We start from the raw sequence: 56,785 nt of genomic DNA on the forward strand, positions 1-56,785 counted from the left end.
CTATACGCTGTCCGGCAAGGCGAATGGCGCGCAGGGGTGGGGGCGGGAAGGCGAAAGCTGGAGCTTCATGGCGGCCCTTCGCGAATTGGGCGGGGAGGACTGGTTTCAACTCGGCGACGGCGACCTGGCGCTTCATGTGGCGCGGACCCATGCGCTGGCGCAGGGGCGAAGTCTGTCGCAGATCACGGCGCGTTTTGCCGACCAGTGGGGCATCGCCACCCGGATACTGCCCATGAGCGACCAGACGGTAGCCACGATATTGGATACGGATCAGGGCCGGCTGGAATTTCAACGCTATTTCGTCGAACAGCGTTGCGCGCCGGCCGTGCGACACATCATGTTCGAAGGCGCGACGCATGCCGTCCCGGCCCCCGGCGTCATCGAGGCGATCCAGTCGGCCGACGCGGTGTTGATCGCCCCATCCAATCCATTTCTCAGTGTCGATCCGTTGCTGGCCGTGCCCGGCATAGGCTCGGCGATCGAACGGACCAAGGCGCCCGTCATCGCCGTGTCTCCGCTCGTCGGCGGCACGGCGGTCAAGGGCCCGACCGCCAAGCTGATGCAGGAATTGCGCATGGCGGTCGATAATGACAGCATCGTCCGGCATTATGCCGGGCTAATCGACGGCATCCTGATCGATAGCGGAGACCGTTGCGAGGCGCCGGACATCGTCGTTGGGCGTTGCGCGACCCTGATGACGACCCTGGATGACAAGATACGCGTGGCGCAGGCGGCGCTCGATCTCGCGATCGCCCTTCGTCCGTGACGGACTGGGTTGCTCTCGTCCCTTTGAAACAGGGAGTGGAAAGTAAATCGCGGCTTCGGGACGCGCTGGAACCAGCCGAGCGCATGGCGCTGGCGTCGGCGATGGCCGCACGGGTCATGACCTGTCTGTCCAAAGTGGATGCGATCAATTCCCTATATTGTCTTGCGCCGACGGTCGTGCCTGAATGGCCGTCGCATTGGTTGCCCGACAGCGGTGGGGGCCTCAATCCAGAGTTGGAGGGCGCGCGCGCACAATTGGGCAACCGCCCCTTGCTCGTGATCCATGCCGATTTGCCGCATCTCACGGTGGAAGATGTCCAGGTCTTGCTGGCGGCCGCAAACGACTGCGGCTGTGCCTTCGCGCCGGATCGGCACGGACGCGGTACAAATGCGGTGGCAATCCGGGATGCCGACCCCTTCCGCTTCGCTTTCGGGCAGGATAGTCTGATGTCCCACAGGCAGCAGCGTCCGGCAGCCGCGATCGTGGAACGGGCCAGCCTTGGCTTCGATGTCGATACGCCCGCCGATTTGGCTGAACTTCAGGATATATTCTCGGCAAGGCAAGACTGAAATCTTGACCTGCGCTTTCCTTCCCAAGGAAAGGTGTGGTCGAAACGATCCCGGCCATTCTGCCCGCCAATCTGAAAATCAGGGAGGATCGGTCGATGAAACTGAACGTGGGCGTGCCCAACAGCATGCATGTTGCGGCGATGACGCAAGCCTGGGAATATAGCCTGACCGGGGACGACATCGGACAGGCGATGGCGACGGCCGATCAGCTTGGCTTCAACAAGTGCATGTTGGGCGAACATTTCATCATTCCGCAGGAGCATATTGGCCTGTCGGGCGACCATTATGTCCATGGCACGGTTGCCCTCTCCTTCCTGGCCGGCCGCACCAAGACGATGAAATTAAGCTCCTCGGTGTCGATCCTGCCGCTACAGAGCCCGATCGTCCAGGCCAAGGCCTGGTCGACGCTCGACTGGCTGAGCGGGGGGCGGGCCACGGCCCTGTTCGGCGTCGGCTGGCTGAAGGAAGAGTTCGACATGCTGAATGTCGACTTTCACCAGCGCGGACGCATGGCCGACGAATATATCGCTGCGATCATCGAATTATGGACGTCGGAAAAGCCTGAATTCGAGGGTGAATTCGTTCAGTTCAGGAATGTCGGTTTCGCGCCCAAGCCTGTGCAGCAACCGCGCTTGCCGATCTGGCTCGGGGGAGACGCCGAACCGGTGCTCAGGCGCGTGGCGAAATTTGGCGACGGCTGGTCGCCCTTCCGCACGCCGCCGGAGAAATTTCCCGAATGCCTCGACTTCATCCGTTCGCAACCGGAATATGACGGACGGCCGATCGACCTGTTCTTTGCGCTGGAAATGCTCAATGTCGGCGCGCATCATGAGATCATGGACGACCCGCGCGCGCCTGGAACGCGGGACGCGCAAAAGGTCATTGATCAGGTGGGTTGGCTGAAGGAACTGGGGGTCAATGAAACCATCGTTCCGCTGCCGCCGGGCATATCCGGGCTGACCGAATATCTCGATCGGCTCCAGTGGGTGGCCGAGGAAATCATGCCCAAAATCTGAAACCTGCCGGGGGAAAGGCGCGGGCGGCTGCGATTTTCCCCCATGGATATCGAAAGAAGGATCGGGAGGACGTGATGGCCCAATATGATGTTGTGGTGGTAGGATCGGGTGCTGCGGGCATGACGGCGGCGATCAGGGCCGCGTCTGCCGGGCTGTCGGTCCTGGTGCTGGAAAAGGCCGAACATTTCGGCGGCACGACATCGGTTTCGGGCGGCGGCATCTGGATCCCCGGCAGCCCGCAGGCCATAGCCGCCGGTGTTGAGGACAGCCGCGCCGTGGCGCGGCAATATGTGCTGGACGTGATCGGACCGACGGCCGACCCCGCGCTGATCGATGCCTATCTCGACGCCGGTCCGGAAATGGTGGAATGGCTGGACCAGAACAGCCAGGTGCATTTCCTGCTCTCGCCGCCCAGCAGCGACTGGTATCCGGAAATCGTTGGCGCAGCCGATCATGGCCGATTGCTGTCGCCGCAGGAATATGATGGCAAGAAGCTGGGCGATCATTTCGCCGAGCTCCGTCCCGCGCGCGAGGAGTTCAACGCGCCCGGCGGCTTCATGATCGATCTGTTCGATCTCCCCTATCTGGCCGACATGCCCTCGCCAAAGTCGCTGTTCCATTTCGGAAAGCTGGCCGCGAAGTTCGGCCTGGACAAGGTTCGTCGCTATCCGCGCGGCACACGGCTGACCATGGGCAATGCGCTCGCGGCGCGGCTGATCCGCTCGGCGATCGATGCCGGCGTCACGCTGCGCAAGGACGCCGCCGTCGATCGGCTGCTGGTGAAGGCCGGCCGCGTGACCGGCGTGCGCGTCAATGGTGAGGATATTCCGGCCAAGCTGGGCGTCCTGTTGGCGTCGGGCGGCTTTTCCGCCAGCGAGCAACTGCGCAAGGCCTATATCCCTTATGCCGAGGAGCATGTCTCGATCCTGCCCTATGAAAATACCGGCGACGGGATGAATATGGGGCTGGAGGCTGGCGCGTCGTTGGACGGCGAAAACCTGGTCAACGCCGTGTGGGCCGTGGTGTCGAAGATGACGCGGCCGGACGGCTATGTCGCGCGCTATGCCCATCTGATCGACATGTCGAAGCCCGGCTGCATCGCGGTCGATGCCAGGGGCGAGCGGTTCGGAAACGAGGCGTCCGTCCATTTCGTCGAGGCCATGCACAAGAGCGGCACCGTGCCCGCCCACATCATCGGCGACGCCGCCTTCATCAAGAAATATGGCATGGGCATGGTCTATCCCGGCGGTGGCGGCCTCAAGAAACTGATCGCGGCGGGCTATGTCACGGAAGCGCCCAGCCTGCGCGAACTGGCCGGCAAGATCGGGGTGGACGCCGATGGCCTGATGGCGACGGTCGCGAAGATGAACCGCTATGCCGAGACCGGCAAGGATCCCGATTTCGGCAAGGGCGACACGCAGATCGACATCGAGATCGGCGATCCCAAGCATAAGCCCAATCCATGTTTGGGCCGGGTGGAGACGGCGCCCTTCTACGCCATCAAAATCTATCCGGGCGACGGGTCGACGACGGTCGGCCTCAAGATCGACGCGCAGTGCCGCGTGATCGGCGCCGACGGCGCGCCTGTGGAGGGACTGTTTGCAGCAGGGCTCGACGCCAATTCCATCTGGCGCGGCAAATCGCCGGCCCATGGCTGCAATGTCGGCCCGGCCATGGTGACCGGCTTCATCGCGGGCAAAGCCATGGCCGAGGCACTGGTGCCGGCCTGATCCCTTTTGGGTGGGGCGAAACGGCGAAACGGCGGAAGCCGGGATCAGGGATAATCCCGATCCCGGCTTCCGCCGTTTCAACGCTTGAGAGGACCGTGGCTGCTATGCCGGTTCGGCAACCATCCCCGCGCGCGCCCGGGCGGTCGCCACCAGTTTGAACAGGCCCGCATTATAGTCGGTCAGTTGCTCCATGGTCAGGTCCCGATAGGGCGTCATCGGACAGAGCGAGTCCACCACGTCCCAGAAGGGTTCGATCTTTTCGAGCACTTCGTCCACTGGCCCGCAGGTCACGAAGGCTTCGACCATCTCGTCGGAGACATTACCGATGACCTTGCCGATGTCGCCATGTTCGCCCAGGCTGAGCTGGCAGGCGCGCGCCTGATCGCCAAAGCCGATCGCCTCGAAGAAGGGCTCATATTCCTTGTAGCCGGAATAGGCCGCGACGGTGGCGCGGCTGTCGTCGATCGCCTTCTGCTTGTCGTCATTGACCGCGATCCACGGCCAGGCGTTGATTTCGATATCCTCGCGCTTGCGGCCATATTTGGCCAGCGTGTCGGAGATGAAGGGCAGGCGGCTCCTGGTATAGGCGGCCGACCAGAGGGCGTGGACCATCAGGCCGTCGCCGACCTCCAGCGCCAGCGCGGTCATCTTGTCCTGCAGCGCGGCGATCCAGATCGGAATCTCCTCCCGCACCGGCGGCGCGGTCAGCATCATCTCCTCGAAATCGGCAAAGAAATATTCCCCCTTGATCGGATCGAGCCCCTTATGGGCGTTGGCGATGACATAGCGGATCACCTTGACGCTTTCGCGCAGGTGAGACAGCAGCTTGCGTTCCGGCTCGCCATACATGCCCGTGACGCAGCTCTTGATGCTGGATCCCAGCCCCAGCACGAAGCGGCCATTGGAAATGCGATCGACGTCCATCGCCGCATAGGCGGTTTCGACCGGACTGCGCGTTCCGGCGATGGCGACGCCCGTGCCCACTTTCAGGCTGCTGGTCAGCGCGGCCGTGGCGGCCATCGGTACGAAGGGCGGGCCGTAGATTTGCAGGGAAAAGCAGCCTTCGAAACCCGCCTGCTCCATTTGCTGGCCAATACCTCCCATGGCGGGGGCGGGCAGGGTAGGCATCACGGCCCACCAGCGGCGTTCGCCGCCGACGGCATTGACGAGCTTGGGCATGGCGTCTCCGGAAAAGAAAAAGAGCGGACGCTGCCGTCCGCTCATGGGGAAGATCAGATCAGAATTGGAACAGTTCCTTGCGCAGGCCAATGATGTCGCTGCAATCGGCGCTGACATTGTCGCGATAGGCGAAATCGCCCTTCGCCTGCCGGTCGGCGATGTCCATCATCGCCATGCGATAGCGCTGCCCGGCCTGGTCGAACTTGCTGTGCAGGTCCTTGCGGTCGGTATGGCGCATATAGCGCGGGCTTTGCGGGGACGTCATATAGCTGTCCTGCCGCGACACCTTGTAGCCCGCCTTGGGCATGACATGGCGGAACATCAGGCCCGCATTGGACGTGTTCATGACCATTTCCATCCGCGTGCGGTCCCGCGTTTCGGGCGTGCAGGGGTGGAACAGCGGCACGTCGTCGCCGGGGCTGAAACGGCCATAGGCGATCGCGCAGTGCGAGCGCAGATAGATGCGGATCACCTGCCGCACATTCTGGGTCGGCTGCTTGATGCCGCTGAAGAATTTCATCACCGGCGCGACCGACTTGTTGACGCAGGTGCGGACCATGGTGACGGTCTCGCTATCGTAGAAGGTTTCCACCGTCTCGCTGTCCGACCGTTCGTCGCCGACGACGTCGGCGTGCAGGAAGTCGGCATGGGTGAGGTCGATCAGATTTTCCAGGCTGATCGGCGCTGCGCTCTCGAACCGGACGGTCGCGGTCATGTGGCGGGGCAGGCCGCCCTTGGGCGGGAGGAAGGGCAGGCTGGGCAAGTGGCGGGGATCGGCGGCCAGCGGATTGCCGAACCACACCCAGACCACGCCATAATGTTCCATGACCGGATAGCGGCCCTGGGCGTTGGTGAACTCGCTCTTATCGCGGGCGATCCGTTCATTGGGATGAAATTCGCTGGCGACGGCGACGCCATTGTCGCGCCACAGGAAGATGGGGTGCGAATAGATGGCGCGACGAACAGGCTTGCCGGTCACGGAATAATTGTGCGCCACCGGGAACCAGCTATCGCGCATCACCAGATTATGCGGCACCCAGCGATTGATCGCGTTCAGCGCGATCGGGCTGCCACCCGATGGCGCGGCGGAATTATCGTCGTGCGAGACGGGACGATCGGCGGTTTCGAGCATCTTCAAATCCTCCTTCAGGCCGCTACGGTCTGATCATGGGTCGCGGGCGTGGTTTCGAGCATCACCTTGCGCAAATCCTCGCCATGCAGCGAGACGGTGGGCTTGGTGGCGCGCAATTTCGATCCGTCGACCGACGCGAGCACCGACAGCGGATTGATCCCGCGCAGCACGGCGCCGCGCACGCCGGGATGGCGCACGCCCATCTCGGCGCGCCAGCGCACCGCTGTCACGCCCCGCGCCGAGGGCACGGGTGAAAGAACGGCATGGAGCAGGTCGTTGAACTGGTCGTCGCGCAGCGTCAGTTGCGTCTCGCCGGTCAGCGGATGGGTGCGCGTCAGCAGGGTGAGCGGAAATTCGGCCACGAAATGCGACGGCCAGTGCAGCGGATGCCACTGGCAGTTGCGCTCCATCACCAGCAGGCCGTCTTCCTCGTGCAGTTCCGACATCAGATAGGGGCTGAAGCGGACGCCGCGGATCGACAGGATCAGGCCGGGATCGTCATAGAGCGCGTTCAGATATTCCTGATGGCTGCAACTGACGTTGACGGTGCCGACATAGGTATATTTGGGGTCCGCGCTGAGCGGTGCCTGCGCCTTGGGATTGAGGCAGACCCGCACGAAACCGGCCTGTTCGGTCACCGCGAAGGCATTGGCCTTGTAGATCGGCGGGAATTTCTGCTGATCCTTCATGTTCGGGATTTCTTTGAGGCGTCCCGTCTCGCCGTCATAGCTCCAGCCATGATAGCCGCACTGGATCAGGCCATTGTCCCGGATGCAGCCGAGCGACAGCGGCGCGCGACGATGCGGGCAACGATCCTCCAGCGCGCGGGCGATGCCCTGATTATCGCGCCACAGCACGACCGGCTGATCGCCGATATCGACGGACAGGGGCTTTTGAGAGGTCACTTCCTCGGACCGTGCGACAGCCCACCAAAGATCAGAATCGAGACTCATAGCGCTATCCACTCTCCTTTCCATTAAATTGACGGATGACAATTTATATGTCAACGTCTTTTCACTATGGATATGCTGATGCTCGATCGTCCCCAGCGCACCCGTGGCCGTCCCGCCCTGAATGCCGCCCATGCCGTGGACGAGGGCAAGCTGCTGGCGCTCGCGTTCGCGACCTTCGCGGCGCGCGGCTACGAGGCTACGACATTGCGGGACCTGTCTAAACGCCTGGGGGTCAGCCACAATTTGCTGAATGTCCGGTTCGGCCGGAAAGAGGATTTGTGGATACGCGCGGTCGACTGGCGCATGGCGCAGGCCTCGCCCTTCGTCGAAGCCGCCTTTGACGAGGCCGCCGATCCGGAAGTGCGGCTGCGTCATCTGATCCAGCGCTTCTGCCTGTGGGCGACCAGCAATGGCGACATCGTGTCGCTGACCAATGTGGAAGGATGCCGTTCGACCTGGCGCCTTGACCATATCGTCGAGCATTTCGTGTTGCCGTTCCAGCGGCGGCTCGACGGCCTGCTCGACGCGGTGCGGCTCCAGCGGCCGGTTCATGGCCTGTCGACGGCGGCGCTGATGGCGCTGCTGGTGCAGGGGGTCGGTTATTATTTCTGCGCCGTTCCGATGCAGGAACGGCTGGGGGCCGGGCGGGAAGTGGATGATGTCCATGCCGCCGAACATGCGGACAGGCTGGCCGCCTTCCTGCTCGCTGCCCTCCTTCCGCCGGTCGCTTGACCAGAGCGGAAGAAGGGCAATGGCGCTTCCGTTTACTTGTAGGGATCAACCGGCTGCGGGACTTCCACCACGCCGATATCCTTCAGCATGGTCAGCACGTCGGAAATGCTGAAGATGCTGATGATCTTGTCGTCCTTGAACTTGACGATGGAGAACCAGTTGACCTGAAACTCGTTGCCGGTCGGCTGCACGCCCATATAGGGTCCGCCGACATGCTTGCAGTAGTGGGTGGCGTAGATCCAGATCTCGTCCTCGCCCTTGCCGACCGCGTCGATGGTCTTGTAGGCGGCGGGGAAGAAGGTCTTGTAGAGGGCGACCGGCGACGTCTTCCACTGTTCATAGGTGCCCAGATCCGGCCGGTTGGGATTGCCGTATCGGAAATCGGGATGGAAAAACCGATCCATGCCGTCAAAGTCGCCGGCATTCAGGGTTTCCTGCAGGTCGGTCCAATGTTTGACCATCTGCTTCTGCTTGTCGGTCAGAACGGTCGAATCCGACACATCGAGCTGTTCACGAATATCTTCTTTCCAGGCCACGATAATCCTCTCTCATGCATTCAGGGGGTGGTGCGTTGGGCTCAGTCTTCAGGGGCGATGGTGATCGTGAGGCCTGACAGGGCATCCGTCATCATGACCTGACAGGACAGGCGCGAATGGTCGTTGCGGTGCGGTGATCCATCCAGCAGATCGCTTTCATCGTCCGATACCGGGGGCAGGGATCCAGCGAAAGCCGGGTCGACATAGACATGGCATGTCGCGCAGGAACAGCAACCGCCACACAGCGCCAGCAATTCATCGAAACCGGAATCACGGATGGCTTCCATCACGGACGTATCGGCGGATGCGTTGATCGTCTGCTGTGCGCCGTCACGGGTAATGACATTTAATTCGGGCATGGCATTCCTCTGCTGGGATCGGAATCGATGTCCCCTCCTAATCAGGGTGCGCTGATTTCCCACCTGTCGAAAGGCAGGTCGTGAACGCTGCTATTTCACCTCGACCTGCACCGGGAAGCGATCGAAATAGAAAGCGAAGGGGCGGCGCAACGCCTCGCCGGTCACATGAAAATCGCGTTCCAGATCATAGACGATCTTGCCCTTGGCCTGCTCGCCATGCTCGGCCAGATAGTTGTGCAGATGGGCCAGGGCCTCATCGGTCAGCGGGATGTCGGCGATGCGGTAAATCTCTTTCAGGATCGGATCGGGATTTCTGATCCAGTCATGGAAATAGACGTCGATCGTCTGGTCGGGGGGCAGAATGTCGCGATCCCGCACGCAGGCGCGGAGCAGCTTTTCATAGCGGTCGGGCCAGTAGCCGAGCGGCTCCTGGATATCGACCGTCTTGCGCAACATCCGCGCGGCATAGCTGTACATGGTGAGCTGCGACCGGATCGACCCGACCGGATCGCGATGGGTCAGGACGAAGGTGGCGTCGGGAAAGGTCTTATAGAGGGCGGGCAACTGTTCCATATGCTGCGGGCATTTGATGACCCAGCGATTTGGCCCGTTCAGGAAGGTCAGGACCTGGAGGCCCTTCTTCAGATAGGCATAGGTGCCCGACTGGTCGTGGCTCAGATAATAGTCGCGCCAGCGCGGTACATGCGCCAGCCACTCGATCAGATAGGAGGAGAAGTCGACCGCCTGAAGCTCGATATCCTCGCTGATATGATCGGGCGAAAATTCGTGCATGATCGCCATATAGGGCAGGATGGATTCCATCATGCGCCAGCCCTGTTCCGCCTTGGTCCAGCGTGGATTGCTATCCTCGCCCGTCGGGATTTCGTCCGGGGCGGGAACCGGTGCGATCGCTTCCCACCAGGGCAGCGAGCGGAACCGGCGGTCGGCCGACAGCAGGCCGAGCAGATGCGTCGTGCCCGATCGGGGAAGGCCCGCGACGATGATCGGCCGATCGATTTGGATGTCCAATATCTCCGGGTGCCGCTTCACCATGTCCTCGATCCGCAGGCGGGTCGCGGCAAATCGGATCATCATCTGGAACAGATTGGCGCGCGTGACCGCAGAGGCGTTGGCATCCTCGTCCACCGCCTGGCACCAGACGGCCAGCCGCTCGCGAAAATCCTCCGCGCCGAAATCCGACAGCCCGGTCTGAGCCTGCGCGGCGGCCAGGATGACCTCCGGCTTCAGGACGATCTGATCGGCCGCCGCTTCGGCCCCGGCCATCACCTGCTTCTGGACATCTGTCAGCACGGGGTGATGCAGGTCGGTAATGTCGATGATGTTACGGCGCGCGGCCTCTTCCTGCACGGCACTGCCCATGTCGCTCTCCTCTTTTCGATCCGCCCAACTAAAAGCGCGGACCCTTTCTTCCGCAAGGTGCGCAGCCATCGCCGCCGCGCCAAATGCTCCGCAAAAGCGCCATGCCATGCAGCGATGGCGTCGCGGCAGGCGAAACTGTCCGGAGAGGTTGGATGAACGCTGTTTCCCAGGTCTATGATCTGCCCGTCACACCAGCCATGGAATGCACGGTCCGGGGCCGGATCGCGCTGCCCGGCGTGGTGATGGAATTGCATCATTACCGCTTCCGCGGCCAGCAGGGCGGGGTCTTTTCTTCGCCGCGCAGCTTTCTCGATCTTGCGCTGTCCCCTCGCCCCGGTCGTCCCTGCGGCGGCTATGGCGGGATGAAAGAGGGCAGGGCCAGCGCCCTGGGCGACGTGCTGTTCGTTCCGGCGCGAAGCGAACTGCATACCGAGTGGGGCGAGGGCGAGCAGACATCCATATGCTGCGGCTTCGACGGGATGGGGTTCGATCATGACGAGCCGCACCTGTCGAACGACGCCTTGCTGGCCTCGCTCGACGTGCGCAGCCTCGCCGTGCGCGAGGCGCTGCGGCGCATTGCTGGCGAGATTGCGCAACCCGGCTTTTGCAGCGAGATGCTGACACAAGCGATATGGCTCCAGGCCGCGATCGAATTGCAGCGCTATCTGCGCGGTTCGGCGCGCGATGGCGGAACGGGAGGAGGCGGGATGTCGCGAACCCAGCTTCAACGGATCGGCGATCGCGTCGAGCAGCCGGGGAAACCTCCGTCCGTCGCCGAGCTGGCGGCCGAATGCGGCCTGTCCACCCGCCATTTCTTCCGACAGTTCAAGATCGCCACGGGCCAGACGCTCACCCGCTATGTCGCCGATCGCAAGATCGACCGGGCGAAGCAGTTGCTGTGCCAGGCCAGTCCCGCGATCAAGGTCATCGCCTGGGATTGCGGCTTCGACAGCGCGGCGGCCTTTTCTGCCGCCTTCCGCAAGGCCACCGGACTGACGCCCCGGCAATTCCGCGAGGGCATGATGCATTGAAGGCAGGGCCGTTTCGCGATGGCATTGGCACGATCGCGAAACTGGGGCCGCTTGTTCATCGGCCCGGTCGCCAGCAATGTTGCGCCAAAGCGCTGCCGTCGTTCGAGCGGCCATCGGGAGAATGGACGTGCCGGAAAATCTGTTCGATCTGAGCGGCAAGGTGGCGCTGGTCACGGGCGCCAATTCGGGTCTCGGCTTTGGCTTTGCCCGCGGCCTTGCCCGTGCTGGCAGCGACGTCATCCTCTGGGGGCGGCGCGCCGACAAGAATGAAGAGGCGGCCGCCGCGTTGCGCGCGCATGGGGTGCGGGTCTTCGCCGATGTCGTCGACGTATCCAGCGAGCCCGCGATCGTCGCTGGCTTCGCCCGCGCGCTCGATGCCATGGGCCGGGTCGACACGGTCGTCGCCAATGCCGGCATCGCCAGCCGGGTGCCGTTCACGGACATGGACGTCGCCACCTACCGCAAGCTGATCGACGTCAATCTCGACGGCGCCGTCTTCACCCTGCGGGAGGGTGCGCGGCATATGAAGGCCCGCGCCGAGGCGGGCGACTCGGGCGGTTCGCTGATCATCTGCGGCAGCGGTTCGATCTTCCAGGGCGTGCCCACCATGGCGCATTACGGCATTGCCAAGGGCGCGCTCAACGCCCTTGCCAAGGCGCTGGCGGCCGAACTCGGTCCGATCGGCGTGCGCTGCAACGTCATCGCGCCGGGGTTCATCGAAACCGAAATGACATTTGCCGATCCGGAAGTGGGGAAGGCGATCGCGGACATCGTCGCCACGAAGGCGCCGCTCGGGCGGGCCGGCAAGCCGGCCGACCTGGAGGGCGCGGTCGTCTATCTCGCAAGCGACATGGCGGCCTACCACACTGGCGACACGCTCGTCGTGGACGGCGGCAAGATGTCTGCCAACTGACCGAGCGGCAGGTGCAACGCCGGGTTTTACGACCTGACTGTCGATAATAGCAGGAGATATGCATGTTCGCCCGGCCCAACAGCCAGCATTGTCAGGTCGCTTATGTCACCAACGATCTCGACGCGGCGATGGCCGCGCTCAAGGACGCTTATGGCACGCCCGGCTTTTTCGAATTGTCGAACATCCAGCCCGGCGAAGACCCGAACGGCAAGCCCGTGCTGAAGATCGCGCTTGCGGTGGTCGGCGGCGTCGAGGTCGAACTGATTGAACCGGTGGGCGACACGGCCCCCTTGTTCAGCGATTTTCTGCCCGATGGCGACGCCCTGGCCATTCGCTTTCATCATGTCGCGACCCGGATCGACGGACCGCTTGGCCATTGGGAGGCCCATGTCGCCTCGCTCGACCTGACCCGGCATCCGGTCGTGTTCGAAGGCGCGCTGGGCGACATGCTGCGCTATATCTACACCGACGAGCGCGCGACGCTGGGTCATTATGTCGAGCATGTCTGGATGGCGCCTGACCTTCTGGCGCAGATGCGTGCCGTCGTCCCCACCTATCCGCCCGTGAAGGACTGACTGCATGACCATCGCCCTGTCCCGCCTCAATTTCCGCGATATTGGCGGCCTGCCGACCGCTGACGGAGGGCGGGTCCGGTCCGGCATCCTGTTCCGGTCCGAAGGTCCGGCCAGTTTCTTCGAGGATCATCATGCGGAATTGTCGGACTTGGGCTTTCGCTCGGTGGCGGACCTCCGATCGACGATCGAAAGGGACGCCGCGCCGCATGGCTGGTGCGGTCCGGATTGCCGGATGCTCGACCTCGACATGAACACCGACCTGCGCGCGCAGGGGGAGGAGATGTGGATGTCGCTCGGCCGCGAGCCGACCGCCGCGCGCGCGATCGAGGTGATGACACATAATTATGGGCTCATGCCGCAGGCCTTTCTCCCACATCTGTCGCGGATGGTCGATGCGCTGCTGGCGCAGGACACGCCGATGCTGGTCCATTGCACCGCCGGCAAGGATCGAACCGGCGTCGTCGTCGCCCTGTTCCTGGAGCTGCTCGCCGTGCCGCGTCCCGTGATCATCGAGGATTATCGCAAATCCGACATATTCGGTCAGAATCTGCGCGTGTCGGGGCATCTCAAGCGCGATCTGCAAAAGACCTTCGGCTTCGTGCCGCCCGACGACATGGTGGCGATCCTGATCGGCGTGCAGGATGATTTCCTCCTGAGCGCGCTTGATATGGTCGCGACTCGCTGGGGCGGCATCGAGGGCTATTTCGAGGCGGGAGGGGTCGACGCCGAGCGGCGCGCGGCGCTGAAGCAATTGCTTGCCACAGACTAGGCGGGAAATCTGCGCGGGCCTCTCCGCCACCGTGGCCGGGCTTCTGCTTCCGGGCGTGGTGGCCAGGGCGTCCGCCGCCAACCGGAAGCACATGATGGAGAATGAGATGAGCGACAACGGCATTTTCGAATGGGAAGATTTGCTCGACCAGCTTCGTCCGCTGGGCCAGTTGATGCGCGATCGTATCCCGGAAAGGCTGCGCAGCGATCCGCGCGTCATGCAGGAATCGATGCGGCTGCTGCTGTCGGGCGTGCTGCGGACGACCAACGACGCGATCATGCATGATCGCAGTCACCCGATCTTCGTCCCCGAACTCAATATCTGCCAGAATATCTTTCAGCCCAATGCCGACACCATCTACAAGGCGGCGCTGATCGAAAAGGGCGGGACCTATCGCATCCGGGGCGATCGCGGCACGACGCGGATGATGATCCTGGCCCAGCTCGGCCCGGACACGCTGCGCACCGGCCAGCATCATCCCGCGCAGGACGCGAATGATTTCAACGATCTTCATATCGGTGCCGACGGGGCCTTCGATGTCATCCTCTCGCCGACCCGGCCCGCCGGCCATGAGGGCGACTGGTGGGAACTGAAACCCGCGACCGAGAAGCTGATGATCCGCATCGTCGCCTGCGACTGGGGCGTCGAGCGCGAACCGCGCTTCGGCATCGTGCGCCTGGACGCCGATCACGCCGCCAAGGGGCGCCCTACGCTGGCGCAACTGGCGCATCGTTTCGCCGAAATTCCCGCCACGGCGACCGTCTGCGCGCTGGCCTTCCCTGACAAGGTGCAGAAGCTGCGCGACGAAGGGCTGATCAATACGCTCAAGGTCGTCGACTTCTCGCAGATGACCGGCCTTGCCCGGCAGTCCTATTATGAAGGCGCCTATGATCTGGCCGATGACGAGGCGCTGATCACCGAGGTGCAGATCCCTAAGGAGGTCGACTATTGGTCGCTGATCCTGACCAACGAGCTTTATGAAACGATCGACTGGTATCACAACCAGTCCAGCCTCAATGCGGCGCAAGCCGTGGTCGACGGCGACGGCTATTTCCGCGCCGTCATTTCCGCGCGCGATCCGGGCGTCCACAACTGGCTCGACACATCGGGCTATGCCAGCGGCGCGGTGCAGGGGCGCTGGTTCAACACCGACGAGCGGCCCACGCCGACGATGAAGAAGGTCAAGCTGGCCGACGTGCGCAGCCATCTGCCCGCCGACACCGTGCTGGTGACTCCGGACGCGCGCGCACAAGCGATCCGCGAACGCACGCTTCGCGCGCATACGCGCATCATCTGGTAACGGAGGGGGCGATGAGCGACGAACTGGCCAGGCTGCTCGACTATGAGGCGATCCGCAACGTGAAGGCGCGCTATTGCCGCTTTCTCGACACCAAGGACTGGGACGGCTTCCTCTCTCTGTTCACACCCGATGCGGTGCTGGACGTCCAGGAGGATACCGGCAATCCTCCGATGAGCGGGCACGCCGCCATATTGGAGCAGGTGCGCTCCGCGGTCATCGATGCGCGCTCGGCGCATCAGATCCACTCGTCGGAGATCGACCTGCGCGGCGACGAGGCGGAGATGATCACGGCGATGCAGGACCGGGTCGTCTGGGCGCCGGGCAAATGCCCTATCCCCGGCGGCCAGTCGATCACCGGTTTCGGCCACTATACCGAACGCTATGTGCGCCGGGACGGGCAGTGGAAAATCGCCGCGCTCAAGCTCACGCGCCTCTATGTCGAGGTGCATCCCGAACCTGCCGTTTGACAGGTTGCCAATGCTCCTCCCAACGGCAATGCAGTGGCATATATTTGAGAGGACTTGAGGAATGACGGAAGCGGTGGAACCGGGCGCACAGGCACTTTTCGACAAGTTCGGCACCTATATCCTGCCCGGTCGCGTCAACGATCCGCGACGCGGCATCGACGAAGCGAAGGAAGCGGAACGGATCGGCCTTGGCTGCGTGTGGATTTCCGAACGCTATGCGCTGAAGGAACCGGCGGTGCTGGCGGGCGCGGTGGCCGAGGCGACGTCGAAGATTCGCATCACCGGCACCATGTACGCGACGATGCGCCATCCGCTCGTCACCGCCAGCGTCGCCGACATGATGCAGGCGATGAGCGGAGAACGGTTTCGCCTGATGTTCGCGCGGGCGGTTCCGGCCTATATGAAGATGCTGGGGTCGCCGCCGATCACGATGGAGCGGCTGGCCGATCTGATCTCTATCTGCCGACGCCTCTGGGCGGGCGAGAAGATCGACTATGAGGGCGTGTTGGGCAAATTCCCCGCCATCAACCTGACCGATCGTCATGGCGGCACGCCCCCGCCGATCATCTTCACCGCGATCGGGCCCAAGAGCCTGGAATTTGCCGGCGAACATTGCGACGGCGTGCTGCTGCATCCCTTCGTGTCAGCACAGGGGGTGAAGAACAGCGCGAAGATCGTCCGCGACGCGGCGGAAAAGGCCGGGCGCGATCCCATGTCCGTGCGCATCTATCACAATATCATCGTCGCTCCGGACCTGCCTAAGGACGAGGAAGAGGCCGTCGTCGGCGGCCGCGCCATCACCTATTTCGAACTGCCCGGCTTTGGCGACCTGATCGTCGACATCAACGGCTGGGACAAGAAGGTGCTGGAGGATATCCGCGCTCATCCCAAGATTGCCGGCCTCAACGGCAAGCCGGCGGATCAGGCCTATACGCGGCAGGAACTGGTCGATGTCAGCCGCCTCATTCCGCAGCAATGGCTGGATGAGGGTGCGGCGGTGGGAACCGCGGCCCAGTGCGCCGACCAGTTGATGGCCTTCCTGGACGCCGGCGCCGATGAAATCCTGCTGCACGGCTCGTCGCCCAAGGATATGGGGCCGCTCACCACCGAACTGAAGCGCGCGCTGGCGGCGAAGGGGCTGTAATCATGGAATTGCTGACCCCCGATCATATCACCGTCCAGTTGCAGGACTGGCTGGCGAGCGAAAAGCCCGAATGGCGCGACATCCGCGTTCGTCCGCTCGATGTCACGCTGGGCGCGGGTTTTTCCGCCGACATCTTCTTCGTCGACGTCGATTATGCCGATCCGGACGGTCCGCAGAGCCAGACGCTCGTGGTCCGCCGTCAGCCGATGGATCTGGAAGTAGTGTTCGGGAGCAGCCTGGCGCTGCAGGGCAAGATGATGGCGGCGCTCGACGCGCGCGGCGACCTGCCCGTGCCGCCCTGGATCGGCATGCATCTCGACCCCGACATTCTCGGCCTGCCCTTCCTGGTGATGGGCAAGGTGGAAGGGGAATGCGCCAAGCAGAAGCCCAACTATAATCTGGAGGGCTGGCTGGTCGAGATGACCCCAGCGCAGCGGCGGCAAAGCTTCACGAACGCCATCAACGCATTCGCCAGCCTGGCGACGATTGACTGGCGCGACGGCTTCGAATTTCTCGCCCAGCCGGAGAACGGGCAACCGGGTCTCGATCAATATGTCGGCGCGCTCGAAGCGTGGCACAAGGCGGCCGGCCGGGGTCGCACCATGCCCATCGTCGACGCCGCCATGGCCTATGTGCGCGCCAACATGCCGACCGATGCGGGCGTGAATGTGTTGTGGGGCGATCCCACGCCGTCGAACGTCATGTTTTCCGCCGATGGCGAGGTCAACGCGCTGATCGACTGGGAACTCGCGGCCTTGGGACCGGCGGAGCTTGACCTCGCCTGGTGGCTCTATTTCGACGATCTGTTCGGCCGCCGCTTCGGCATCACCCGGCTGGAAGGCCTGCCGAGCAAGGACGAGACGATCGCCATCTGGGAAGCGGCCAGCGGCCAGAAGGCCGGGCATCTCGACTATTATGATATCGTCGCGGCGTTGCGGATGGCGCTGGTCGCGGTGGGCGCCTTCGACCGGCAGGTCGGCATCGGCAATATCCCCGCCACCAACAAGTCGCTCAACGATAATTTCATGACCCTGTATCTGGCGGAAAAACTGGGGTTGCCTATCCCCGAATTCGGACCCGATTTCGTGGCCTTCATGAAGAATCTGACGCCGGTGGAAGACAAGGCGGCCTGAAGCGGCGCGCACCGTGCAAAAGTGCATTGCGCGCTTGACCAACGCCTCATCCAATAAATATACAGTGTGGAATAATAAAATGGAGAGGTGAGTCATGCGACAGCGGACGGTCGAGGGGAATCGATGAACGGCGCTGTCGCAGAGCGCGCGCCGCTCGCCGCCGATGCGCTGATCGCGGAGGCGCGCGCCGCGACCGGACTGTCGGATTTCGGACCGGACCTGTCCTTCATGAGCGGTTTTTGCCGCCTAGTTGACGCGGTCGAGGCGATGGATCCGCCCGCCCAGTTGCGCGAGACCGCGCATCACAAGATCGTCGGCCTGCTCGCCACCCGGCTGCGTTTCGCCGAAGACGAACGGCTGCATCCGGACATCGTCGCGCAGGATGTGGGCGACCCGCTGATCGTCTGCGGCCTGCCGCGCACCGGGACGACGATCACCTACGACCTACTCTGCCTCGATCCGGCAGCCCGCGCGCCGCGCGAATGGGAATGGTATATCCCCTGGCCGGCCCCGGAAGAGGCGCGTTTCGACAGCGATCCGCGCATCGCGCAGGTGCAGGCCATCTATGAAAACTGGCTGAAGCACGCGCCGCAACTGGCCGATATCCAGCGGATGGACTGCACCCAGCCGGGCGAGTGCAACCATGGCATGATGCTGCATTTCGCCAGCACCAATTTCCCGGCGGAACTGGGCGTCCCTGCCTTCGCCCGCTGGCTGCAGGACGTCGTGCCGGACGGGCAATATCGCACCCATAAGCGGATGCTCCAGCATTTCCAGTGGAAAGGGCCCAGGGGCCGCTGGACATTGAAATCGCCGCAGCACCTCATGGACCTGCCGGGTCTGGTGGAGGCCTATCCGGGCGCGATGCTGGTGTGGACGCATCGCGATCCAGTGCTGACCCTGTCTTCGCTGTCCAGCATGATCGCCGGCTTCCTGGCGGCGGTGGGCGGCGCCAATGATCTGAAGGCGATCGGCCGGTCGGTGGTCGATACCTGGTGCGCGGCGATGGCGCGGGCGACGCAGGCGCGCGTGAGCGATCCGGCGATCGAGGGGCGCATCATCGACCTCGCCCATCGCGATATCGTCGCCGATCCGATGGCGACGATCGGCCGCATCTACGACCGCTTCGACTTACCCTTCACCGACAGGCATCGCGCCCGCATCGCCGCCTTCCTGACGGACAATCCCGCCGCCAGCCGCCTCGGTAAGCACAGGCACAGCCCCGACCAGTTCGGCATCGATCCGGGCGAGGTGCATGAGCGGCTCGCCGGCTATTATGCGCGCTACGGCCATCTGTTCGACCGCGCCTGACCCCGATCTTCCGGAGTATCCAGCATGAGTGTTCTCGATCGTTTCCGCCTCGACGGGCGCACCGCCATCCTGACCGGGGTAGGGCCGGGCGTGGGCGAACATGTCGCCAGGGCCTATGCCGAACTGGGGGCCAATGTCGTCCTCTCCGCCCGTTCGCAGGACCGGCTCGACCGGATCGCGGCGGACATCAACGCGGCCGATGGCGGCCGGGCGATCGCCATCGCCGCCGACGCGGGCGAGAAGGCCGATCTGGAACGGCTGGTGGCGGGCGCGCGCGCCGCATTCGGTCCGATCCATATCGTCTTCAACAATGCGGCGGCCGGCGTGGTCTATGCCGCCGACGGCGGGCTCTGGGCGAACACGGACGAGGTCTGGAAGACGGCGATGGACGTCAACGTCATGGCGACCTGGCGTCTGACCGAACTGACCGAGGCGGATATGAAGGCGCATGGCAAGGGCAGCATCATATCGGTTCAGAGCTGCGGCGGCTTCACGCCGATCCCGCCCGCCGTCGCCTATGGCGTGTCGAAGGCGGCGCTGCTCTTCCTGGTGCGCGAGCTGGCCAAGACGCAGGCGCCGCACACAAGGATCAATTGCCTGTGTGTCGGATCGATGAGCCCGGACGGGCAGGAGGCCGCGATCCACAAGGGGCTGGGCCTTGCCGAGCGCAACGCGATCAAGCGCTTTGGCGCGGCGGATGAGGCGGTCGGCGCGGCGATCTTGCTGGCGGGGGATGGCTCCAGCTACACGACCGGCAGCACCATCTTTGCCGAAGGCGGCCGGGTGGGGACGATTTCATGATCGCCAACCCCCTCTGGACCGACGATCAGGCCGCGGCGGAAAAGCTGGCGCTGCGCCTGATCGAACGCGCCGACATCCGCGCCGCGCGCGAGCAGGCGCGCCGCCTGCTGCTCGCCGACCCGCTCGCGGCGACGCTCGATGGACGGCTGGGGCTGGACCGGGCGCTCGACCAGTGGGTGCTGGGCCTCGCCATGCGCGAAGCCAATGGCGATCCGGCCGACCCCAGGGTCGTCTGGAATATCAGCAATGCCCCGCGGCGCTGGTTCGGCCACATCTATGCGGGTGCGGCGGTGGCGATCGACAATCCCGACAATTTCAACCGCGAAATTCCGGTCGATGGCGACGGACATTATGCCGTCGACATCCGTTTTTCCGCCGATCCGCCGCAGTTCAGCATCGTCGCCGAGGTCGAGCCGCCGCATCATGCGGGACTGGGCCGCAATCTGGGCGCGCTGACGCTCCAGCAACTTTTGCCCTTCTGCGACGCCGAGGGGCGGGTGACGGTGACGGTCGGCCCGCAGGAAGGCGGCACGACCCATTTGCGAACCGAACCGGGTGCACGGATTCAGGTCTATACCCGCGACAGCCAGCGCGACTGGCGGCAGGTGCCGGCGCAGGTCAGCGTCCGTCGCCTCGATCCGCCACCCAGCCCCCGCCCGCGCGACGAGGAGGATATCGCCCGCTCCGTCATCGCCGATCTGCCGGCCTGGGTGGCCTTCTGGTCGGGGTTCAAGAATGATTTTCTCGGCCATCCCGAGCCCAACCGGCTGATCGGGCCCAATGGCCGCGACGGCGACTGGGGCTATCTGGCCGGCGGGCGCTTTGCCTTGGGGGAAGGGCAGGGGCTGCTGCTGACGATCGATCCGGCGGGCAGCTATTATACCGGCATCCAGATCGCCGATCCGTGGACCATCTCGCCCGATCCGATGCTGCGCCTGGTCAGCCTCAACAGCGCCCAGGTCACGCCAGCGGCCGACGGTACGATCAGCTATGTGGTGGCGGGCGTCGGTCCGGACATCGCCAACTGGATCGACACGGCGGGCCTTGAGGAAGGCTGGGTGCTGCTGCGCTGGCAGGGCGTGCCCGACGGCGCCGACCCCGCCCGCTTCATCCGTGACGTGCGCGTCGTCGATCTGGCCGCCATCGAACGCGAGGTGGACGCTGGGGTGCCCCGGATCGATCGCGCCGCGCGGGGACAGCAGTTGCGCGACCGCGCGCGCCAGCATGGCCTGCGGACCCGTGCAGCGATTTGGGGAGACGCCTGATGCAGCCCAAGGGCTCGATACTGGAATTGTGCCAGGTGGTGCGCGACATGGACCGCGCCCTGGATCACTGGACGCGGATCATGGGCGCGGGGCCGTTCTTCGTCTTCGACGTGCCCGTGCTGCCGGGCCAGATCTATCGCGGCGAACCGACGCAGGTGGCAATGAAGGTCGCGTTCGGCTTTTCCGGCGGCCTGCTGATCGAACTGCTCCAGCAGACCAATGACGGGCCTTCGGCCTTCACCGAAATGCTCGACCGGCATGGCGAGGGCTATCATCATGTCATGCTGCGCATTCCCTATGATGAGGGTGTGGCGCGGCTGTCGGGCGAAGGCTATGCCATGGCCTTCAGCGGCCGGATGCCGTCTGGCGAACGCTTCGCGCTGTTCGATTCCCGTGCGGGCAATGGCGGCTATGTCGAACTGATGGAGATTTCGCCCGCGATGGAGGCCTCGCTCGACCGGATGCACGCCGCCCATCGCGCTTGGGACGGGATCGACCGCCCCGTCCGATCCATCGCCGACCTCGGCTGAGACTGAGGGTTAGACCGCGCCCGCGATGGCGCGGACAGCGGTCAGCAGCATGTCGGTCGCCCGGGTGAGGGCGGCTTCCACGACGTTGCGCTGCATCGCCAGCCGGTCGTCATTGTCGTCCAGGCTTTCCGCCACGACGATATTGCCCAGCACGATGACGGAGAAGATCACCAGCATCTCTTCGCTTTGCTCTTGCGTCAGCCCGGCCTCGGCCAGCGCCGCGAAGATGGCGCGCCGGATCGCCAGCGCGTTGGGCAAATCCAGCCGGTTGGCGCTGCGCGACAGGATGAAGGCGGCGGAGCCCGGGAAATCCCGATAGGCCATGTGCACCGCGCGGGCGATGCTGCGCAGGCGGCTTTCCCAGTCGGGCGCCGACAGGTCGGGCATCCGGCCGCGCAATATCTCGTCGGTCAGCAGGGCGAGCATCGCCTCCTTGTCGCGGACATGATGGTAGAGCAGTCGCGGCGACACGCCCAGCCGCTGTGCGACCGGGCGGATATTGAGCGCCTCGATCCCGCCGGACCGGGCCATGTGGAGCAGCGTCGCGACCAGCCGCGCGCGGTCGAGCGCGGGCCCGTCGGATTGCGGTGGTCTGCCGCGTCGCGAAATCCGTGCGCGCTGCTGCTGGTCTGCCCTCATGCCCCCGCTTTAGGCGCAGGCGCGACTCGGGTCCATGCCCCACGGTTCTGCAAGACCGTGGGGCATGGAATTACAGCTTCTTCAGCTCGGCATTCGACAGGCTGGTCGTCACGCCCTTCTCGCCCGCGCTCAGCGTGGCGGCGGGGATGGCGATGAACTTGCCACGATAGATGATGCGAACGGCGGATACGGCGCCGTCGGCAGCCGTCAGCACGCGATCAACCTTGCCGATCTTGGTGCCGTCGGCCGAGTAGATCGTCTCGTTGCGATCCAACGCAAGCGGCTGGGCAAAGGCAGGGGCGGTCAGGCCCAGAGCCGCAAGCGCGATGATGATCGTCTTCATATCCTGAAATTCCTTTGTCGAAGATGGCGATCTGTTGGCGCAGTCCCAGGATGGTTTCAAGAGAAAACCGATACACATCGAAAAGAATCTGTTCTATCTGTCCCACATGCAGAATGAAAACAGCCGGATGGCGGTGGGAGGGGCAATGAAGGGCGGAGACGGGTTTCGGCCGCGAGACAGATGGTTCCTGCTGCTGCTGGGCGCGATCTACATGTTCAATTTCATCGATCGCACGATCATCGCCGTGGTTGGCGAGGCGATTCGCCACGACCTTCGCCTGAGCGATCTCCAGCTCGGCATGTTGGGTGGCCTCGCCTTCTCGATCTTCTATGCCGTGCTGGGCATCCCGCTGGCGCGACTCGCCGAACGCTACAGCCGGGTGCGAATCATCGCCGTGGTGACCATGCTCTGGTCGCTGATGACGGCGCTGTCCGGCGCGGCGGGGAGCTATGTTCAGCTCCTGCTATGCCGCATGGGCGTCGGCGTCGGCGAAGCGGGCTTCACCCCCGCGCTCGTCTCGATGATTTCCGACCGGTTCGATGCCGGGCGCCGTGCCGTCGTCTTCTCGCTGATCGCGATGGGGGTGCCCCTAGGCGGCGCCATCGCCGCGATCGCGGGCGGCGCGGTGGCGCAGGCCTTTGGCTGGCGGCTTGCGCTCGTGGCGGTTGGCGCGCCGGGCCTGTTGCTGGCGCTGCTGCTGGTCGCCACGATTCCCGAACCCGAACGGAAGGATGCGGGGCAAAGTGCGGATACGCCCCCCTTCGCCATAGTGCTGCGGCGGCTCGCCCGTTCGCCTTCCTTCCTGCACCTGACCTTCGGCAGCGGCTTCGTCGGACTGGTGGGATTTGGCACCAACCTGTTCCTGATTCCCTTGCTGGTTCGCCGCTTCGATTTGCCGCTCGCGCAGGCGGGCCTTGTGTTCGCGCTGTCGTTCAGTCTGGCGACGATGGTCGGGCAGGTCAGCGGCGGCTATCTGATCGGGCGGCTGATCCGGCGCGATATCCGCTGGGGCGGCTGGGCGCCCGCTATCGCGGTGGGCGTGGCGCTACCCTTCTATCTGCTGGCCATCCATCAGTCGGACTGGCGATGGCTGGTCGCCTTTCTCTCCGTCGCCACGACCCTGCTCTACGCCTTCACGCCCGCGATCATGACCATCACCCAGTCACTGGTCGAACCGCGCATGCGGGCGTCGGCCGCGGCGCTTCATTCCTTCGGCCAGACCGTCGCCGGGCTGGGACTGGGATCGGTAGTACTGGGCTATCTCAGCGATCGACTCGCTGTCTTTCTCTACAAGGGCAATTATGCCGCCGACTGCCTCGTTTCGGGTCAGGCATCGCCGCCAGCCGCCTGTCTCTCGGCAGCGGCCAGCGGTCTGCAACTGAGCATGCAGCTTTCGGCATCCGTGCTCCTGCTCGCACTTCTCCATTATGGCCTGGCCGCGAAAAATCTGCCGCTGGAGGCAAATGCGTCGTGAAGGACGGTAAAGCTGTCGAGGTTCGGCCACGCGGCGCCAGACGGGATGACGGCGCAGGCCCGGCTATGCCACCCTTGCGGCCTGGCCATGACAGGACCGCGAGCAAGCGGCGGAAAGGATGATGAGGATGGGAAGAGCAGGGGTTATCGGCTTGGGGCAAATCGGCGCGGGTGTCGCCATATGTCTTGCGCGGACACAGCAATTGGCCGCAGTCTACGACATTCGTGCGGATGCTGCCGACACGCTGGAGGGCGTGCCGCCCGTCGTCGCCAGCCCGGCTGAACTGGCCGCACAGTCCGATGTCGTCATCATCGCCGTCGTCAACGCAAAGCAGACGATCGACGTGCTGTCGGGGCCCGACGGCGTGCTGGCGCGCGCACGGCCGGGCATGATCGTGGTGCTGGTCGCGACCGTCTCGATCGAGGATCTGGACGCCATTCGCGCCCTGACCGATGCGGCGGGCGTGGAACTGGTCGATTGCGGCGTGACGGGCGGCCCCAAATCCCGCGAACATGGCCTCGTCTGCCTGGTCGGCGGTACGGATGAAACCGTTGCGAATGTGCGCCCGGTGCTGGACGGCTTTGCCAGGCTGGTGGCGCATATGGGTGGTCCCGGCGCGGGCATGGCGGCGAAGATCGCCCGCAACGTCATCGTTTTCGGCTGCTTGCGCGCGGGCTATGAAGCGTCCGTATTGTGCCGCAATGCCGGGGTGGATGTCCGCCAGCTTGCGCACGCGATCGACGCCACTTCGGACAGCGTGGGTGGCCCATTGATGCTGGCGGTGCGCGACGATCCGTCGTCCAGCGCGCAGGAAGCGGCGGTGCGCGAATATACGCGCGGCCTGATGGTCAAGGATCTGGACGCCGCCATCGATCTGGCGCGCAGCTACGGCATTGCGCTGCCCTTGGTCGAATTGACGCGGCGGACCGATCAGACGGTCGTGGGTCTGGAAAATGTAATGGGAGAAAAGGCATGAGCATCGACGAAGCACAGTGGCAGAAGGGACTGGAAGTCTTCGACAAGGTCTACGGTCCTGGGTCGTCGGAAATGACGCGGCCCTATCGCGAATCGTCCTTCAACCAGGAAATCGTGGGCAACCAGTTCGCCAATCTATGGGCGAGCGACATCTTCTCGATGCGGGAAAAGCGGCTGCTCGTTCTGGGCGCCACGGCCATGCTGGGCCGCGCCGACCTGGTCGAAATCCAGATGAACGGCGCCCTCATCAACGAGGAATTCACCGACGAGGAACTGGATTTCCTGCCGCTCTTCGTGCTCTTCTATGCCGGGGCGGGCAATACGACCACCGTATTCCGGGGGATCGAAGCGGCCAAGGCACGGCGCAAGGAACGCAACGCCGCGAAGTGATGGGGCGTGTGGGATGAAGGGCGGCCTGGTCGAAGGACCGGGCCGCCCTTTTCTTATGCTTCGCCGCTGGCCTTGGCGCGACGGATCGCGCGGGACGCCAGCAGCAGCAATATGCCCCCGGCGAATGTGAACAGCATGGCAGTGCCGATTCCCCAGGCGACACCGGCCGTTCCCCCGACAAAGTCGCTGACCGCGCCGATCAGATAGGTGCCCGCGCCCACGCCGATCAGGTTCGCGCCCAACTGCACCAGCGATACCGCAAGGCCCCGCAGGCGCGGCCCGGCGATCGTCACGATGACGGCGTAGATCGGGCCGTTATAGGACGCGCTGAGGAAGCCGCAGGCCATGAGCAGCGCCAGCATCAGGTCGACGTCGTGGAACAGGACCGTGCCCACACCGGTCACTGCCGTCAGCAAGGGGATCACCGCGCCGAACAGGGATGTCCTTGCCGGATCGAAGCCGCCCCGCCGCCGGTTGACGAGGTCGATCACCCAGCCCGCGAGGAAGCCGCCCAGCGAACCGAGACCGCCATAGGCGATGGCGATGAGGATGCCCGCCTTCGCAATGGGCATGCCATGGACCCGGATCAGGAAAGTGGTGAGCCAAGTGCTCATGCCATAGATGCCCGCCGCGATCAGGACGATGGCGAAGATGCAGTACAACAGTCCCGGCCGCGCCGCGAGCAGGCAGATGCGTTGCACCAGCCTCAGCGTTTCCTCCTGCTGCGGGGCCGGGCCGTCATGGGCCCCGCGCACGGGTTCCCTGACCGTGAGCAGCAGCAGCGGCGCCAGCACCAGTCCCGGCACGCCGGCGGCCACGAACGCCCAGCGCCATCCGGCGCTCTGCACGATCGCGCCGCCCACGATGAAGGCGATGGCGAGCCCGATCCCCGAACTCAGATACCAGATGCCGATCGCGGTGGCGCGCCGGTCTTCGCCGAAATAATCGCTCAGCAGCGACATGCCGGTCGGCGATCCCCCCGCTTCGGCTGTCCCTACCGCGGCCCGGCCGATGAGCAACGTCCAGAATCCTGTCGCGAGGCTGCACAAGGCGGTCGCGCCGCTCCACAGCGTCAACGCGGCCGCCATCAGGTTGCGTCGGTTCCAGCTATCCACGGCCACGCCAAAGGGCAGGGCGGCGAGCGCGAAGAATATGCCATAGGCGAAGCCCGCCAATATCCCCAACTGTCCGTCGGAGAGCGCAAATTCATGTCCGACCGGCGCCAGCACCAGTCCGATGATGGCGCGGTCGATGCCATGGCAGGTCTGCGCCAGCGTCAATATGCCCAGAACATACCAGGGATAATGGCTGGCGGCGGCAGGTTTGTCCGATGGCGCTCTCATGGCGTCCACTGCTGCAAGAGCGGTGCGATGGACATTGAGCGCCTCCTGTTTGAACATAAAAACGGGGGCACGACAAATATATCGCTCATGCTCCCATGCCGCGCCTCGATCGGGCACGCGCCATGGACGTGCCTGCAGGCGGGGTCTTGACCACCTATCCGAAGATAGAGGTAAAAGCGGGTGGTGCGCCTATCTGGCTCACAGACAAAATATAAAATGACAGAGGTAGAGATGTTTCGTCCGGAGAGCGATTGGACCGGCCAGGGAAGATTCGGCGTCCAGAATTTCTACATCGAAGCGGCGGCGACCGTTCGCGACGCCCATGTGGATGTGCGGCATTTCGACTGGGTTCAGCCCAGCAGCGGTGTCTTCAGTCCCGAAAAACATTATCTGGACTATTCGCTCGACGGCCAGCCGCGCCGCAGCATGGTCAGCATGGGGCGTCCGGACCGGCGCGCCGCGTCGGGCGACATTCTCTACATGCCCCCGCACCGCCAATATTTCGGCGAGCCTGCGCTTCAGGAGCGCCATCTCGTCTGTGTGGCGCTCGGGGACGGATTTCTGGAGGAGCTGTTCGACGGAGAGCAGCCGCTGAACAAGATGGAGCCTTGCGCCGACGTCCAGAATATTTCCATGCGTCGGCTCTTTGCGGGACTGGCTGCGGAACTGCGGACGCCCGGCTTCGCCAGCCAGACGCTCGTCGAATCGATGCTGATGGGTCTTGCGGTCGAGCTGGCCCGGCATATGGGTCCGCGCGAAAGGGGCGGCCTGCAATCGCGCAGCACGCGACAGGTCCAGAACATCATCGATTATGTGATGGAGAATCTCTCCGCGCCGCTCGGCGTTGCCGATATCGCGCGCGACTGCAACATGAGCGTGCGGCATGTCGCGCGCGTCTTCAAGGAGGGAACGGGCGTCAGCCTGGGTGAATTCGTCGCGCGCAGCCGGATCGCGCTGGCAAAGGAACTGCTGCGCAACGACGGCTCCCGCATCAAGGAAATCAGTTGGCGATGCGGCTTCAACAGCACGTCGGCCTTCTCGGCCGCCTTCCGGTCCGCAACTGGCCAGACGCCGAAGGATTTCCGGTGCCAGCCGCCGCAGGTCCATTGAGTGGGACGGCGGAAACTATCGATGAGCGGCCAAATTCTATCGCCGCACAGTCAATCTGGAGCTGGCCACTATGGAGCAAATCGGCTCCGGGCTAGACGGGCTTCATACGTACAAATCGAAACAAGATAAAATGAAGGGGAGGAAGACATGAACAAGGCCGTCACCCTGGGCGCGATCGGCATGAGCGCGTTCGTCGTTGCCATGGCGCAGCCCGTCTATGCGCAGCAGGCGCAGTCGGGTGCTAGCGAAGGCATCCAGGATATCGTCGTCACCGCGCGTCGTACCGAGGAAAGTCTTCAGACGACGCCGATCGCGGTTACGGCGCTGACCCCCGAAGCGCTGGCGACGGCCAAGGTGGAAAATGTCGTCGATCTTCAGCGCACCGCGCCGGGCCTTGTCATCGGCCGTGGTTCCGCGGGTGGCGACGGCATCGTCTTCGTGGCCATCCGTGGCCAGGGCAATCTCCAGCCCATCCTTGCCAACGATCCGGCCGTGGCCACCTATATTGACGGCATCTATATCCCTCGGCCCTCGACGGGCATGACCGATATTCAGGACGTGCAGCGGCTGGAGGTGCTGCGCGGGCCGCAGGGTACGCTCTTCGGCCGCAACACGACCGGCGGCGCGATCAACATCGTCACCAATGATCCCAATGACCAGCTCAGCGGCGCGTTCAAGGCGGAATTGGGCAATTACAGCACGCTGGGCGCGCAGGCCAATATCAATGTGCCGCTCGCGGAGGGCTTGGCCATCCGTCTGAGCGGCGCGGTCAATGAGCGGGATGGCTATGGCGACAATCTTGTCACCAACCGCGACTTTTCCGACAACAGCAGCAAGTTTGTGCGCGGCAAGCTCAAATATGAGGGCAATGGCTGGGATCTGACCCTTTCGGGCGACTGGAACCGCCAGTCCAACCATGGTCAGCAGATCGCGCTCTGGGCCTTCAATCCGGCGATCATCCCCGCCGCCTTCCAGCCGGGCCTCACGGCGGGCCTGCTGACCAAGGATAATTGGTGGGGCAATACGGCGGCCGGAACATCGACCCCGGCCACGATCGGTACACTGACGCCCGAAGCGCAGGCCCTCTACGGCGTGAAGCCGTTCAATACGCTGGAAGTATATGGGTTTTCCGGTACGCTCAACGTCGAGCTGGGCGGTCTGAACTTCAAGTCGATCACCGGCTATCGCCACTCGATGAACTATGGCCAGAATGACACGGATGGCACCGCCGTTCCGTTGCTGGCGACCTTTGCGGGGTCCGGATCCTATTATATTTCGCAGGAATTCCAGCTTTCCGGGAATATTACCGAAAGCCTCAGCTTCATCACGGGCGCCTATGCCGGCAAGGAAAGCGGCTATGAATTCAGCCGGTCGCAGATTTTCGGCGGTCTCATCCGCGATTCCAATGCCGACGTCACCAACAAGACCTTCGGCCTGTTCGCGCAGGCCTATTATGAACTGACTCCGGCCCTGCGTGCGGTGGGTGGCTTCCGCTATACCTGGGACACCCGCGACAGCGTGCTGCATAATGCGCAGGTATATGGCCTGCCCTATGACGTCGCCGTGGCGGGCACGCCGACCGGCATCAACTGCACCGTGACGCCAACGAGCCCCGTGACGGCCACCACCTGCAACCAGGAACAGAATGCCAAGTTCAACTATCCGGCCTGGAACCTGGGTCTCGACTGGCAGGCGAGCGACAATCTCTTCCTCTATGTCGCGACCCGCGGCGCGGCCAAGGCTGGGGGCTGGAACCTGCGCGCCGGCGGTCTGCCTGCCTTCTCTCCCGAAAAGGTGAAGGACGTCGAGGCAGGTTTGAAGGTTGATCTGTTCGATCGCCGCCTGCGTTTCAACACGGCGGTCTTCCATACCTGGAAGGATGACAATCAGGCGATCGTCAACAGTTTCGTGACCGGCATCGGCGTCACCCAATATATCCAGAACAACGGCAAGGTCCGCATCTGGGGCATGGAAAATGAAATCACGGCCGTGCCATGGGAAGGCATGACCCTCAGCGTCAATGGCTCGCTGCAAGACGGCAAATATGTGAAGGGGAGCTTCAGCGAAATCCAGGTGGTGGCCGGCAGCGGCTGCACCAACAGCGCCGGGGTCGCCAATGGCTGCGTCGTCGACCTGAGCGGCTTGCCGCTGCTGCAATTGCCCAAGAAGCAGTTGAACATCAGCGCCACGCAGAAATTCCCGGTGGGCGGGGGCACGCTCGCCGTGACCGGCGCCTATTCCTATGTCGGCGGTCAGCATTTCGATGCGGTCCGCGCGGCGGAACAGGCCTCGGCGGCGACCAAGGCTGCTTATGAGACGGAAAACCGCCTCGGTTTCGTGCCCGGCTATGGCATTTTCAACGGACGTATCGCGTTCCAGCTTGAAAATCCCGATATCGAAATCGCGCTTTACGGCCGCAATATCACGAACAAGAAATATCTGCTGCGCCGCTTCCCCGACCTCTATCGGACCTTGGGCATCGCGGCCGCCTATGTTGGCCAACCGGCTACCTATGGCGTTGAGACGACGTTTAAATTCTGATCGGCCAAGCGGCTGGCGGGAGAAGCTGCGATCGATGCAGCTTTCTCTCGCCAGCCCATCACCGGGGACGCGCGCATGATGACGAGGTTGGTAGACAGGGTGGCGATCGTCACGGGCGGCGGTGGCGGTATCGGCGCCGCGGTTGCGCGACGCCTGGTCGCGGAGGGCGCGCGCGTCGTGGTCGCCGACCTGTTCGAGGCCGTTGCCGTTCGTGCAGCCGAACCGCTGGGCGACAAGGCGCTGCCGCTCCAGTTCGACGCCGCCGATCCGCAGTCGGTGAAGGCGATGGTCGATCGCGCCGTCGACCATTTCGGCAGGCTGGACATATTGCACAACAATGCGGCGATGACCGATCCGGACAAGAGCCCGCAGGACACCACGGCCGTCGATATCCCGATCGGCATCTGGCGCGAAATTCTCGACGTCAATCTCACCGGCTATCTGCTCGGATGCAAATATGCCATCCCGCATATGGTCGCTGGCGGCGGCGGCGCGATCATCAACACCGCGTCCAATTCGGGCAGCGCGGGAGATCTCGCACGTATCGCCTATGGTTCGTCGAAGGCGGCGATTATCGGGCTCACCAAATATGTGGCGACCCAGCATGGGCGGCAGAATATCCGCTGCAACAGCATCGCGCCGGGCGTCGTGCTGACCGAAGCCCTTGAGAAGACAGTGCCGGGGCTGAAGGAAATCATCCAGCGGCATATATTGACGCCGGAATTCGGCACGCCGGATGATATTGCCGGGCTGGTCGCCTTTCTCGCTTCGGACGAAGCGCGCTATATCACGGGTGAGAATATCTCCATTTCGGGCGGTGGCCTCGTCCACCAGCCCCATTATGCCGATCTGCTCGCCTTCATGCAGGCGAAGGACTGAACCGTGTCCAGCGCCTGCACTTCGGGGCTTGGAGGATTAGTGGGCGGTCCGATGAAAATAGCGGATCGTCAGCCTGCCGTCGGCGACCTTGTAGGTTTCCAGGCTCGGCAGGGTCACGATGCCGTCCGGGGTCTGCAGGCGATTGGCCACATAGGCCGCGCCCTCGGATCCGTTGACGATCACCTCCAGCGGGTCGGTCGTGCATTTGCCGCCATATTCCGCCCACATGTCGGCCATCGCGGCGTCGCCGTCCATGGCGGGCGAGCCGACATATTCGATCGTGAAGCCTTCAGGCCCCAGGATCCGGAAAAGTCGGTCGAGCTCGTCGCGCTTCCCTTCGTTCCACAGCCGGTAATTGTCCCGGATCGCCTGTTCCAGATCCAGTATGTCTGCCTCGCTCATGTGCATCGCCTCCTGTCATTGCGGATCGTCCGCATGGTCGCCAGTCTCGGACGGACGGCCATGATCGCACCTGTCTTTGGCAAGGGTGGAATTTATCTCTTTTTGCTTCGGAGACTATGATGACCCAAATCGCACAAAAGCCCCTGCCGGATCATGTGCCGCCCGAACTGGCGATGGCGCTGCCGCTCTTTTCGCGGACGGTGATCTATGATAACCCGCAGGAAGTGCTGATCCCCGCGATGCACGCGGATCTGCCGCCGATCACCTATGTCACCAACATCTTCCCGGGCGATCAGCCCGGCTGGCTGCTCAAAAATGCCGAGGATGTCCAGGCGATGCTGCGCGACGCCGACAATTTCACCAAGAACGGCATGGGTAAATGGGCCCAGAATATCGGCGAGAACTGGCTGGTCATTCCGACCGAGGCCGACCCGCCGGTCCACACCGGCTATCGCAAGGCGCTGAACAGTCATTTCGCGCCGCAGAAGATGTTCGCGATGAAGGAACAGGTGCGTGAGCGGGCGCAGGCCTTGATCAACGCCTTCAAGGATCGCGGACAGTGCGACTTCATCGATGAGTTTTCGGAAAAATTCCCGATCTTCATCGTCCTCGATCTGCTCGGCCTGCCGCAGGAAAGAATGACGCAATTCCTGAAATGGGAAAAGGAAATGCTCCATTCCAACGACTGGCAAGTGCGCGGCAACGCCGTGCGCTGCGTGAAGGACTATCTGCTCGAAGAGATCGAGGCGCGCCGCCAGCAGCCGCGCGACGACTATATCAGCAAGGTGCTGACCTTCGAGGTTGATGGCCGTTTGTGGAATGACGACGAGGTGTTAGGCCATTGCTTCAATCTCTATATCGGCGGCCTCGACACGGTCACCTCCCTGCTCGGCAACATCTTCAACTATCTGGCGGCTCATCCGGACAAGCAGAATGAACTGCGCGCCGACCCGTCGCTGATCGTCCTGGCGGTCGAAGAATTCCTGCGCGCCTTCGCCCCGGTCACCGCCTTCCGCATCGCGACCAAGGTCATCGAGATTCAGGGCCAGACGATCATGCCCGGGGATTATGTGGCGTTCAGTTCCCCCGTGGTGGGCCGCGATCCGGCATTCTACGAGGATCCCCAGGCCATCCGTTTCGATCGCAAGGCGCCGCACATGTCGCTGGGCAGCGGCATTCACAAATGCCTGGGAATGCATCTGGCGCGGCTGGAACTCCAGATTGCGGTCGAGGAATTCGTCAAGGCCATACCGGAATTCCGGATCAAGGACGGCTTCCAGGTGCCCTATTATGTGGGGAATATCCTGCATGTGCCGGATCTCCACCTGCAATGGGGCTGAACAGGGTCGGCGATCGTGTCGCGCCGCGACATCGGGTGTGAACGCCTGAAACCTGGTTCTGGAGCGGGTGTCCGATGGCGTCGGGCACTCGCTCCGGCGCCATCTACCCGCGCAGCATCTCCTGCCGGAACCCCCGGGGGCTGAGGCCGGTCGCCTTCCGGAAGGCGGCACTGAAGGCTGCGACGCTCTGGAAGCCGCAATTCCCCGCGATGATCTTGATGAGGGCGCCGTCCTGCACCAGTTCCCGTTTGGCCCGCTCAATCCGGGCATCGGCGATGTAACTGCCGAGCGTCTTGCCGACCGTATTCTTGAAGGTCCGCATCAGATGCCGGGAACTGACGCCGCAGTCGTTCGCCAGGTCGACGATCGACAATGGTCCCGCCAGCCCCGCCTCGATCCGCTCCTGAAGACGGCGCAGCCGCCAGTCCGTCATGCGGGAATCGGGTCCGGCATCGGATTTGCAGGGGATTTGAAGATGGCGACACAGGTCGATGACCATCGACAGCGCAATGGTCTCGACCATGATGGCTGGCGCGAAGCCGGGATCGCTTACTTCCTGCGCAAGGCGGGCCAAGCCGTGCAGGATCCATGGCGCCTTCACGTCGAAACAGGGGGGCAATGACCAAGGCGGCGCGTCATTCTGGAAGAGGCGATCCGCTGCGTGATCTTCGAAGGTCAAACAGAATATGCGATATTCGCTGGGTTCGCAGCGCGCTGCAAATTGGCTTCCATTAGGCAGGTAGGACACCTCACCAAAGGGCGGCGCGTGGCGACGACCGTTGGGGAGCAGGCGTGAGCCGCGTGCACGTGGGCCAAGCGAATAGTCGAGATAGCGACTGTTCGGCTCAAAGATGGCGTCACAGCTACGATCCCAGGCAAAATGCCGGATATCGGCACGAATGCCGTTTGCGATGACGCTGTTCTCAACATGGAAATAGGCCGTTGTGAGCGGCTGGCACGGGAGGATGGCACCAGTCGGCTGAATCATGGATTGCGCCTCACCCGACATTGTCATTGTCCATCCCATTCCCATGCGGGCCGCTAGCCGCTTCTATAAGCGATATTATGGCGGCTCAGCCATGGTAGGTCGATGCTCAATCATATCGCGCAAACCGGACATCCCATCGCGAAACCGTCATTGCGTTCATGGCCGACTGGTCGGAAAATCTCCAAAGCATCGCGAAGAGGACATTAGTTTGATCGCCGGCGTGACATGGCGCTCAAGCCGGTTCTCCGCGCCCGTTCCTGATGTTAGCGCTCTGTCGCACGGGCATGAGGTGAAAAAACATCCTGCCCGAATTCAACGCTCAGGGAGGGGATAAAATGGCTTCAGGTAAATGGTTCCAGACGACCGCATTGGCGAGCTTGTCGGTTTTCGCGGCCAGCGTGCCGACAATGGCGGCGGACCAGACCGGACCTGTGGGAATCGAGGACATTGTGGTCACCGCCAGGCGGACCGAAGAGAATATCCAGACCACGCCGGTCGCCGTCACCGCACTGTCGACCGAAATGATCAAACAGGCGCAGGTCGGCGATGTAGCGGGCCTGCAGCGCACCGCGCCGAGCTTATCGATCGCGACCGGCGCCCCGGGCGGTTCGGGCTTCGTCTATATCTCCATCCGCGGCATGCCGGCGTTGAATCCGGGCGTCGCCAATGATCCTTCCGTCGCAACCTATGTCGACGGCGTTTATATTCCGCGTCCCTCGCAGGGTTCGGCCGATCTCATCGACCTGCAGCGGGTCGAGGTTCTGCGTGGCCCTCAGGGCACATTGTTCGGTCGCAACACCACCGGCGGCGCGCTCAACATCGTCACGGCCAATCCTACGGGCGATTTCGAAGGGCAGTTCCGCATTCAGGGCGGCAACTATGATTATCGAAATGTCGACGCTGTTCTCAACGTGCCGTTAATAGGCGATGAGCTGGCGGCGCGTTTCGTCTATGATTTCGTGGATCACGACGGCTATGCTCGGAATTTGACCTCGAACAGCGAACTCAAGGACCGCAACAGCCATTATGCCCGCGCCAAATTGCGTTGGGCGCCCGCCGGCAGCAACTGGTCGGCCACGCTCAGCGGCGATTATAACATCATCAAGGATCATGGCCAGTTCGCCGGCCTTGCAGCGGTCAACCCGGGCGCCAGCGCGGCGATCGGCGCGATCAACGCGGCAACGCCCCTTGCGCCCTATCTGCACAGCAAGGCCCATTGGTACGATGCCTATGGCATTCCGTTCAGCACCAATCCGCCAGTCGGATCCAATTACGGTTTTCTGACCGCAGGCGGCCGAAACGCCTATAACAGGCTGGAAGCCTACGGCGGCAATCTCACGATCGATGGCGAAATCGGTTCCGTCACGGTGAAATCCATCTCCGCCTATCGCTACAGCAACGCCATCGGCCTGAACGAACTCGATGGCACTCCTGCCCAGATTCTGGCGGCCGAAAGCGCCTACAAATCCGATCAATATTCGCAGGAACTTCAGTTCTCCGGGGAATTGGGCGACCGTTTCAGCTATATTCTGGGCGGCTACTATTCGACGGAAAGCGGTCGTGAATCGTCCGTATCGCAGACCTTCGGGTCGTTTGCGCCCGCTGCCCCCGCACCCAATTTCGGTTTCGGCCTGAATTACGGCACAGTGAAGAATGTCTCGGTCGGCCTGTTCAGCCAGGGCTATTACCGTCTGACCGACAAGATCCGCCTTACCGGCGGCGTCCGCTGGACATGGGATAAGCGAGAGGTTGTTCTGCTGAACAGAACGAACCTTGCCGCCAACACCTGCGCGGCCGAGCTGGTCTCGAATCCTGGTTTTGTTGCGCCCTGCAGCCTGCCACGTTCGGTCAGATATAATTACCCCGCCTGGACGGCGGGTGTCGATATGGAAATCACCGACAGCCTTTTTGCTTATGTGAAGACGAGCGCCGCGTCCAAGGCCGGCGGCTTCAATATGCGCAATGGTTCGGCTGCGACACCGCCGTTCAAGCCTGAGAAGGTCAGGGACGTTGAACTCGGTGTCAAGTTCAGCACATTGGATAATCGGTTGCGCATCAATGCCGCCGCCTTCCATTCTTGGCAGTCGGACGTTCAGCGCAATGCTTCCGACTGCATCACCCCACCGGGCGCGCTTGCCTGTGCAACCACGCAATTCCTCCGCAACTCGGGCGATGCGCGCGTCTATGGCGGCGAACTTGAAATAAGCGCCGTTCCCTGGGAAGGGATGCTGCTCTCCGGCAATCTCGCCCTGCTCGACGGCAAATATGTCTCCGGCACTTTCGTCGAACAGCAGCAGTTCGTTCCCGTCGCCGGTGCCAACGTGTCGGATTGCGTCGCCGGCACCGCCGCAGGTTCGGTCCGCTGTTCGGTCGATCGCAGCGACGAGGCTCTGCCGCAAATGCCCAAGAAGCAGTTCGGCATATCGGCCACGCAGAAGGTGCCGACCCCATTTGGCGAACTATCGATCTATGCAAACTACGCCTATATCGGCAAACAGAATTTCGGTCTGTTCACCGCCGATCCGCGGCGCGCGCAAGCTTATCGTGATGCGATTGCAATCGCCAACCGGATCAATAGCATACCGGAATATGGGCTTTTGAGCGGGCGTATTGCTTTGCAGATCGAAGATCCCAATCTTGAGCTGTCGATCTTCGGCCGCAATATCGGCGGAAAGAAATATGTAACCCGTGCCTTCGCCGATCAGTTGCCGACACTGGGCACGGCGATCGATTATATCGGCGATCCCTTCACGTGGGGCATCGGCGCGACTTTTCGTTTCGGACCGAAAAGCTATGCCCGGAGCGACCGGCTTTGGCGCTCCCGCAATGGTTTGGCATTCGTGCAGGCCCCGTTTGGGATTTACTAAGGGCGTTTGGATTGATTACCTCATTCGCGAACTTGGAGAAGGCCTGAAGGATATTTCATGACAGATACTATCAGGAAAATCGGTTTCATCGGCCTCGGCAGCATGGGCGGCGATCAGGCGCGGGAACTTGCCAAACTGCCGCTAGACCTTACCGTCTACGACGTGTTTCCCGATGCACTGGCGAAATTCGAAGGCCGTGCGAGGCTCGCCGCTTCCATGGCGGAGGTTGGCGTGGATGCCGACGTTGTCGGCATCTGCGTGCGGGACGACACACAGGTACTGGAATGCGTCGATGCACTGCTGCCCGCGATGAAGCGGGGAGCGATCCTGCTTATCCACAGCACGATCAAGCCGAAGACCGCGGAGCATATCGCCGAGCGCACTGCTCCCCAAGGTATCGACGTCATCGATGCTCCGGTTACACGGACCGAAATGACTAAGGACGGTCCCTTCGTCTTCTGCATGACCGGTGGCGAGGAATCCGTCGCCGCCAGCGTCCAGGTGGTGCTCAACGCCTTTTCGACGAACACGATGCATATCGGTCCGCTCGGGTCGGCAATGGCCCTCAAGATCTGCAACAACCTCGTTTCCTGGTGCGGCATCATGTTGGGTATAGAGGTTGCCAATGTAGCGGAGGCGTCGGGCGTGCCGATGGACAAGCTGCTGACCGTGATGAAGCGCAACGGCAATCTCACCCCGCCGATGGCCGGTTTCGTCGACTTCCGCAATAATCCGGGGGATGCAGCCCGGCGTGCCTTCTTCGCCGGCCAAGCCGGCATTGGCGAAAAGGATCTCGCGCTGGCTGAAGAACTGGCGGCGGGCGCCGATGCGGCATCGCCGATCACCAGCCATACCAAGACGCTGCTCAAGAAGACGCTGCTTGCAATCTGCGAGAGCTAGATTTTGACAAAATCGCCCGAAAATCCTGATGATGACCGTCTGTTGTGGAAACATTGACCAATGCGAATGCGTCGATCTCTCCGGTGGCGAGCACGATCTCGCTTGGATTCTTGCGCAGTGTTTGCTGTCGGTTCGAGTAGCGGATCCATACAGTCATCACGCGGATTGGTTTGGTTAGCGGTAATTTAACATAATTCTTATTCACGAACTTTGCCCTCCTGCTGAGTAGCGGCAGAAGCGCACGAAGCACAGGTGAAATTTGGTTCATTGTGTGCTCCCGATTATGAGCGCCAGACCGCCTATTGTGCTGGCGCGGGTTGCTACGGCATAGATTCTGGAGCCAAAGCCGTGGATGCATAGCGCGAAGCGCGATCTAACGAAAATCATGGCTGCGAATGGGTAGGATATCGTCAGCTGTCGCGTGCGCGGCGCGATAGAGCAGTGAGCCAAGTGTCCGGCCGCTTGGGAAGGCGGGGTCTCGCGGATCGGGACCCCCGCCATGACTTGCACCATCACCCCGGCCAGGGGCGACACTGAAGTCCATTCTCCCCACCGAGCGGAGCATCTCGTCATGATCGATGATTCGATCGCAGATGACATGGATAACCTCGCCCTCCTTCTGCAGCCGTCCGCGCATCGCGATCATCGACGCGGACATGACCTGCCGGCGGTAGATTTCGAACCGGTCCGGCCAGAGGATGCCCTGCGCGACCCCGGTCTCGTCCTCGATCGTGACGAACAGCACGCCCTTTGCCGAGCCAGGGCGCTGGCGGACCAGGATGACGCCGGCCACTTCCACATTGCGGCCGTCGCGGATCGACTTGAGATCGGCGCAGCGCACGATCCGCATGGCGTCGAGCTCTGGGCGGAGGAAGCTCAGCGGATGGTTGCGGAGCGAGAGCTGAAGTGAGCGGTAATCCTCCACCACCTCCCGCCCTTGCGTCATCGGCTGGAGCGTGACCAACGCCTCTTCGCCTTCGGGTGAGAATTTTCCCTCGCGCGCATCTGCGGCGGCGAAGAGGGGAAGGGGCGCTTCGCCGAGGCCCTTGACCTTCCATAGCCCCTGTCGCCGGTCCTGTGCGATACAGGAGAAGGCGTCGGCCTCGGTCAGCCGCTCGATCGCGGCGCACGGCACGCCGGCGCGGCGCCAGACCTCCTCGACGCTTTCGAACGGCGCGGGGCCGCGCGCGCCGACGATCGCAGCGCCGTGAAGGTTGGCAAGCCCGCGTACCTGACGGAACCCCAAACGCACCGCCTTGTATCGACCGAGCGCCGGTTCGAGCGTGCAATCCCAATGGCTGTGGTTGATCGAGACCGGACGCACCTCGACGCCATGATTGCGCGCATCCCGCACGATCTGGGCGGGCGCATAGAAGCCCATGGGCTGAGCGTTCAGCAGCGCGGCGCAGAAGACGTCGGGATGATGATGCTTCATCCAGCAGGAGGCGTAGGCGATCTTGGCAAAGCTCGCCGCGTGGCTCTCGGGAAAGCCATAGCTGCCGAACCCCTCGATCTGCTTGAAGGTGCGCTCGGCAAAATCCTTGGGGTAGCCCCGCGCGATCATCCCGTTCACCAGCTTGTCGTAGAAATGGCTGACCCCGCCCGTCAGCTTGAATGTCGCCATGGCGCGGCGCAGCTGATCGGCCTCAGCCGGGGTAAAGCCTGCGCCGACGATTGCGACCTTCATCGCCTGTTCCTGGAAGAGCGGGACGCCGAGCGTCTTCTTGAGCACGGCTTCCAGCTCCGGCTTGGGATATTCGGGCGTCTCCTTGCCCTCGCGGCGGCGCAGATAGGGATGAACCATGTCGCCCTGAATGGGACCGGGCCGCACGATCGCGACCTCGATCACGAGGTCGTAAAATTCCTTCGGCTTGATCCGCGGCAGCATCGACATCTGCGCCCGGCTCTCGATCTGGAAGACGCCAAGCGTGTCGGCACGCTGGATCATGGCATAGACGGCCGGATCATCGTCCTGGAGGTCGGCCATGCCGACACGGATGCCCTTATGCTCTTCGAGCAGATTGAACGCTCGGTTCATGCAGCCCAGCATGCCAAGGCCCAGCACGTCGACCTTCATGAATTTCAACGCATCGATATCATCTTTATCCCATTCTATGATTTGGCGATCCTCCATCCGCGCCGGTTCGATCGGCACGAGATCATCGAGACGGTCCTGGGTCAGCACAAAGCCGCCGGGATGCTGGGAGAGGTGACGCGGCGTGCCGATGAGCTGCCGGGACAGTTCCAGGGTGAGCTTCAGCCGATGATCTTCGGCGTTCAAATTGGCGCTCGCAATCTGTTCGTCCGTGATGCCGTCCATCGACGGTTCAGGAATTCGTAATCAAGCATCATCTTGTGGTCGTGCCTTGGCTGGAAGATATGATGAGAGCGGGCGTTATTCACCAGATGCCGGTTCACTCCATGCTCTATTCGCTGGTCGGCATGGTGCAGGTTCCCCCGATGCTGACGAAAGAGGCCGACTTAGCAGGCCAAAAGGCGATGATGACTGAGGATTCCGTTGCGCGCCATGCGGAAAGCGTCCTTCAGTTTCTTCAACCTGGAACTCTGTCTGCTTGATCTCGCGTAGCAGCAATCAATTCCTTGGGGCATCTGCTGAAGGGGTTAGCGGCTCGCCGCGATTGGGGCAGGCTCACTCTGGTCCAGACTTTCATAGTCTCTGGGCCAGTCAGTGGGGGGTGCAGATCACGCTGCTCGACTTCTGCGGCGCCGAACCGGTCGCTCTGAGCGCCCCACGCCGTTCTAGCTGGCCTATGACTCCGACTGCGCCTCTCCGGGCTGGCCGTCGACACCGTCACCGACGTCAAGCAGTTGCCCGACGGCAGCGATAGCCTCACCGTCTCTTTTTCCAAGATCGCCCAAAGGACGGAAATGAGGCGCTGGCCTGAGTCTCGCCGACCAGTGGTACTCAATTATGGCACGATGTGTGTCGGCGTACAGCCGTCATGGTCGCCGACTTTGGCAGCTAACATTAGGTATGCGGAAGTATATCTGTCATCTGAGGAGACTTCACTTTGTTAAACCAAGTCGCTCAGGATCTTCCCGCGCATCCCATTCTTGAGCGGCTCGGGACGCGACGGAACCCCAAGGGAATATGAACCAGCTCTTGTCGCTCTGCCGGTCGATTGTTTCAGATGCGTAATGGACCGTGGCCCGCGAACTGACATTGTTGATAAGCACGGAGAAGCGAAAGTTGGAGAGCTCTCCGTCATGCTCCTCTATCAGCGATCGAAACCGAGCCAGAGTTTTTCCGCTGTCGTTGATGTCATCGATAAAAAGGAAGCGCTCGCCACGCTGGGTGCAGGAGGCCAGGTGAACCAGCAGCGCATCGGAAAATACATGAACCTTGGAACTGTGGTCGATCGACAGCAATGGGATTTCGAGCCGATGCGAAAGATATGTGCCAGGCACGAGACCTCCGCGCCCTATTCCGACGATGTAATCCGGTTTCCAGCTGTCCTCTTCGACCTGATGCGCAATTGTTTCGACATGAGCGAGAAACTGATCATACGACATCTCGCGAAACTGGATTTTCCGATCGTTCGACATAGCAGCCTTTGGCAAAAAGCGCGCGCTTACCGATCTTGAATCGACTCTGCAATGCAGCTCGACGCTGCGCGGTGATTATTGTCCTGGAGATGCTCGTCATCTCGAATTTAAACGACAGGGACTCCGTGATCTTCCATCATGTAGGCAAGATGCTGGATCATCAAGGATGCGGGGACCGAGAGAGTGCGGCCTGCTGCACTGACGATGGATAAAGTGGAAAGGTCAACGCGCTCGTCCGACACCGGAAGGAATATGAGGGTTCCAGCCTCAATTTCACTGATGGCGTCCAAGGCGGTGAGGCATCCGATCCCAACACCGCGCCGCGCCAACGCCTTGATCACACCAATGCTGTTAACTTCGGCAACCGCCCGGGGCACGCCGCCGACATGCTTCGCCCAGGCGGTATCCAGCACCCGGCGAAGCGAAAGATTCTCTCCGGGGATGACGAGTGGATAGGTCGCGCACTCGGCCAGCGAAACGTCTTTCCTCTGCGCGAGCGGATGGCCGGGCTGGACCAGAAACCCAAGGCGGTAGATCATAGTCCGATCGAGCCGGATTGAAGGGTTGTCCGGCGGGTTGAAGGTAACACCCACGTCGATATCGCCTCGCAACACCTGATCGATCACGCCTTGGGCGCCGAATACGTCCATGCGGAACCTTATGGCGGGATATCGTTCTTGAAAGTGGGCGACAGCTGAAGCCACGAACTCGCTTGCACCTTCTACCATGCCGATGGTGACATGACCGCGGCGCAGCCCGACCAGATTGTCGATCTCGGAACGAATCCGCACAAGATCTCGCCGCCACCTGCGCACACCATCGATCAGAAGCTCCCCTGCTGCGGTCATCCTCATGCCCGTGGCGGTTCGTTCGAACAATTTGGTTCCCAATTCCTCCTCCAGCAGGATGATTTGGCGATCGACGGCGGATGGTGCGATGTGCAGCACATCGGCAGCGCGACGAAGCGCTCCGCGCTTTGCAACTTCATCGAAATAAATGGCGGCACGGCCAAAAAGCATGGTCATTCCCCGGTGTCTACATTTTTAGAACAGTGCTTGCTGTATTCTGCGATGGATCAGATCGCAGTTCAATGACAGATGATGTGCAAGAGCGAAAAAAAGGGGAGGGCGGGAAAACTGAGCGATTCAGGTCGCCCTCCAAAAAAGGGGTATAGAAGTGAATAAACTAAGGGGAAAATCTGCATTTCTTGCCAGTGCCATGCTTCCGTTCGCCTTTTGTGCGAGTGTCTCGGCTCATGCTGCAGGTGCAACAGAGGCCGTCGACGCCGTGCCGGCCTCGGCGGATAGCAATTTTGCCGAGAGCGACATTGTCGTCACGGGCGAAAAGCAGGAAACGACTGTGCAGCGGGCGCCCATCGCCATCACCGCGATCACCGCAGATGCGCTGGCCCAGTCCAACATCACGCAGTTGATCGACATGAACGGGTTCGTTCCGGGGCTGACCATTGCGAACAGCGGCGGCTTTGTCCGCGTCGTATCAATTCGGGGGGTCGGCTATGAAGCATCCGACAATCTGAGCGCGCAACCGGGCACTTCTTTCCACATTGACGGCGTCTATATCGTCAGCCCTTATGCCTTGCAGCAGGACTTTCTTGATTTGCAGCGGGTGGAAGTGCTCCGCGGACCGCAGGGGACGGTGTTCGGTCAGAGCGCGACGGGCGGGATCATCAATGCGATCGCCGCGAAGCCAAGTCTGGACGCGTTGAGTGGATCGACTCAGTTGGAACTGGGCAATTATGATTTGGTGCGTGGGACTGCCACGCTCAATGTGCCGCTGACTGACACGCTGGCGGTTCGCGGCACTGTTCAGCGCTATTATCATGAGGGTTTTGCGCGTCAGACCGGTCTGGGACCGAGCTATGGACGCTATGGCCTGGACGATGCCGACCGGATTTCAACCAAGCTTTCGCTTCTGTGGACGCCGACGGAGCGCTTCTCCGCTCAACTGACGGCGCAATATTTCAACGCGGATGAACATGGCGCAGCCCAGAAAAATGTCGACGATCCCGATCTCGATCCGCGCCGGATCTCGCAGGATTATCCTAACGAATATAAGCTCGACTTCTTCCTCACCTATGCCGACCTGCGCTATGATATGGGGTTCGCGACACTCAAATCGCTCACGTCCTATCAGACGACGCGCAACCATAATCAGATCGACGTCGATCGGCTGCATCATGCAAATACGGGTGCCTATGATGCGCAGCCCTATTGGAACAACAGTGTCGACGCGATCAGTCAGGAATTCAACCTGACGTCGAACGGGAATGGGCCGCTCAACTACATCCTCGGCACTTATTTCCTTTATCAGAAGCTTGGTCAGGATATTCTGGAATATCGGGGGACGGACGCAAACCCGACCTATAATCTCACATTGCCGCTCACTTTCGCGAACTATCCCTATAATCTGGACTATGCGCTCAACTCGCGTCAGAAGCGCTACAGCTATGCGGCGTTCGCCCAGGCCAAGTACAAGCTGGCAGACCGCATCAGTGCGACCTTGGGCCTGCGCTTCAGCCATGACGATTTCAAGAGCAGCAACAGCACGCTTTTCGACATTTTTGGGCCGACCGTCTACGCCAAGACCAAGGAAGATGCTCTGACCGGCAAAGCGGAGGTCGATTTCGAATTGACCTCGCGCAACATGGTCTATGCCAGCGTGTCCCGCGGGTATAAGCCCGGAGGCGTCAGCAATAACAGCACGCCGCTGCTCGTCCCGCTGACCTATCAGCCGGAATATGTCTGGTCCTATGAATTTGGAACCAAGAACCGCTTTGCCGGCGACCGGATCACCCTCAATGGCGCTGCCTTCTTCTACGACTATAAGGATCTCCAATATCAGATGGAGGATCCGATCGCCTATCAGGGCGGGGTTTCCAACGTTCCCAAAACCCGGATATGGGGTGCCGAGGCTGAAGCTACGGTGGAGGCAACCGACAACCTCAAATTCGATGGCAACGTCACTTATCTGAATGGCGAACTGGTCGGGGATTACATCACGCTGGATCCCTCGCGGGCACATGCCGCGACGCTGGCTGCCGCTGCGCTAGGCTATGGCCCCTTCGATGCCTACACCATTGCCCTGCGCGCGACCCAGACGCGCAACACGAATGGGAACAAACCGCCGAAATTGCCCAAGTGGCAAGGGGCGGTGGGCGTCACCCATAGGCTGGAGCTTGGGTCGCTCGGAACGCTCAAATCCCATGGGGAACTGATCTATCGCGGGAAATTCCAGTATCGCATCTTCAATGACGGCGCTCGCGACGTGGTGCCGAGTTACACCCAGGTGAATGCGAATTTCGCGTTCACGCCGCGGGATACGAACTGGACGATCGGCCTCACCGTCTCGAACATCTTTGACAAGGCGGGCGTCGCCTCGCGCTACTCGAATCCCTTCGGTAGCTTCACGACCAGCGATATGTACATTCCGCCGCGTCAGATCATCGGTTCTATGAAATATGAATTCTAAACCCTCCGATATGCACCCGGTAGACAGCGTCCCGCCAATCGGGGCGCTGGGAGCCTTGGCCCTGCAACATGTGCTCACCATGTATGCCGGCGCGATCACGGTCCCCTTGCTGGTTGCTTCTGCATTGAAGCTTTCTCCCGAACATGCGGCTTATCTGGTCAGCGCGGACCTGTTCGCATGTGGACTGGTTACCTTGCTCCAGTGTCTTGGGGTCGGCCCCATCGGTATCCGCCTGCCCGTCATCATGGGTGTTACCTTTGTCGGCGTTATGCCCGCCATCGCCATCGCCAGCCAACCGGGGCTCGGACTTACCGCAGTCTATGGCGCGGCGATCGCCGCCGGCCTCATTGTCTTGCCACTTGTGCCGATGGTCGGGCGGATGCGCTCCATCCTGACGCCGACGGTCACAGGCACGGCGATGCTGCTGATCGGCCTGTCGCTTGTCGGCGTGGCGCTGGATTGGGCGGCCGGCGGTCGAGGCGCGCCGGATTACGGTTCGCCCACCAACCTGATGCTCGCAGCGGCGACGATCGCGACCATTTTGCTGGTGACCCGCTTTGGGGTTGGCTTTTTCGCCAACTGTGCGATCCTGATCGGCATGTCGTCCGGCTATGTCCTTGCGGCCCTTCTCGGCATGGTTGATGTCGCCGACGTGAAGGCGGCGCCGGCCTTGCAGCTCGTCACCCCATTTCATTTCGGCCTGCCCGTGTTTGATCCGGCGGCAATCGCATCCATGGTGATCGTCATCCTGGTCACACTGGTGGAATCGAGTGGAATGCTCACCATGCTGGGCGATGTGGTGGAGCGTCCGACTACGCCTCGCGACCTGGCGCGGGGCCTTCGCGCCGACTGCGCGGGCGCGGTGATCGGCGGGCTGTTCAACAGCTTTCCTTACACATCTTATGCGCAGAATATCGCGCTGGTGAGCATGACGGGCGTTCGCAGCCGGTTCGTCTGTGCAGGTGCGGCGGCCATCATGCTCTTGCTCGCGCTGTTCCCCAAGCTTTCCGCGCTGGTGGCGGCAATCCCGCCCAGCGTGCTTGGCGGCGCTGCCCTGGTGCTGTTCGGCATGGTTGCGGCATCCGGCATCCGCTCGCTGTCGGCGGCGCGGCTGGACCGATCGCGCGAAGACCTGCTGGTGGTGGGCATCAGCCTTGGTGTCGGCTTGATCCCCACATTCAATCCCCGCTTCTTTGCGGCGGCGCCCGAAATTTTGGCCCCCTTCACCCATAGCGGCGTGCTTCTGGGGATCATCACTGCGATCGCACTCAATGCTTTTCTCCGCGCCGGTGGCGCCAGCGCGGACGCAGAAGACTCAGTTCCAAACGATTCCGTGCCGGCCGTGGCAGCCGGTGCCTGAGGAGGATAAAATGAAGTTCGACGGTAGCATAGTTCCGATCATCGACCTGACCAAAGCGCGGACGGGCACGGAAGAGGAAAAGCAGGCGGTAGCCCGGGAAGTTGGCGCCGCAGCGCGGAGCATCGGGTTTCTGGTTGTGTCCGGCCATGGCGTGTCTGCCGAGATCATCGAGCGTGCCTCGGACACGACGCGCCGTTTCTTCGACCTGTCTCTGGCTGCAAAAACGAAATATCGTTCGCCCGATCCTGAAATCTATCGCGGCTATTTCGGTATGGAGACGGGGAATCTGGCAAGCACGATCGGGCAGGAAGCGAAGCCTGATCATCGGGAATATTATAATATCGGGCGCTTCGACCTCGACGCGGAGGATCCATATTTCACGTCTCCGACGGCGCAGCGCATCTTCCACGACAATATCTGGCCGGACGCCGACGTGCCCGAATTCAGGCACGGCATCGTCGATTATTACCACGAGATGGAAAAGCTGGCCGAGTTGCTGATGGAATTGTGCGCAAGGGCGTTGGACTTGCCGGCCGATTGGTTTGCCGACAAGATCGACAAGCACATCACCAACATGGTCGTCACCAACTATCCTGACCAGCCCGAGGCACCCGAAGAGGGACAACTCCGTGCCGGTGCGCATACGGACTATGGCGGTCTCACCATTCTCAAGGCGGAAGACAAGCCCGGCGGTCTTGAGGTGCAGACTCCGGATGGCCGGTGGGAGGCGGTGCCGATAGTACCGGGCGCGTTCATCATCAATCTGGGCGACCTGATGGCGCAGTGGACGAACGACGAATGGGTGTCGACCATGCATCGTGTGATCAATCCACCGCGCGACAAGGCTGTCGGCAGCCGGCGTCAGTCCCTGGTGTTCTTCCACCAGCCCAATTACGACGCGATTATCGAGTGCATCCCAAGCTGCGCCGTGAAAAGCGCGCCCAAATATGGGAAAACGACTTCGCTCGAACATCTGGAGATGAAGATGAACCAGATGAACGATACGCCCAAGTTCAAGGACATGGAAACCGTCTGAATTTGGTTCTCTTCAGGATAAGCGATCATGATTGTCTATACCCCGCCAAAACCAGCCGAAACCATTCCGGTGATCGATCTGGGTCCGAGTTTTTCCGACGATATGGAAGCCAGGAAGGCTGTTGCCTGGGAAATTCACAAAACGGCACGCGACACCGGCTTCTTCTACATCAGCAACCATGGCGTGCCGCAGGCGATGATGGACGGTCAGCTGGAGCTTGCCAGGGAGTTCTTCGCGCTTCCGCTCGTGGAAAAGCAGAAGGTTGATGCCAAAAATTCGACCTGCACGCGCGGTTATGAGGTTCCCGGTCTCCAGACGCTGGATGACGGATCGCCTCCCGATCTCAAGGAAGGTTTCCTGATCGGCTGCGACCTGGACGACGATCATCCTTACGTGCGTGACGGGGTTCCCAACTGTGGTGCCAACCAGTGGCCGGACCAGCCGGAAGGCTTCCGCAGCCGGTACGAGACCTATGTTGGCGAGATGTTCCGGGTCGGCCGCCATTTAATGGGCCTTATCGCCCTGTCTCTCGATCTGCCGGACGATTATTTCGTCGAGGCTTTGAAAGAGCCGCTCTTCAACAGCCGGCTGCTGCGGTATGGCCCGCAGCCTGCAGACGCTGCCTTCAATCAGATCGGTGCCGGCGCCCATACCGATTGGGGCATGATCACGATTCTGTTGCAGGACAGTGTCGGCGGCCTCGAGGTCGAGAATGCGGCGGGTGAGTGGATCGCCGCGCCGCCGATACCGGGAACTTTCGTCATAAATCTGGGCGAGATGGTGCGTGTTCTGACTAACGGACTTTATCACGCCAACATGCACCGCGTCCTGAACAATCATTCCGGCCGCGACAGGTTTTCGGTGCCGACCTTTTTCGATCCGAACTATTTCTACAAGGTCGGCTGCGCCCCAACTTGCCTGCCCAAGAGCGGGAAGCCGGACTTTGAAGAAACGACGGTCGGCGGGCACATCGCCGAAATGTATCGCAAGACCTACGGTCTGGCAGCGTAAAGAGGGATTTTAACATGGCTGCTTTGGCCTATACCAACATCTTCACCAACGACATCGATCGCTTGGCGGACTTCTACGGCACGCTTTTCGGGCTGGAGGAGATCGTGGCAAGTCGCTCTCCCATTTTTCGCGGTTTCGTGGCGGGCGGCACATCGCTGGGCTTCAGCGGTCCGGGCGCCTATGAACTGCTTGGCCTCATTCCGCTGGAAGGGCAGGGCGACCGGGCTTTCCAGACATTCGACGTCGATAATGAACAGGAAGTGCGCGATCTGACCGGCAAGGCTCGGGAACTGGGCGGCACAATCGTCAAAGAGCCGTTCGCCACCTATTATGGCTGGTTTCAGTCGGTGTTGCGGGATCCCGATGGCAACGCCTTCCGGATCAATTTCCGTGGAGCGGCGGCGTGAACTCGGCCGCGTCCTTGCTGGACCCGCCGGACGATGCGCCCGCAAAGGCATCTCCGGCATGTCACAACCGCCTGAGCCGCCCGCGAAATTGTTCCTACGCGGATGGCGACTGGGAAATTCTCGCCAAATTCTGGTTCCCGGTCGCCCGCGCGGAGGATATTGGCGACAAGCCGTTGGCCGCCAGGCTGCTTGACGTCAAACTCGTGATCTACCGGACCACGGACGGGATCAACGTCGCGCGTGACCTGTGCCCGCACCGGGGGGCGCCGCTCAGCATGGGCTGGGTCGAAGAAGATGAAATCGTCTGTCCCTACCATGGTTTGCGCTTCGCCAGCGACGGGCGCTGCGTTCGTATTCCCGCGCAGCCCAACGTCGTTCCGTCCGATCGTTTTCGGGCGACCATCTTGCCCTCTGTCGAACGTTATGGGCTGGTGTGGACGTGCCTTGACGCTCAGTCGCCCGAACCGGTGATCCCTGAATTCCCGGAGTGGAGCGATCCGGCCTTCCAGACGATACTATGCCCGCCAGTGGGAATGAACGCTGCCCCCGGAAGACAGGTGGAGGGCTTCATCGACGTTGCCCATTTTGCATGGATTCACCATGAAGCCTTCGCCGACCGCGAAAACAGTGTCGTTCCGCTATATCAAACAAAGTCGACCGATTTCGGTTTCCGTAGCATCTATGTGTCGGACGTCAGCAATTTCCCAAAGGCGCTGCACCATCTCGAACCCGAAGGTTTTATCTGGCACCGGACCTTCGACGTGCACCCCCCCTTCATTGCTTTTTTGAAAGTTGATTTCCCGGATGACGGCGTTCTGCGGATCATGAACATCGCGACACCTGTCTCAGCCAGGGAAACGATCCTGTACGTGCCGCTCGTAAGGAATTTCGACAAGACGGGTTCCCTGGATGATGTTTATGCCTTCAACGCGCAAATCTTTGCCGAGGATCAGGCAATAGTGGAAGCGCAGTGCCCCGAAGATCTGCCCCTCGACATGGAGGATGAGGCGCATTTCGCGGCAGATCGTTCGTCGGTCGCCTACAGAAAGGCGCTGAGGGAAATGGGACTGACCGGATAGCAATAATCATAGCTAGCGAAAACATGGTGGCCAGGCGTCAGCTTTGGCCACTTTTTTTCGTTGCGCCACGGGAAGCGCTCTACCCGCTCTTTGCGCTCTAATTTCGGCATCGCATTGGCCGAAAAGTTGCACTTTATCGAACGCGGTTTTCGTCACAGACTTGCCTCAGCAAGCGCCCAAAAAGGCAGAATCGGAACCATCATGCAGCATTCGCTTCGCGGCTATCGCGGTGTCACCACCGCGCCGCACCATCTGGCTTCGCAAGCCGGACTCGACATCCTCAAGGATGGGGGCACCGCCGTTGAAGCCTGTGTAGCGATGGCTGCGGCGCTCGCGGTGGTCTATCCGCATATGACCGGGATTGGAGGGGATGGCTTCTGGTTGATTCACGATCCAGACGGGCATGTCCACGCGGTCGATGCCTGCGGCGCGGCAGCGGGGAAGGCTAACCTCTCTTTCTACGGCAATTTGACCGAAATTCCGTGGCGCGGACCGCTGGCCGCCAACACGGTGGCGGGCACAATTTCGGGTTGGCAACAGGCTTTGGCCGGGGATGCCGGAACGCTCACCCTTACCCGGCTGCTCCGTGACGCCATCGAACTGGCCGAAGAGGGCGTGGCCGTCACGCGCGGGGGGGCGGAAGTGGGCCAGTCCAAGCACGCGGAACTCGTTGCCCAGCGCGGCGCCTATCGGGACGTCTTCACCGTTTCGGGCCGTCCGTTGCAGGAAAATGACCGTTTGAAGCAGCCCGCGCTCGCGCAAACGCTCAAGACGCTGGCTGAAAATGGCTTTCAGGATTTCTATTCCGGGCGTCTTGCCCGCGCCATCGTGGGTGATCTGGCCGACTTGGGCAGCCCCTTGACGGCAGAAGATCTGGCGCGGCATCGGGCGTCGGAACCCGCGCCCCTGTCCGTTCGCGTGAACGGCGCCACCCTCTTCAACACGGCGCCACCGACGCAGGGCCTGGCCTCCCTTTTGATCCTGGCCCTGTTCGACAGGCTGGACGTGGGAGCAGCGGAGACCTTTGGCCATCTTCATGGGCTGGTCGAGGCGACGAAGCAGGCGTTCCTGATCCGGGATGCGCATGTGGGCGATCCCGCCTATATGGAGATGTCGCCGCAGGATCTGCTTGACGATCCGGACAGGCTGGATGCCCTCGCTGCCGCTATCGACCCCGCCAGAGCCATGCCTTGGCCCTGGCCGTCGGCGCTTGGCGACACGACCTGGTTCGGTGCTGCCGATATGCGCGGTCAGGTCGTGAGCTGCATCCAGTCGACCTATTTCGAGTTCGGATCGGGCCTCGTCCTGCCGGAAACCGGCATCACATGGCAGAATCGCGGCTCCAGCTTCCGGCTAACGGCGGACGGGTGGAACGCCCTGAAGCCGGGCAGAAAACCCTTCCACACGCTAAACCCGGCGCTGGCGCGCTTCGAGGATGGCCGTGTCATGGGCTATGGCACCATGGGCGGCGAAGGACAGCCGCAGACTCAGGCAGCGATTTTCAGTCGATATGCCCGGTTCGGCGTACCTTTGCAGGAGGCTGTCAGTCGGCCGCGCTGGCTTTTGGGCCGCACCTGGGGCGAGACGAGCATGACATTGAAGCTGGAGAGCCGTTTCTCGCCGGAACTGGTCGATAAGCTGCGCGCCGCTGGCCATGACGTCGAGCTGCTTTCCGCCCTGACATCGACGATGGGACATGCCGGAGCGATCGTGCGTCATCCCGATGCGATGCTCGAAGGCGCCACCGATCCGCGCTCCGATGGAGCGGTAGCGGCATGGTGAGCAGCAGCCGCGCGGTTCATCGCTGCGACATATTGGGCGTGGGCGCGTTTAGCGACATGCCGGATGGCCTGTTCCGCAGCTACCTCTCTCCCGCCTATATCGCAGCCCAGGCGCAGGTCGCCACCTGGATGACAGAGGCCGGCTTGCAGACCCATGTCGATGCGGTCGGGAACCTCATCGGGCGTTACGCAGGCGCGGCGGATGGTCCGCCGCTCATCATCGGCAGCCATCTTGACAGCGTGCGGGACGCCGGGCGCTATGACGGCCCCCTGGGGATTGTGCTGGGCATAGAATGCGTGGCCGAACTCCATCGGCAGGGCAGGCTTATGCCCTTTCCCATCGAAATATATGCTTTCGGCGATGAGGAGGGATCGCGCTTTCCCGTGGCGATGGTGACAAGCCGTGCCGTTGCGGGAACGCTGGGCGCGATTGATGCCGAAATGATGGACGCCGCAGGCGTCACTCTTGAAGAGGCGATGGCCGCATATCGGAAGGCGATCGGCGCCGAAAGCGGCGGGGGTCTGCATCTGGAGCAGGCGCGTCACGGCCCGGCGCTGGCCTACGTCGAAGCCCATATCGAGCAGGGGCCTGTGCTGGAATCGCACGGGCTGGCCGTGGGTACTGTCACGGGCATCGCTGCGCAAAAGCGCTTTTCGCTTACCGTGACGGGACAGGCGGGCCATGCCGGGACCAACAGCATGGCCTTGAGGCGCGACCCACTCGCCGCCGCGGCAACGATGATGGTCGCCGCGGAGGAACTTGCCTGCGCCGCCGGTGAAAATCATGTGGCGACCGTGGGCACCTTGTCCGTTTCGCCGGGCGCGCCCAATGTGGTTCCCGGATCTGTGACGTTCAGTCTGGACGTTCGTGCCGCCAGCGACGCGGCGTGCGCCATTCTTGCCGAGGCGATCATCGACCGCTTCCAAAGCGTCGCGGCGAGCCGACATGTGGAAATTGCCCACACGCTCCTTCACGATCTGCCCGCCAGCCCCTGCGCTGCGGAACTGATCGAACTGATGGATGGCGCCATCGCGGCGGAAGGGGGGAAGCCCATGCAGCTGATGTCGGGCGCGGGGCATGATGCCATGATCCTCTCGTCCCTCTGTCCGACTGCCATGCTGTTCATCCGATGCCGGGGCGGCGTCAGCCACAACCCGTCCGAGAGCGTGACATCGGCCGATACGGAAATCGCGCAGCGCGTCCTGCTTCGCTTCATCGAAAATCTTGGGGAATTGCACAGTGCCTGATCATTTCGGCGAGATCGATCCGCCTCAGCGTCTTTTGATGGGACCCGGCCCGATCAATGCCCATCCCCGCGTCTTGCGTGCGATGTCGGCCGATCTGCTGGGCCAGTTCGATCCGGAGATGACCCGCTATATGAACGAGGTGATGGCGCTGTATCGGCCCATCTTCGGGACGGACAACCGATGGACCTTGCTGGTCGACGGAACGGCGCGAGCGGGGATCGAAGCAGCCCTTGTCTCGATCGTCACCCCAGGTGACACCGTACTGGTCGTGAACTTCGGTCGCTTTGGCCTGCTGCTCAAGGAAATACTCGGCCGCATTGGCGCGAGGATCGAAACCGTCGACGCGCCATGGGGCGAAGTCGTCCCGCTCGACGCCATCAAACAGGCGATCGAACGGAGTCAACCAAAGGTCTTGGCGACGATCCATGGCGACACGTCCACGACGATGGCGCAGCCGATGGATGGCATCGGCGCGCTTTGCCGTGACGCCGATGCGCTGCTTTACGTCGACGCGACGGCGACTATCGGGGGCATGGAAATCGCCGCGGATGCATGGGGCGCGGACATCGTCACGGGCGGGTTGCAGAAGTGTCTGGGCGGCTCGTCCGGATCGGCGCCCATCACCATCTCCGACCGCGCAGCCGCACTCATCAACCGGCGCAAGCATATCGAACTCGGCCTGCGGACCGGCAGCCTCGACGACGTGGACGGGATGATCATCGGATCCAACTATTTCGATCTCGGCATGATCATGGATTATTGGTCGGAAAAGCGGCTGAACCACCATACCGAAGCCACCACCATGCTTTACGGCGCCCGCGAATGTGCGCGCATCATGCTGGAGGAAGGATTGGCGGCGCGGTTTAGCCGCCATCGGGCAGCGGGGAGGGCGATGTCTGCAGGCCTGCGCGCGCTCGGGCTTGCGCTGTTCGGCGACGACCGATTCCGAATGACCAATGTAACCGCAGCTTATATTCCTCAAGGGATTGAGGGCGAACGCGTCCGACAGCGGATGCGAGAGGATTTCGAGATCGAAATCGGCACCGCCTTTGGTCCCCTCGCGGGCAAAGTCTGGCGCTTTGGTGCGATGGGCTACAATGCCCGCAAGCATAAGATCCTCATCACCCTTGGCGCCTTGGAGGCGGTTTTGCGCGCCGAAGGCTATGGGTGTCAGCCCGGCCTCGCCGTTGAAGCCGCATTGTCGGCTTGGAACGAGGCATGAGCGCGGTGCGGGAATTGATCGGCTATGGTCCGACGCCGCCGGACCCCTGCTGGCCGCACGGAGCCCGAATCGCGGTCCAGTTCGTTGTCAATTATGAGGAAGGCGCGGAAAATAGCATCCTCCATGGTGACAAAGGTTCCGAAGCATTTCTGTCGGACATGGTGGGCGCTGCCAGTCACCCTGCCCGGTCAATGGCGATGGAAAGCCTCTATGAATATGGCAGCCGAGCCGGATTTTGGCGCCTGCACCGTCTGTTCCGCGAAAGGCAGGTGCCGGCCACGGTTTTTGGCGTGGCGGCCGCACTGGAGATGAACCCTGGGGCAGTCGATGCCATGCTTGAGACGGAGTGGGAGATAGCCAGTCACGGCTATCGCTGGATCGATTATCAATATGTCCCGGAAGATGTCGAGCGAGAGCATATCAGTCGCGCGATCGACATTCACCGGCGCTTGACGGGTGAACGTCCGCAGGGTTGGTATCAGGGACGCACATCACCCAATACTGCCCGGTTGGTGGTTGAAGAAGGGGGGTTCGTCTATGACGCTGACTCCTACGCGGACGATCTGCCTTATTGGGACAATAGGTTCGGAAGTCCCCAGCTGATCGTTCCATATTCGCTCGAAACCAACGACATGAAGATGGTCGCGCTCAACGGCTTTACGGAAGGCGAGCAATTCTACCGCTACCTGCGGGACAGTTTCGACTATCTGCGAGCCGAAGGAGGACGGATGATGTCGATTGGGCTGCACGGCCGGATCGCCGGCAGGCCGGGCCGTGCCGCCGCCGTCGCGCGCTTCCTGGATCATGTCCTTGCGCATCGCGATGTCTGGATCGCCCGCCGCATCGACATCGCGCGTCACTGGCTGGAGATGCACCCCCATGTCTGAAAAACAGGATTTCGTTGCCCGTTACGGCGGCTTGTTCGAGCACTCGCCCTGGGTGGTGGAGCGCGCGGCGGAGCGCTTGCCGTTGGCCGACCTGCACCAAGGTCTGATGCAGGTCGTTCGCGACGCAACGTCTGAAGAGCAGCTTGGACTGATCCGCGCGCACCCGGAACTGGCCGGCAAGGCAGCAATCGATGGAACGCTGACGGAGGCGTCCACTGCTGAACAGGCATCGGCGGGACTCGACCGGCTGACCTCTGACGAATTTGCGCGGTTCCATAGTTTGAACCGGGATTATTCGGCGAAGTTCGGCTTTCCCTTCATCATCTGTGTCCGCCTGACCAACAAGGCGGCCATTCTGGCGGCCATGGAGTCACGCCTTGCCAATGATCGGGAAATCGAGATGGGGACGGCGCTCGCACAGATCGGTGAGATCGTCCGGCTGCGTCTGGAGGATCTGAAGTGACATTGGCGCAGCATGAAGCGCGGATCGCGCATGACCTTGAATGCCTGGGCATCGGCGGCACGAGTTGTACCAGTCCGCAGGTCCGCGACAATCAGCATGTGTACGACGTGGTCATCGTCGGCGCAGGGCAAAGCGGCCTCGGCGCCGCTTTTGGCCTGATGAGGGAACGGCTGTCTAACATTCTGGTGCTGGACGAAAATCCCGCTGGCTACGAAGGGCCGTGGGAAACCTATGCCCGAATGATGACCCTGCGGACGCCCAAGCATCTCACCTCTATCGACTATGGTATCCCTTCGCTCACCTTCCGAGCGTATTGGGAAGCGATCCATGGCCCGGCAGGCTGGGAGGAAATCGACAAGATTCCGCGCCGAGAGTGGATGGCTTATCTCCGTTGGTATCGCCGCATCCTTGGCCTTCCCGTTCGCAACGACAGCAAGGTCGTGCTGGTGGACCCTGTGGAACCGGGCATTTTTCGGCTGAAACTCGCGGATGGCGGCGACGTGCTGACGCGCAAGGTCGTCCTGGCGACCGGCATCCAGGGGGGTGGTCAATGGCAGGTCCCGGCGATCGTCAGCGATGTGCCGCGCGACCGCTATGCGCATACGTCAGCGGCCATCGATTTCGCGGCGCTCCGGGGTAAGCGCATCGCCATTTTGGGCGGCGGCGCTTCCGCCTTCGACAATGCGCAGCACGCCTTAAGCGAGGGTGTGGCGGAAGTTCATGTGTTCGTGCGGCGGAAGGAACTGCCGAGTGTCAATCCGATCAGGTTCATGGAAGCGAAAGGGATCATCCCTCGTTTCCCCGCGCTGCCGGACGACGTCAAATATGTGATGATGAAAAGCTTCTTCGAGCGGAACCAGCCGCCGACGAACGACACATTTTCCCGCGCTGCGAGCCATCCCGGATTTCGGCTGCACCTTGGCTCGCCATGGCTTTCGGTGATGGAGCAGGACGATGGCATCGCTGTCACGACGCCTCAGGGCACGGAGGCATATGACTTCCTGATCCTTTCCACAGGGCTTGTCACCGATCCTTCGCTGCGTCCCGAATTGCGCCTTGTCGCCCACCGGATCGCGCGTTGGGAGGAACGCTTCGCTGGAACCCTGGAGAGGGATCCCCTTCTCGATGCGCATCCCTATCTGGGATCCGGGTTCGAACTGCTGCCGCGAACGGAGGAGGATGCAAGCGCGCTGCACGGCCTGTTCGCGTTCAACTATTCGGGTCTCATAAATTTCGGTCTTTCCGCTTCGGCCATTTCGGGGCTCAAGCACGCGCTGCCCCGGTTGGTGCAGGGCATCGCCGACCAGCTTTTCCTCGATGATCGGGCGAGCATCGTTTCGGACTATCTCGGTTATGCGGAGCCTGAATTCACATCGACATGGAATCTTGATCAGGGGCAGGCCGCATGACGCTTTCCACACATGTTCTGGACATGATGCATGGTCGTCCGGCT

The 56,785-nt window shown here is 62.1% G+C and carries 54 protein-coding genes and 1 pseudogene (1 of these 55 cut by a window edge); 40 read left to right on the forward strand and 15 right to left on the reverse strand.

From position 1 onward, the window contains the following. The 4 genes from CG471_RS11335 to CG471_RS11350 all read left to right on the forward strand — a co-directional run. The coding region (locus tag CG471_RS11335) for a 2-phospho-L-lactate transferase CofD family protein (RefSeq protein WP_099231908.1) at positions 1 to 766 on the forward strand (766 nt) is incomplete at its 5' end. Next, a complete protein-coding gene (gene cofC, locus CG471_RS11340) occupies positions 763 to 1,335 on the forward strand; it encodes a 2-phospho-L-lactate guanylyltransferase (protein WP_099231909.1) in 573 nt (190 codons plus the stop codon). The genes CG471_RS11335 and cofC, both read left to right, overlap by 4 nt. Before the next feature lie 95 nt (positions 1,336 to 1,430). Then, on the forward strand, positions 1,431 to 2,351 hold the full coding sequence (locus CG471_RS11345; RefSeq protein ID WP_180275673.1) for a TIGR03619 family F420-dependent LLM class oxidoreductase: 921 nt from the start codon (positions 1,431 to 1,433) through the stop codon (positions 2,349 to 2,351). 74 nt (positions 2,352 to 2,425) lie between these two features. Next, positions 2,426 to 4,081: an FAD-dependent oxidoreductase gene (locus CG471_RS11350; protein WP_099231911.1), complete on the forward strand. Its 1,656-nt coding sequence runs from the start codon at positions 2,426 to 2,428 to the stop codon at positions 4,079 to 4,081. A gap of 102 nt (positions 4,082 to 4,183) precedes the next feature. Here the strand turns inward: CG471_RS11350 and CG471_RS11355 are convergent, their stop codons facing one another. The 3 genes from CG471_RS11355 to CG471_RS11365 are packed head-to-tail and all read right to left on the reverse strand — an operon-like array spanning position 4,184 to position 7,345. After that, positions 4,184 to 5,260: an LLM class flavin-dependent oxidoreductase gene (locus CG471_RS11355; protein WP_099231946.1), complete on the reverse strand. Its 1,077-nt coding sequence runs from the start codon at positions 5,258 to 5,260 to the stop codon at positions 4,184 to 4,186. 58 nt (positions 5,261 to 5,318) lie between these two features. Further along, the gene (locus tag CG471_RS11360; RefSeq protein ID WP_099231912.1) at positions 5,319 to 6,392 is read right to left on the reverse strand and encodes an aromatic ring-hydroxylating dioxygenase subunit alpha; all 1,074 of its coding nucleotides are present in this window, start codon (positions 6,390 to 6,392) and stop codon (positions 5,319 to 5,321) included. Positions 6,393 to 6,406: 14 nt separating this feature from the next. Next, entirely contained in the window at positions 6,407 to 7,345 is a 939-nt protein-coding gene (locus CG471_RS11365; protein ID WP_099231913.1) for a Rieske 2Fe-2S domain-containing protein, read from the reverse strand. A gap of 78 nt (positions 7,346 to 7,423) precedes the next feature. Between CG471_RS11365 and CG471_RS11370 the strand changes: the two genes are divergently transcribed. After that, complete coding sequence (locus CG471_RS11370) at positions 7,424 to 8,077, forward strand: TetR/AcrR family transcriptional regulator (protein WP_257211501.1); 654 nt, start codon at positions 7,424 to 7,426, stop codon at positions 8,075 to 8,077. 32 nt (positions 8,078 to 8,109) lie between these two features. Here CG471_RS11370 and CG471_RS11375 read toward each other — a convergent pair whose 3' ends face one another. The 3 genes from CG471_RS11375 to CG471_RS11385 all read right to left on the reverse strand — a co-directional run bounded on the left by CG471_RS11375 (position 8,110) and on the right by CG471_RS11385 (position 10,352). Next, positions 8,110 to 8,613 carry an ester cyclase gene (locus tag CG471_RS11375; RefSeq protein WP_099231915.1) on the reverse strand — a complete coding sequence of 168 codons (504 nt, stop codon included), beginning with the start codon at positions 8,611 to 8,613 and terminating at the stop codon, positions 8,110 to 8,112. 41 nt (positions 8,614 to 8,654) lie between these two features. Further along, positions 8,655 to 8,972 carry a 2Fe-2S iron-sulfur cluster-binding protein gene (locus CG471_RS11380; protein WP_099231916.1) on the reverse strand — a complete coding sequence of 106 codons (318 nt, stop codon included), beginning with the start codon at positions 8,970 to 8,972 and terminating at the stop codon, positions 8,655 to 8,657. Between the two features lie 90 nt (positions 8,973 to 9,062). Then, a complete protein-coding gene (locus CG471_RS11385; protein WP_099231917.1) occupies positions 9,063 to 10,352 on the reverse strand; it encodes a sulfotransferase in 1,290 nt (429 codons plus the stop codon). Between the two features lie 152 nt (positions 10,353 to 10,504). Here CG471_RS11385 and CG471_RS11390 point away from each other — a divergent pair, with 152 nt between their 5' ends. The 12 genes from CG471_RS11390 to CG471_RS11445 all read left to right on the forward strand — a co-directional run bounded on the left by CG471_RS11390 (position 10,505) and on the right by CG471_RS11445 (position 21,591). Further along, positions 10,505 to 11,383, forward strand: a complete 879-nt coding sequence (locus tag CG471_RS11390) for an AraC family transcriptional regulator (protein WP_099231918.1) — start codon at positions 10,505 to 10,507, stop codon at positions 11,381 to 11,383. Between the two features lie 121 nt (positions 11,384 to 11,504). After that, positions 11,505 to 12,296 carry an SDR family NAD(P)-dependent oxidoreductase gene (locus CG471_RS11395; RefSeq protein ID WP_099231919.1) on the forward strand — a complete coding sequence of 264 codons (792 nt, stop codon included), beginning with the start codon at positions 11,505 to 11,507 and terminating at the stop codon, positions 12,294 to 12,296. A gap of 62 nt (positions 12,297 to 12,358) precedes the next feature. After that, positions 12,359 to 12,871, forward strand: a complete 513-nt coding sequence (locus CG471_RS11400; protein ID WP_099231920.1) for a VOC family protein — start codon at positions 12,359 to 12,361, stop codon at positions 12,869 to 12,871. A 4-nt stretch (positions 12,872 to 12,875) separates the two neighbouring features. Next, on the forward strand, positions 12,876 to 13,640 hold the full coding sequence (locus CG471_RS11405) for a tyrosine-protein phosphatase (protein ID WP_099231921.1): 765 nt from the start codon (positions 12,876 to 12,878) through the stop codon (positions 13,638 to 13,640). Positions 13,641 to 13,746: 106 nt separating this feature from the next. After that, positions 13,747 to 14,940 carry a DUF1214 domain-containing protein gene (locus CG471_RS11410; RefSeq protein ID WP_257211502.1) on the forward strand — a complete coding sequence of 398 codons (1,194 nt, stop codon included), beginning with the start codon at positions 13,747 to 13,749 and terminating at the stop codon, positions 14,938 to 14,940. Between the two features lie 11 nt (positions 14,941 to 14,951). Beyond that, positions 14,952 to 15,407: a nuclear transport factor 2 family protein gene (locus tag CG471_RS11415; protein WP_099231923.1), complete on the forward strand. Its 456-nt coding sequence runs from the start codon at positions 14,952 to 14,954 to the stop codon at positions 15,405 to 15,407. A 61-nt stretch (positions 15,408 to 15,468) separates the two neighbouring features. Then, on the forward strand, positions 15,469 to 16,551 hold the full coding sequence (locus CG471_RS11420) for a TIGR03857 family LLM class F420-dependent oxidoreductase (RefSeq protein ID WP_099231924.1): 1,083 nt from the start codon (positions 15,469 to 15,471) through the stop codon (positions 16,549 to 16,551). Positions 16,552 to 16,553: 2 nt separating this feature from the next. Continuing rightward, positions 16,554 to 17,684 (forward strand): phosphotransferase family protein, encoded by a 1,131-nt coding sequence (locus CG471_RS11425; protein WP_099231925.1) that lies wholly within the window; start codon positions 16,554 to 16,556, stop codon positions 17,682 to 17,684. Between the two features lie 123 nt (positions 17,685 to 17,807). Continuing rightward, positions 17,808 to 18,995, forward strand: a complete 1,188-nt coding sequence (locus CG471_RS11430; RefSeq protein WP_099231926.1) for a sulfotransferase — start codon at positions 17,808 to 17,810, stop codon at positions 18,993 to 18,995. 24 nt (positions 18,996 to 19,019) lie between these two features. Continuing rightward, positions 19,020 to 19,796 (forward strand): SDR family NAD(P)-dependent oxidoreductase, encoded by a 777-nt coding sequence (locus CG471_RS11435; protein ID WP_099231927.1) that lies wholly within the window; start codon positions 19,020 to 19,022, stop codon positions 19,794 to 19,796. Next, on the forward strand, positions 19,793 to 21,061 hold the full coding sequence (locus CG471_RS11440; RefSeq protein ID WP_099231928.1) for a hypothetical protein: 1,269 nt from the start codon (positions 19,793 to 19,795) through the stop codon (positions 21,059 to 21,061). The genes CG471_RS11435 and CG471_RS11440 overlap by 4 nt, the downstream gene beginning before the upstream one ends. After that, the gene (locus tag CG471_RS11445; RefSeq protein WP_257211503.1) at positions 21,061 to 21,591 is read left to right on the forward strand and encodes a VOC family protein; all 531 of its coding nucleotides are present in this window, start codon (positions 21,061 to 21,063) and stop codon (positions 21,589 to 21,591) included. The genes CG471_RS11440 and CG471_RS11445 overlap by 1 nt, the downstream gene beginning before the upstream one ends. A 9-nt stretch (positions 21,592 to 21,600) precedes the next feature. Here the strand turns inward: CG471_RS11445 and CG471_RS11450 are convergent, their stop codons facing one another. Both CG471_RS11450 and CG471_RS11455 read right to left on the reverse strand, forming a co-directional pair. Continuing rightward, entirely contained in the window at positions 21,601 to 22,230 is a 630-nt protein-coding gene (locus tag CG471_RS11450) for a TetR family transcriptional regulator (RefSeq protein ID WP_099231929.1), read from the reverse strand. Between the two features lie 70 nt (positions 22,231 to 22,300). Then, positions 22,301 to 22,573, reverse strand: a complete 273-nt coding sequence (locus CG471_RS11455) for a PRC-barrel domain-containing protein (RefSeq protein ID WP_099231930.1) — start codon at positions 22,571 to 22,573, stop codon at positions 22,301 to 22,303. Between the two features lie 145 nt (positions 22,574 to 22,718). Here CG471_RS11455 and CG471_RS11460 point away from each other — a divergent pair, with 145 nt between their 5' ends. The 3 genes from CG471_RS11460 to CG471_RS11470 all read left to right on the forward strand — a co-directional run bounded on the left by CG471_RS11460 (position 22,719) and on the right by CG471_RS11470 (position 25,412). Continuing rightward, a complete protein-coding gene (locus CG471_RS11460) occupies positions 22,719 to 24,047 on the forward strand; it encodes an MFS transporter (RefSeq protein WP_099231948.1) in 1,329 nt (442 codons plus the stop codon). Positions 24,048 to 24,174: 127 nt separating this feature from the next. Next, positions 24,175 to 25,023 carry an NAD(P)-dependent oxidoreductase gene (locus CG471_RS11465; protein WP_099231931.1) on the forward strand — a complete coding sequence of 283 codons (849 nt, stop codon included), beginning with the start codon at positions 24,175 to 24,177 and terminating at the stop codon, positions 25,021 to 25,023. Next, on the forward strand, positions 25,020 to 25,412 hold the full coding sequence (locus CG471_RS11470) for a carboxymuconolactone decarboxylase family protein (RefSeq protein ID WP_099231932.1): 393 nt from the start codon (positions 25,020 to 25,022) through the stop codon (positions 25,410 to 25,412). Before CG471_RS11465 ends, CG471_RS11470 begins: the two co-directional genes overlap by 4 nt. 53 nt (positions 25,413 to 25,465) lie before the next feature. Here CG471_RS11470 and CG471_RS11475 read toward each other — a convergent pair whose 3' ends face one another. Then, the gene (locus CG471_RS11475) at positions 25,466 to 26,755 is read right to left on the reverse strand and encodes an MFS transporter (RefSeq protein ID WP_257211504.1); all 1,290 of its coding nucleotides are present in this window, start codon (positions 26,753 to 26,755) and stop codon (positions 25,466 to 25,468) included. A gap of 231 nt (positions 26,756 to 26,986) precedes the next feature. Here CG471_RS11475 and CG471_RS11480 point away from each other — a divergent pair, with 231 nt between their 5' ends. The 3 genes from CG471_RS11480 (at position 26,987) to CG471_RS11490 (ending at position 31,285) form a co-directional block, all read left to right on the forward strand. Beyond that, complete coding sequence (locus tag CG471_RS11480; protein ID WP_099231934.1) at positions 26,987 to 27,865, forward strand: AraC family transcriptional regulator; 879 nt, start codon at positions 26,987 to 26,989, stop codon at positions 27,863 to 27,865. 147 nt (positions 27,866 to 28,012) lie between these two features. Continuing rightward, entirely contained in the window at positions 28,013 to 30,406 is a 2,394-nt protein-coding gene (locus tag CG471_RS11485; protein WP_099231935.1) for a TonB-dependent receptor, read from the forward strand. A 75-nt stretch (positions 30,407 to 30,481) separates the two neighbouring features. Then, positions 30,482 to 31,285: an SDR family NAD(P)-dependent oxidoreductase gene (locus CG471_RS11490; RefSeq protein ID WP_099231936.1), complete on the forward strand. Its 804-nt coding sequence runs from the start codon at positions 30,482 to 30,484 to the stop codon at positions 31,283 to 31,285. Between the two features lie 36 nt (positions 31,286 to 31,321). Here the strand turns inward: CG471_RS11490 and CG471_RS11495 are convergent, their stop codons facing one another. Continuing rightward, on the reverse strand, positions 31,322 to 31,687 hold the full coding sequence (locus CG471_RS11495) for a nuclear transport factor 2 family protein (RefSeq protein WP_099231937.1): 366 nt from the start codon (positions 31,685 to 31,687) through the stop codon (positions 31,322 to 31,324). Between the two features lie 116 nt (positions 31,688 to 31,803). On the opposite strand from CG471_RS11495, the gene CG471_RS11500 reads away from it, so the two are divergent. Then, positions 31,804 to 33,027, forward strand: a complete 1,224-nt coding sequence (locus tag CG471_RS11500; RefSeq protein ID WP_099231938.1) for a cytochrome P450 — start codon at positions 31,804 to 31,806, stop codon at positions 33,025 to 33,027. Positions 33,028 to 33,130: 103 nt separating this feature from the next. Here the strand turns inward: CG471_RS11500 and CG471_RS11505 are convergent, their stop codons facing one another. Then, entirely contained in the window at positions 33,131 to 34,036 is a 906-nt protein-coding gene (locus tag CG471_RS11505) for a helix-turn-helix domain-containing protein (protein ID WP_257211505.1), read from the reverse strand. A gap of 386 nt (positions 34,037 to 34,422) precedes the next feature. Here CG471_RS11505 and CG471_RS11510 point away from each other — a divergent pair, with 386 nt between their 5' ends. After that, positions 34,423 to 36,882 (forward strand): TonB-dependent receptor, encoded by a 2,460-nt coding sequence (locus tag CG471_RS11510; protein WP_180275674.1) that lies wholly within the window; start codon positions 34,423 to 34,425, stop codon positions 36,880 to 36,882. 57 nt (positions 36,883 to 36,939) lie between these two features. Further along, positions 36,940 to 37,782, forward strand: a complete 843-nt coding sequence (locus CG471_RS11515) for an NAD(P)-dependent oxidoreductase (RefSeq protein WP_099231941.1) — start codon at positions 36,940 to 36,942, stop codon at positions 37,780 to 37,782. On the opposite strand, the gene CG471_RS30140 is transcribed toward CG471_RS11515, so the two are convergent. Continuing rightward, on the reverse strand, positions 37,748 to 38,050 hold the full coding sequence (locus CG471_RS30140) for a hypothetical protein (protein WP_143560183.1): 303 nt from the start codon (positions 38,048 to 38,050) through the stop codon (positions 37,748 to 37,750). The genes CG471_RS11515 and CG471_RS30140 overlap by 35 nt on opposite strands. A gap of 105 nt (positions 38,051 to 38,155) precedes the next feature. Next, positions 38,156 to 40,105: pseudogene (locus tag CG471_RS11520) on the reverse strand (OB-fold nucleic acid binding domain-containing protein); the annotation flags it as partial. 32 nt (positions 40,106 to 40,137) lie between these two features. On the opposite strand from CG471_RS11520, the gene CG471_RS30605 reads away from it, so the two are divergent. Further along, positions 40,138 to 40,359, forward strand: coding sequence for a hypothetical protein (locus CG471_RS30605; protein ID WP_180275675.1), 222 nt, complete (start codon positions 40,138 to 40,140; stop codon positions 40,357 to 40,359). Positions 40,360 to 40,809: 450 nt separating this feature from the next. On the opposite strand, the gene CG471_RS11530 is transcribed toward CG471_RS30605, so the two are convergent. Both CG471_RS11530 and CG471_RS11535 read right to left on the reverse strand, forming a co-directional pair. Next, the gene (locus CG471_RS11530; protein WP_099231943.1) at positions 40,810 to 41,349 is read right to left on the reverse strand and encodes a phosphoribosyltransferase; all 540 of its coding nucleotides are present in this window, start codon (positions 41,347 to 41,349) and stop codon (positions 40,810 to 40,812) included. A gap of 107 nt (positions 41,350 to 41,456) precedes the next feature. Beyond that, positions 41,457 to 42,374, reverse strand: coding sequence for a LysR family transcriptional regulator (locus CG471_RS11535; RefSeq protein ID WP_223308132.1), 918 nt, complete (start codon positions 42,372 to 42,374; stop codon positions 41,457 to 41,459). 334 nt (positions 42,375 to 42,708) lie between these two features. Between CG471_RS11535 and CG471_RS11540 the strand changes: the two genes are divergently transcribed. The 13 genes from CG471_RS11540 to uraH all read left to right on the forward strand — a co-directional run. After that, positions 42,709 to 44,838, forward strand: a complete 2,130-nt coding sequence (locus tag CG471_RS11540; RefSeq protein ID WP_180275676.1) for a TonB-dependent receptor — start codon at positions 42,709 to 42,711, stop codon at positions 44,836 to 44,838. Positions 44,839 to 44,893: 55 nt separating this feature from the next. Then, positions 44,894 to 46,198 carry a nucleobase:cation symporter-2 family protein gene (locus tag CG471_RS11545; RefSeq protein ID WP_257211506.1) on the forward strand — a complete coding sequence of 435 codons (1,305 nt, stop codon included), beginning with the start codon at positions 44,894 to 44,896 and terminating at the stop codon, positions 46,196 to 46,198. Continuing rightward, positions 46,110 to 47,234 (forward strand): isopenicillin N synthase family oxygenase, encoded by a 1,125-nt coding sequence (locus CG471_RS11550; RefSeq protein WP_099231944.1) that lies wholly within the window; start codon positions 46,110 to 46,112, stop codon positions 47,232 to 47,234. The genes CG471_RS11545 and CG471_RS11550 overlap by 89 nt, the downstream gene beginning before the upstream one ends. A 27-nt stretch (positions 47,235 to 47,261) precedes the next feature. Then, positions 47,262 to 48,245: an isopenicillin N synthase family oxygenase gene (locus CG471_RS11555; RefSeq protein ID WP_037484970.1), complete on the forward strand. Its 984-nt coding sequence runs from the start codon at positions 47,262 to 47,264 to the stop codon at positions 48,243 to 48,245. 14 nt (positions 48,246 to 48,259) lie between these two features. Then, a complete protein-coding gene (locus CG471_RS11560) occupies positions 48,260 to 48,652 on the forward strand; it encodes a VOC family protein (RefSeq protein WP_037484967.1) in 393 nt (130 codons plus the stop codon). Further along, complete coding sequence (locus CG471_RS11565; protein WP_257211507.1) at positions 48,649 to 49,731, forward strand: aromatic ring-hydroxylating dioxygenase subunit alpha; 1,083 nt, start codon at positions 48,649 to 48,651, stop codon at positions 49,729 to 49,731. The genes CG471_RS11560 and CG471_RS11565 overlap by 4 nt, the downstream gene beginning before the upstream one ends. A gap of 201 nt (positions 49,732 to 49,932) precedes the next feature. Next, entirely contained in the window at positions 49,933 to 51,513 is a 1,581-nt protein-coding gene (locus CG471_RS11570; protein ID WP_099231945.1) for a gamma-glutamyltransferase family protein, read from the forward strand. After that, positions 51,507 to 52,760 carry an allantoate amidohydrolase gene (locus CG471_RS11575; protein WP_037484963.1) on the forward strand — a complete coding sequence of 418 codons (1,254 nt, stop codon included), beginning with the start codon at positions 51,507 to 51,509 and terminating at the stop codon, positions 52,758 to 52,760. Before CG471_RS11570 ends, CG471_RS11575 begins: the two co-directional genes overlap by 7 nt. 37 nt (positions 52,761 to 52,797) lie before the next feature. Continuing rightward, positions 52,798 to 53,982 carry an alanine--glyoxylate aminotransferase family protein gene (locus CG471_RS11580; RefSeq protein WP_099231950.1) on the forward strand — a complete coding sequence of 395 codons (1,185 nt, stop codon included), beginning with the start codon at positions 52,798 to 52,800 and terminating at the stop codon, positions 53,980 to 53,982. Next, positions 53,979 to 54,869, forward strand: coding sequence for an allantoinase PuuE (puuE, locus tag CG471_RS11585; protein WP_037484959.1), 891 nt, complete (start codon positions 53,979 to 53,981; stop codon positions 54,867 to 54,869). The genes CG471_RS11580 and puuE overlap by 4 nt, the downstream gene beginning before the upstream one ends. Then, positions 54,862 to 55,332: a 2-oxo-4-hydroxy-4-carboxy-5-ureidoimidazoline decarboxylase gene (gene uraD / locus CG471_RS11590; RefSeq protein ID WP_037484957.1), complete on the forward strand. Its 471-nt coding sequence runs from the start codon at positions 54,862 to 54,864 to the stop codon at positions 55,330 to 55,332. The genes puuE and uraD overlap by 8 nt, the downstream gene beginning before the upstream one ends. Continuing rightward, the gene (locus CG471_RS11595; RefSeq protein WP_037484955.1) at positions 55,329 to 56,741 is read left to right on the forward strand and encodes an NAD(P)-binding domain-containing protein; all 1,413 of its coding nucleotides are present in this window, start codon (positions 55,329 to 55,331) and stop codon (positions 56,739 to 56,741) included. Before uraD ends, CG471_RS11595 begins: the two co-directional genes overlap by 4 nt. After that, a protein-coding gene (gene uraH / locus CG471_RS11600; RefSeq protein ID WP_037484953.1) for a hydroxyisourate hydrolase crosses the window boundary here: on the forward strand, positions 56,738 to 56,785 show its start. It continues 282 nt past the right edge of the window; only the first 48 of its 330 coding nucleotides appear in the window; the start codon lies at positions 56,738 to 56,740; the stop codon falls past the right edge of the window. Before CG471_RS11595 ends, uraH begins: the two co-directional genes overlap by 4 nt.

Source organism: Sphingobium sp. IP1, assembly GCF_002708645.1.
In the GTDB taxonomy this organism is placed as follows: Bacteria; Pseudomonadota; Alphaproteobacteria; order Sphingomonadales; family Sphingomonadaceae; genus Sphingobium; species Sphingobium yanoikuyae.

Bases quoted from the DNA above. Each gene is read 5' to 3' on its own strand.
- CG471_RS11550 (WP_099231944.1), top strand. From the start codon at position 46,110: ATGCTTTTCTCCGCGCCGGTGGCGCCAGCGCGGACGCAGAAGACTCAG.
- CG471_RS11445 (WP_257211503.1), top strand. From the start codon at position 21,061: ATGCAGCCCAAGGGCTCGATACTGGAATTGTGCCAGGTGGTGCGCGAC.
- CG471_RS11500 (WP_099231938.1), top strand. From the start codon at position 31,804: ATGATGACCCAAATCGCACAAAAGCCCCTGCCGGATCATGTGCCGCCC.
- CG471_RS11535 (WP_223308132.1), bottom strand. From the start codon at position 42,374: ATGACCATGCTTTTTGGCCGTGCCGCCATTTATTTCGATGAAGTTGCA.
- CG471_RS11495 (WP_099231937.1), bottom strand. From the start codon at position 31,687: ATGAGCGAGGCAGACATACTGGATCTGGAACAGGCGATCCGGGACAAT.
- CG471_RS11510 (WP_180275674.1), top strand. From the start codon at position 34,423: ATGGCGGCGGACCAGACCGGACCTGTGGGAATCGAGGACATTGTGGTC.
- CG471_RS11530 (WP_099231943.1), bottom strand. From the start codon at position 41,349: ATGTCGAACGATCGGAAAATCCAGTTTCGCGAGATGTCGTATGATCAG.
- CG471_RS11580 (WP_099231950.1), top strand. From the start codon at position 52,798: ATGGGACCCGGCCCGATCAATGCCCATCCCCGCGTCTTGCGTGCGATG.
- CG471_RS11385 (WP_099231917.1), bottom strand. From the start codon at position 10,352: ATGGGCAGTGCCGTGCAGGAAGAGGCCGCGCGCCGTAACATCATCGAC.
- CG471_RS11470 (WP_099231932.1), top strand. From the start codon at position 25,020: ATGAGCATCGACGAAGCACAGTGGCAGAAGGGACTGGAAGTCTTCGAC.
- CG471_RS11350 (WP_099231911.1), top strand. From the start codon at position 2,426: ATGGCCCAATATGATGTTGTGGTGGTAGGATCGGGTGCTGCGGGCATG.
- CG471_RS11435 (WP_099231927.1), top strand. From the start codon at position 19,020: ATGAGTGTTCTCGATCGTTTCCGCCTCGACGGGCGCACCGCCATCCTG.
- CG471_RS11560 (WP_037484967.1), top strand. From the start codon at position 48,260: ATGGCTGCTTTGGCCTATACCAACATCTTCACCAACGACATCGATCGC.
- CG471_RS11410 (WP_257211502.1), top strand. From the start codon at position 13,747: ATGAGCGACAACGGCATTTTCGAATGGGAAGATTTGCTCGACCAGCTT.
- CG471_RS11430 (WP_099231926.1), top strand. From the start codon at position 17,808: ATGAACGGCGCTGTCGCAGAGCGCGCGCCGCTCGCCGCCGATGCGCTG.
- CG471_RS11405 (WP_099231921.1), top strand. From the start codon at position 12,876: ATGACCATCGCCCTGTCCCGCCTCAATTTCCGCGATATTGGCGGCCTG.
- CG471_RS11390 (WP_099231918.1), top strand. From the start codon at position 10,505: ATGAACGCTGTTTCCCAGGTCTATGATCTGCCCGTCACACCAGCCATG.
- CG471_RS11515 (WP_099231941.1), top strand. From the start codon at position 36,940: ATGACAGATACTATCAGGAAAATCGGTTTCATCGGCCTCGGCAGCATG.
- CG471_RS11355 (WP_099231946.1), bottom strand. From the start codon at position 5,260: ATGCCCAAGCTCGTCAATGCCGTCGGCGGCGAACGCCGCTGGTGGGCC.
- CG471_RS11420 (WP_099231924.1), top strand. From the start codon at position 15,469: ATGACGGAAGCGGTGGAACCGGGCGCACAGGCACTTTTCGACAAGTTC.
- CG471_RS11360 (WP_099231912.1), bottom strand. From the start codon at position 6,392: ATGCTCGAAACCGCCGATCGTCCCGTCTCGCACGACGATAATTCCGCC.
- CG471_RS11505 (WP_257211505.1), bottom strand. From the start codon at position 34,036: ATGTCGGGTGAGGCGCAATCCATGATTCAGCCGACTGGTGCCATCCTC.
- CG471_RS11475 (WP_257211504.1), bottom strand. From the start codon at position 26,755: ATGAGAGCGCCATCGGACAAACCTGCCGCCGCCAGCCATTATCCCTGG.
- CG471_RS11395 (WP_099231919.1), top strand. From the start codon at position 11,505: ATGGACGTGCCGGAAAATCTGTTCGATCTGAGCGGCAAGGTGGCGCTG.
- CG471_RS11480 (WP_099231934.1), top strand. From the start codon at position 26,987: ATGTTTCGTCCGGAGAGCGATTGGACCGGCCAGGGAAGATTCGGCGTC.
- CG471_RS11455 (WP_099231930.1), bottom strand. From the start codon at position 22,573: ATGAAGACGATCATCATCGCGCTTGCGGCTCTGGGCCTGACCGCCCCT.
- CG471_RS11400 (WP_099231920.1), top strand. From the start codon at position 12,359: ATGTTCGCCCGGCCCAACAGCCAGCATTGTCAGGTCGCTTATGTCACC.
- CG471_RS11465 (WP_099231931.1), top strand. From the start codon at position 24,175: ATGGGAAGAGCAGGGGTTATCGGCTTGGGGCAAATCGGCGCGGGTGTC.
- CG471_RS11365 (WP_099231913.1), bottom strand. From the start codon at position 7,345: ATGAGTCTCGATTCTGATCTTTGGTGGGCTGTCGCACGGTCCGAGGAA.
- CG471_RS11345 (WP_180275673.1), top strand. From the start codon at position 1,431: ATGAAACTGAACGTGGGCGTGCCCAACAGCATGCATGTTGCGGCGATG.
- uraD (WP_037484957.1), top strand. From the start codon at position 54,862: ATGTCTGAAAAACAGGATTTCGTTGCCCGTTACGGCGGCTTGTTCGAG.
- CG471_RS11575 (WP_037484963.1), top strand. From the start codon at position 51,507: ATGGTGAGCAGCAGCCGCGCGGTTCATCGCTGCGACATATTGGGCGTG.
- CG471_RS11460 (WP_099231948.1), top strand. From the start codon at position 22,719: ATGAAGGGCGGAGACGGGTTTCGGCCGCGAGACAGATGGTTCCTGCTG.
- CG471_RS11415 (WP_099231923.1), top strand. From the start codon at position 14,952: ATGAGCGACGAACTGGCCAGGCTGCTCGACTATGAGGCGATCCGCAAC.
- CG471_RS11425 (WP_099231925.1), top strand. From the start codon at position 16,554: ATGGAATTGCTGACCCCCGATCATATCACCGTCCAGTTGCAGGACTGG.
- CG471_RS30140 (WP_143560183.1), bottom strand. From the start codon at position 38,050: ATGAACCAAATTTCACCTGTGCTTCGTGCGCTTCTGCCGCTACTCAGC.
- CG471_RS11380 (WP_099231916.1), bottom strand. From the start codon at position 8,972: ATGCCCGAATTAAATGTCATTACCCGTGACGGCGCACAGCAGACGATC.
- CG471_RS11570 (WP_099231945.1), top strand. From the start codon at position 49,933: ATGCAGCATTCGCTTCGCGGCTATCGCGGTGTCACCACCGCGCCGCAC.
- CG471_RS11440 (WP_099231928.1), top strand. From the start codon at position 19,793: ATGATCGCCAACCCCCTCTGGACCGACGATCAGGCCGCGGCGGAAAAG.
- CG471_RS11490 (WP_099231936.1), top strand. From the start codon at position 30,482: ATGATGACGAGGTTGGTAGACAGGGTGGCGATCGTCACGGGCGGCGGT.
- puuE (WP_037484959.1), top strand. From the start codon at position 53,979: ATGAGCGCGGTGCGGGAATTGATCGGCTATGGTCCGACGCCGCCGGAC.
- CG471_RS11370 (WP_257211501.1), top strand. From the start codon at position 7,424: ATGCTCGATCGTCCCCAGCGCACCCGTGGCCGTCCCGCCCTGAATGCC.
- CG471_RS11450 (WP_099231929.1), bottom strand. From the start codon at position 22,230: ATGAGGGCAGACCAGCAGCAGCGCGCACGGATTTCGCGACGCGGCAGA.
- CG471_RS11485 (WP_099231935.1), top strand. From the start codon at position 28,013: ATGAACAAGGCCGTCACCCTGGGCGCGATCGGCATGAGCGCGTTCGTC.
- CG471_RS11555 (WP_037484970.1), top strand. From the start codon at position 47,262: ATGATTGTCTATACCCCGCCAAAACCAGCCGAAACCATTCCGGTGATC.